The sequence below is a fragment of the Leisingera sp. ANG-M1 genome (genome assembly GCF_000813745.1).
Taxonomy (GTDB): domain Bacteria; phylum Pseudomonadota; class Alphaproteobacteria; order Rhodobacterales; family Rhodobacteraceae; genus Leisingera.
Window position 1 is genome coordinate 1 of sequence record NZ_JWLC01000006.1, and the last position, 56,401, is coordinate 56,401.

At 62.7% G+C, this 56,401-nt stretch carries 55 protein-coding genes (1 of these 55 cut by a window edge); 29 read left to right on the forward strand and 26 right to left on the reverse strand.

The window, feature by feature from the left end; translation table 11 throughout:
* Window positions 1-100: 100 nt before the first annotated feature.
* Entirely contained in the window at window positions 101-316 is a 216-nt protein-coding gene (locus tag RA19_RS03755; RefSeq protein ID WP_039159700.1) for a hypothetical protein, read from the reverse strand.
* A gap of 149 nt (window positions 317-465) precedes the next feature.
* Window positions 466-1,470, reverse strand: a complete 1,005-nt coding sequence (locus RA19_RS03760; protein ID WP_039159701.1) for a LacI family DNA-binding transcriptional regulator — start codon at window positions 1,468-1,470, stop codon at window positions 466-468.
* A gap of 144 nt (window positions 1,471-1,614) precedes the next feature.
* Here RA19_RS03760 and gap point away from each other — a divergent pair, with 144 nt between their 5' ends.
* Both gap and RA19_RS03770 read left to right on the forward strand, forming a co-directional pair.
* Complete coding sequence (gene gap / locus RA19_RS03765; RefSeq protein ID WP_039159702.1) at window positions 1,615-2,643, forward strand: type I glyceraldehyde-3-phosphate dehydrogenase; 1,029 nt, start codon at window positions 1,615-1,617, stop codon at window positions 2,641-2,643.
* A 246-nt stretch (window positions 2,644-2,889) separates the two neighbouring features.
* Window positions 2,890-3,960, forward strand: a complete 1,071-nt coding sequence (locus RA19_RS03770; RefSeq protein WP_039159703.1) for an Mrp/NBP35 family ATP-binding protein — start codon at window positions 2,890-2,892, stop codon at window positions 3,958-3,960.
* Between the two features lie 232 nt (window positions 3,961-4,192).
* Here the strand turns inward: RA19_RS03770 and RA19_RS03775 are convergent, their stop codons facing one another.
* The 5 genes from RA19_RS03775 to phnC form a co-directional block, all read right to left on the reverse strand.
* Entirely contained in the window at window positions 4,193-4,807 is a 615-nt protein-coding gene (locus RA19_RS03775; RefSeq protein ID WP_039159704.1) for a chloramphenicol acetyltransferase, read from the reverse strand.
* Between the two features lie 30 nt (window positions 4,808-4,837).
* Entirely contained in the window at window positions 4,838-6,202 is a 1,365-nt protein-coding gene (gene phnE / locus RA19_RS03780) for a phosphonate ABC transporter, permease protein PhnE (protein WP_039159705.1), read from the reverse strand.
* Window positions 6,199-7,068 (reverse strand): phosphonate ABC transporter, permease protein PhnE, encoded by an 870-nt coding sequence (gene phnE, locus RA19_RS03785; RefSeq protein ID WP_039159706.1) that lies wholly within the window; start codon window positions 7,066-7,068, stop codon window positions 6,199-6,201. The genes phnE (RA19_RS03780) and phnE (RA19_RS03785) overlap by 4 nt, the downstream gene beginning before the upstream one ends.
* 114 nt (window positions 7,069-7,182) lie before the next feature.
* Window positions 7,183-8,085 (reverse strand): phosphonate ABC transporter substrate-binding protein, encoded by a 903-nt coding sequence (gene phnD / locus RA19_RS03790; RefSeq protein WP_039159707.1) that lies wholly within the window; start codon window positions 8,083-8,085, stop codon window positions 7,183-7,185.
* Between the two features lie 63 nt (window positions 8,086-8,148).
* Window positions 8,149-8,967 carry a phosphonate ABC transporter ATP-binding protein gene (phnC, locus tag RA19_RS03795; RefSeq protein ID WP_039159708.1) on the reverse strand — a complete coding sequence of 273 codons (819 nt, stop codon included), beginning with the start codon at window positions 8,965-8,967 and terminating at the stop codon, window positions 8,149-8,151.
* A 206-nt stretch (window positions 8,968-9,173) separates the two neighbouring features.
* Here phnC and rpe point away from each other — a divergent pair, with 206 nt between their 5' ends.
* Complete coding sequence (gene rpe, locus RA19_RS03800) at window positions 9,174-9,863, forward strand: ribulose-phosphate 3-epimerase (RefSeq protein WP_039159709.1); 690 nt, start codon at window positions 9,174-9,176, stop codon at window positions 9,861-9,863.
* 186 nt (window positions 9,864-10,049) lie between these two features.
* On the opposite strand, the gene RA19_RS03805 is transcribed toward rpe, so the two are convergent.
* The 6 genes from RA19_RS03805 to RA19_RS03825 all read right to left on the reverse strand — a co-directional run bounded on the left by RA19_RS03805 (window position 10,050) and on the right by RA19_RS03825 (window position 18,240).
* Window positions 10,050-12,140 carry a 3-hydroxyacyl-CoA dehydrogenase NAD-binding domain-containing protein gene (locus RA19_RS03805; protein WP_039159710.1) on the reverse strand — a complete coding sequence of 697 codons (2,091 nt, stop codon included), beginning with the start codon at window positions 12,138-12,140 and terminating at the stop codon, window positions 10,050-10,052.
* Window positions 12,141-12,370: 230 nt separating this feature from the next.
* Window positions 12,371-13,609 (reverse strand): Tm-1-like ATP-binding domain-containing protein, encoded by a 1,239-nt coding sequence (locus tag RA19_RS03810; protein WP_039159711.1) that lies wholly within the window; start codon window positions 13,607-13,609, stop codon window positions 12,371-12,373.
* A gap of 104 nt (window positions 13,610-13,713) precedes the next feature.
* Complete coding sequence (locus RA19_RS26075) at window positions 13,714-15,180, reverse strand: aldehyde dehydrogenase (protein ID WP_152615683.1); 1,467 nt, start codon at window positions 15,178-15,180, stop codon at window positions 13,714-13,716.
* On the reverse strand, window positions 15,063-16,682 hold the full coding sequence (locus RA19_RS03815) for a tripartite tricarboxylate transporter permease (RefSeq protein ID WP_039159712.1): 1,620 nt from the start codon (window positions 16,680-16,682) through the stop codon (window positions 15,063-15,065). Before RA19_RS03815 ends, RA19_RS26075 begins: the two co-directional genes overlap by 118 nt.
* A 9-nt stretch (window positions 16,683-16,691) precedes the next feature.
* Window positions 16,692-17,222, reverse strand: coding sequence for a tripartite tricarboxylate transporter TctB family protein (locus RA19_RS03820; protein WP_039159713.1), 531 nt, complete (start codon window positions 17,220-17,222; stop codon window positions 16,692-16,694).
* 70 nt (window positions 17,223-17,292) lie between these two features.
* A complete protein-coding gene (locus RA19_RS03825; RefSeq protein ID WP_039130942.1) occupies window positions 17,293-18,240 on the reverse strand; it encodes a tripartite tricarboxylate transporter substrate binding protein in 948 nt (315 codons plus the stop codon).
* A gap of 161 nt (window positions 18,241-18,401) precedes the next feature.
* Here RA19_RS03825 and RA19_RS03830 point away from each other — a divergent pair, with 161 nt between their 5' ends.
* The gene (locus RA19_RS03830) at window positions 18,402-19,181 is read left to right on the forward strand and encodes an IclR family transcriptional regulator (RefSeq protein WP_039159714.1); all 780 of its coding nucleotides are present in this window, start codon (window positions 18,402-18,404) and stop codon (window positions 19,179-19,181) included.
* A 45-nt stretch (window positions 19,182-19,226) separates the two neighbouring features.
* Window positions 19,227-20,582, forward strand: a complete 1,356-nt coding sequence (locus RA19_RS03835; RefSeq protein ID WP_039159715.1) for an aspartate aminotransferase family protein — start codon at window positions 19,227-19,229, stop codon at window positions 20,580-20,582.
* 190 nt (window positions 20,583-20,772) lie between these two features.
* On the opposite strand, the gene RA19_RS03840 is transcribed toward RA19_RS03835, so the two are convergent.
* The 3 genes from RA19_RS03840 to RA19_RS03850 all read right to left on the reverse strand — a co-directional run bounded on the left by RA19_RS03840 (window position 20,773) and on the right by RA19_RS03850 (window position 23,761).
* On the reverse strand, window positions 20,773-21,084 hold the full coding sequence (locus RA19_RS03840) for a 2Fe-2S iron-sulfur cluster-binding protein (RefSeq protein WP_052261632.1): 312 nt from the start codon (window positions 21,082-21,084) through the stop codon (window positions 20,773-20,775).
* A gap of 20 nt (window positions 21,085-21,104) precedes the next feature.
* Window positions 21,105-22,394: a glutamine synthetase family protein gene (locus RA19_RS03845; RefSeq protein ID WP_039159716.1), complete on the reverse strand. Its 1,290-nt coding sequence runs from the start codon at window positions 22,392-22,394 to the stop codon at window positions 21,105-21,107.
* A 107-nt stretch (window positions 22,395-22,501) separates the two neighbouring features.
* Entirely contained in the window at window positions 22,502-23,761 is a 1,260-nt protein-coding gene (locus RA19_RS03850) for a cytochrome P450 (protein ID WP_039159717.1), read from the reverse strand.
* 81 nt (window positions 23,762-23,842) lie between these two features.
* On the opposite strand from RA19_RS03850, the gene RA19_RS03855 reads away from it, so the two are divergent.
* On the forward strand, window positions 23,843-24,553 hold the full coding sequence (locus tag RA19_RS03855) for a type 1 glutamine amidotransferase (RefSeq protein ID WP_039159718.1): 711 nt from the start codon (window positions 23,843-23,845) through the stop codon (window positions 24,551-24,553).
* Between the two features lie 63 nt (window positions 24,554-24,616).
* Here the strand turns inward: RA19_RS03855 and RA19_RS03860 are convergent, their stop codons facing one another.
* The gene (locus RA19_RS03860; RefSeq protein ID WP_039159719.1) at window positions 24,617-25,267 is read right to left on the reverse strand and encodes a GntR family transcriptional regulator; all 651 of its coding nucleotides are present in this window, start codon (window positions 25,265-25,267) and stop codon (window positions 24,617-24,619) included.
* Between the two features lie 165 nt (window positions 25,268-25,432).
* Window positions 25,433-27,061 carry a sulfatase-like hydrolase/transferase gene (locus RA19_RS03865; RefSeq protein ID WP_039159720.1) on the reverse strand — a complete coding sequence of 543 codons (1,629 nt, stop codon included), beginning with the start codon at window positions 27,059-27,061 and terminating at the stop codon, window positions 25,433-25,435.
* Window positions 27,062-27,118: 57 nt separating this feature from the next.
* On the opposite strand from RA19_RS03865, the gene RA19_RS03870 reads away from it, so the two are divergent.
* The gene (locus tag RA19_RS03870; protein WP_342586040.1) at window positions 27,119-27,721 is read left to right on the forward strand and encodes a GNAT family N-acetyltransferase; all 603 of its coding nucleotides are present in this window, start codon (window positions 27,119-27,121) and stop codon (window positions 27,719-27,721) included.
* A 168-nt stretch (window positions 27,722-27,889) separates the two neighbouring features.
* Here the strand turns inward: RA19_RS03870 and RA19_RS03875 are convergent, their stop codons facing one another.
* From RA19_RS03875 to RA19_RS03885, 3 genes are read right to left on the reverse strand one after another with little or no spacing between them, the layout of a single operon-like run.
* Complete coding sequence (locus tag RA19_RS03875; RefSeq protein ID WP_039160233.1) at window positions 27,890-29,869, reverse strand: acetyl/propionyl/methylcrotonyl-CoA carboxylase subunit alpha; 1,980 nt, start codon at window positions 29,867-29,869, stop codon at window positions 27,890-27,892.
* A gap of 11 nt (window positions 29,870-29,880) precedes the next feature.
* Window positions 29,881-31,440, reverse strand: a complete 1,560-nt coding sequence (locus RA19_RS03880; protein ID WP_275041710.1) for an acyl-CoA carboxylase subunit beta — start codon at window positions 31,438-31,440, stop codon at window positions 29,881-29,883.
* Between the two features lie 43 nt (window positions 31,441-31,483).
* On the reverse strand, window positions 31,484-33,280 hold the full coding sequence (locus RA19_RS03885; protein ID WP_039159723.1) for an acyclic terpene utilization AtuA family protein: 1,797 nt from the start codon (window positions 33,278-33,280) through the stop codon (window positions 31,484-31,486).
* A gap of 278 nt (window positions 33,281-33,558) precedes the next feature.
* On the opposite strand from RA19_RS03885, the gene pcaF reads away from it, so the two are divergent.
* From pcaF to RA19_RS04000, 22 genes are all read left to right on the forward strand, one after another.
* On the forward strand, window positions 33,559-34,761 hold the full coding sequence (pcaF, locus tag RA19_RS03890) for a 3-oxoadipyl-CoA thiolase (RefSeq protein WP_039159724.1): 1,203 nt from the start codon (window positions 33,559-33,561) through the stop codon (window positions 34,759-34,761).
* A 23-nt stretch (window positions 34,762-34,784) separates the two neighbouring features.
* Window positions 34,785-35,762 carry a 1,2-phenylacetyl-CoA epoxidase subunit PaaA gene (gene paaA, locus RA19_RS03895; RefSeq protein ID WP_039159725.1) on the forward strand — a complete coding sequence of 326 codons (978 nt, stop codon included), beginning with the start codon at window positions 34,785-34,787 and terminating at the stop codon, window positions 35,760-35,762.
* Between the two features lie 57 nt (window positions 35,763-35,819).
* A complete protein-coding gene (paaB, locus tag RA19_RS03900; RefSeq protein WP_009809578.1) occupies window positions 35,820-36,104 on the forward strand; it encodes a 1,2-phenylacetyl-CoA epoxidase subunit PaaB in 285 nt (94 codons plus the stop codon).
* Window positions 36,104-36,865 (forward strand): 1,2-phenylacetyl-CoA epoxidase subunit PaaC, encoded by a 762-nt coding sequence (paaC, locus tag RA19_RS03905; RefSeq protein WP_039159726.1) that lies wholly within the window; start codon window positions 36,104-36,106, stop codon window positions 36,863-36,865. Before paaB ends, paaC begins: the two co-directional genes overlap by 1 nt.
* Window positions 36,866-36,964: 99 nt before the next feature.
* Window positions 36,965-37,438 (forward strand): 1,2-phenylacetyl-CoA epoxidase subunit PaaD, encoded by a 474-nt coding sequence (gene paaD, locus RA19_RS03910; RefSeq protein ID WP_039159728.1) that lies wholly within the window; start codon window positions 36,965-36,967, stop codon window positions 37,436-37,438.
* Between the two features lie 10 nt (window positions 37,439-37,448).
* Window positions 37,449-38,522 carry a 1,2-phenylacetyl-CoA epoxidase subunit PaaE gene (gene paaE, locus RA19_RS03915; protein WP_039159729.1) on the forward strand — a complete coding sequence of 358 codons (1,074 nt, stop codon included), beginning with the start codon at window positions 37,449-37,451 and terminating at the stop codon, window positions 38,520-38,522.
* A gap of 48 nt (window positions 38,523-38,570) precedes the next feature.
* Window positions 38,571-39,332 carry a Phenylacetic acid catabolic protein gene (locus tag RA19_RS03920; protein ID WP_039159730.1) on the forward strand — a complete coding sequence of 254 codons (762 nt, stop codon included), beginning with the start codon at window positions 38,571-38,573 and terminating at the stop codon, window positions 39,330-39,332.
* A gap of 203 nt (window positions 39,333-39,535) precedes the next feature.
* Entirely contained in the window at window positions 39,536-40,030 is a 495-nt protein-coding gene (locus RA19_RS03930; RefSeq protein ID WP_039159733.1) for a VOC family protein, read from the forward strand.
* 222 nt (window positions 40,031-40,252) lie between these two features.
* The gene (locus tag RA19_RS03935; protein ID WP_039159735.1) at window positions 40,253-41,134 is read left to right on the forward strand and encodes a branched-chain amino acid aminotransferase; all 882 of its coding nucleotides are present in this window, start codon (window positions 40,253-40,255) and stop codon (window positions 41,132-41,134) included.
* Between the two features lie 286 nt (window positions 41,135-41,420).
* Complete coding sequence (locus RA19_RS03940; protein ID WP_039159737.1) at window positions 41,421-41,876, forward strand: universal stress protein; 456 nt, start codon at window positions 41,421-41,423, stop codon at window positions 41,874-41,876.
* 20 nt (window positions 41,877-41,896) lie between these two features.
* Entirely contained in the window at window positions 41,897-42,496 is a 600-nt protein-coding gene (locus tag RA19_RS03945) for a 2-hydroxychromene-2-carboxylate isomerase (protein ID WP_039159739.1), read from the forward strand.
* Between the two features lie 68 nt (window positions 42,497-42,564).
* Entirely contained in the window at window positions 42,565-43,131 is a 567-nt protein-coding gene (locus tag RA19_RS03950) for a NifU family protein (RefSeq protein ID WP_039159740.1), read from the forward strand.
* Entirely contained in the window at window positions 43,121-43,561 is a 441-nt protein-coding gene (locus RA19_RS03955; protein ID WP_039159742.1) for a GFA family protein, read from the forward strand. The genes RA19_RS03950 and RA19_RS03955 overlap by 11 nt, the downstream gene beginning before the upstream one ends.
* A gap of 2 nt (window positions 43,562-43,563) precedes the next feature.
* Complete coding sequence (tsaB, locus tag RA19_RS03960) at window positions 43,564-44,187, forward strand: tRNA (adenosine(37)-N6)-threonylcarbamoyltransferase complex dimerization subunit type 1 TsaB (protein WP_052261633.1); 624 nt, start codon at window positions 43,564-43,566, stop codon at window positions 44,185-44,187.
* Entirely contained in the window at window positions 44,180-44,605 is a 426-nt protein-coding gene (locus RA19_RS03965) for a GNAT family N-acetyltransferase (RefSeq protein ID WP_039159744.1), read from the forward strand. The genes tsaB and RA19_RS03965 overlap by 8 nt, the downstream gene beginning before the upstream one ends.
* Window positions 44,606-44,760: 155 nt before the next feature.
* Window positions 44,761-45,759 carry a BMP family lipoprotein gene (locus RA19_RS03970; RefSeq protein ID WP_039160241.1) on the forward strand — a complete coding sequence of 333 codons (999 nt, stop codon included), beginning with the start codon at window positions 44,761-44,763 and terminating at the stop codon, window positions 45,757-45,759.
* 18 nt (window positions 45,760-45,777) lie between these two features.
* Window positions 45,778-46,131 carry a nuclear transport factor 2 family protein gene (locus RA19_RS03975; protein WP_039159746.1) on the forward strand — a complete coding sequence of 118 codons (354 nt, stop codon included), beginning with the start codon at window positions 45,778-45,780 and terminating at the stop codon, window positions 46,129-46,131.
* Window positions 46,128-47,657: an ABC transporter ATP-binding protein gene (locus tag RA19_RS03980; RefSeq protein ID WP_039159748.1), complete on the forward strand. Its 1,530-nt coding sequence runs from the start codon at window positions 46,128-46,130 to the stop codon at window positions 47,655-47,657. The genes RA19_RS03975 and RA19_RS03980 overlap by 4 nt, the downstream gene beginning before the upstream one ends.
* Before the next feature lie 264 nt (window positions 47,658-47,921).
* On the forward strand, window positions 47,922-48,935 hold the full coding sequence (locus tag RA19_RS03985; RefSeq protein WP_342586041.1) for an ABC transporter permease: 1,014 nt from the start codon (window positions 47,922-47,924) through the stop codon (window positions 48,933-48,935).
* Entirely contained in the window at window positions 48,935-49,942 is a 1,008-nt protein-coding gene (locus tag RA19_RS03990) for an ABC transporter permease (protein ID WP_039159750.1), read from the forward strand. Before RA19_RS03985 ends, RA19_RS03990 begins: the two co-directional genes overlap by 1 nt.
* A 410-nt stretch (window positions 49,943-50,352) precedes the next feature.
* The gene (locus RA19_RS03995; protein WP_039131160.1) at window positions 50,353-51,276 is read left to right on the forward strand and encodes a sulfite exporter TauE/SafE family protein; all 924 of its coding nucleotides are present in this window, start codon (window positions 50,353-50,355) and stop codon (window positions 51,274-51,276) included.
* A gap of 3 nt (window positions 51,277-51,279) precedes the next feature.
* On the forward strand, window positions 51,280-52,065 hold the full coding sequence (locus RA19_RS04000) for a TIGR02186 family protein (RefSeq protein WP_039159752.1): 786 nt from the start codon (window positions 51,280-51,282) through the stop codon (window positions 52,063-52,065).
* Window positions 52,066-52,244: 179 nt separating this feature from the next.
* Here the strand turns inward: RA19_RS04000 and RA19_RS04005 are convergent, their stop codons facing one another.
* From RA19_RS04005 to ccrA, 5 genes are all read right to left on the reverse strand, one after another.
* Entirely contained in the window at window positions 52,245-52,982 is a 738-nt protein-coding gene (locus tag RA19_RS04005; RefSeq protein ID WP_039159754.1) for an SDR family oxidoreductase, read from the reverse strand.
* Window positions 52,979-54,517: an ATP-dependent DNA helicase gene (locus tag RA19_RS04010; protein ID WP_039159756.1), complete on the reverse strand. Its 1,539-nt coding sequence runs from the start codon at window positions 54,515-54,517 to the stop codon at window positions 52,979-52,981. Before RA19_RS04010 ends, RA19_RS04005 begins: the two co-directional genes overlap by 4 nt.
* Window positions 54,518-54,580: 63 nt before the next feature.
* Window positions 54,581-55,222 (reverse strand): acyl-homoserine-lactone synthase, encoded by a 642-nt coding sequence (locus tag RA19_RS04015; protein ID WP_039159758.1) that lies wholly within the window; start codon window positions 55,220-55,222, stop codon window positions 54,581-54,583.
* A 95-nt stretch (window positions 55,223-55,317) separates the two neighbouring features.
* Window positions 55,318-56,037 (reverse strand): helix-turn-helix transcriptional regulator, encoded by a 720-nt coding sequence (locus tag RA19_RS04020; RefSeq protein ID WP_039159759.1) that lies wholly within the window; start codon window positions 56,035-56,037, stop codon window positions 55,318-55,320.
* A gap of 357 nt (window positions 56,038-56,394) precedes the next feature.
* On the reverse strand, window positions 56,395-56,401 hold the final stretch of the coding sequence (gene ccrA, locus RA19_RS04025; protein ID WP_039159761.1) for a crotonyl-CoA carboxylase/reductase. The gene runs 1,280 nt beyond the window's last position; 7 of the gene's 1,287 nt are visible here — the last part of the coding sequence; its start codon lies beyond the right edge, outside the window — the gene reads right to left on this strand; the stop codon is at window positions 56,395-56,397.

The window sequence follows — 56,401 nt, forward strand, 5'->3', positions numbered from 1 at the left end:
CACAGAACTCTTCAAAAAGGCCTTGTGAGCGGGGCTTCTTTGACCGCCATCAGCGCTTCCCGCCTAGCGGGGAGCGCTTTTTCAGTGCCGGGCCAGGCGGTCAGCCGCTGACGTAGACCTTGTCCTTGGGGTAGTAGAAAATCTTCTGATTGTGCAGCCGCCCCAGCAACTCGTGGACGCGGCGCAAAGTTTCACCGTCGCTGCTGCCGGGGTCCGGCTGGGCTTCGGACAGGCTGTCCCTGGTGGTCTGCAGCGCGGTTTCGATCAGCTCCATATCCTCGACGGACAGCTCGAACATATCGTTGTACTGGGGCATCTGGGCTCCTTCTCCGGGTTTGCTGGACTGAACTGGCTGCCCTCAGGCTGCCTCAGGATGCGCCGCAAAGCCACAGGAAAGCGCAGAAAGAAGCCTGTACACTGCCCTGCCTCTGGGATGTGCAGAGGTTTTCGGCGGCCTGAAATGGCTCAGAGTGTCTCGCCCAGGCTGATCGCTGGGCCGAGCTGATCAAGGATCAGACCCTCTGCTCCACCCGTTTGGCGCGATTGCAAGATAATGCCGGCGGCGCGTTCACCGATTTCACGGCGGCAGGCGTCGGTGGTGGCCAGCTGCTGCGGCAGGCCTTGCAGGATCTGCAGGTTGTTAAACCCGGCCAGGGCAATGTCGCCGGGCACCGATAAGCCCGCGGCCAGGCAATGCATCAGCCCCCCAACGCTCATCACGTCGCTGGAGTAGTAGAGGCAGTCGAGATCCGGGCTGCGTGCCAGCATCTGCGCGGTGAGCAGACGGCCGGTCTGGATGGCGCTTTCGCCGGAATAGTGTTCCAGATCCGCAAGCGTCACCCCCTGGACCGCCAGTTCGTCGGTGAACCCGTCGAAGCGTTTGCGGGCGCGGAAATCCTGCGGCATCTTGGTCCCGATGAAGCCGATCCTGCGGTAGCCGCGCTCCAGGATCTGCGCCGCCATGTCACGGCCCGCTTGCAGGTGCGAGATGCCGACGCAGTGGCGCACCGGATCGCCGTCCACATCCATCACTTCAACAACTGGGCAGTCGGCCTGCTGCAGCATCCGCCGGGTGGCTTCGGTATGTTCCAGCCCGGCCACGATCAGACCCGAGGGCCGCCAGCTCAGCATTTCGCGGATGACGCTTTCCTCTTCCTCCAGATCATAGCCGGAGATCCCGACCACAGGCTTCAGGGGGCTTTCCTTGAGAACGGCGGAAATGCCCGAAAGCACCTCGGGGAAGACAAAACTGTTGAGAGAGGGCACGACCACCGCCACCAGGTTGACCGATTGCGACGACAGGGAGCCGGCAATCCGGTTCGGCACGTAACCGTGAGTGCGAGCGATTTCCTCGATCTTCGCCTTGGTTTTGGCGGAAACATCGGGGGCACCGCGGAGGGCGCGCGAGGCGGTCATTTCGCTGACGCCGGCCAAGCGGGCCACGTCTTTCAGCAGCAGTTTCTTCGTCATGCGCCCATGCTCCAGCAGATTGCTGGCGGCCGCAAGGGGGCGGCCCGGGGCGCGGGGGTTGATTTTGATTTACGTTATCGCTATCGGTACCGCAAACGTTATCGATACCGGAATCATTTCCGGTACAGCTGCCGGAGGTGAGGCATGGTTTTGAAGATCGCAATCAACGGATTCGGGCGGATTGGCCGCGGGGTGCTGCGGGCGCTGCTGGAAAGCGGCGCGAAGGATATCGAGGTGGTGGCCATCAACGATCTGTCGCCGCCGGAGACGCTGGTGCATCTGCTGAAATACGACAGCGTGCACGGGCGGCTGCAAACACCGGTGCTGCTGGCGGATAACCTGATCCGGGTGGGGCATCACAGCATCCGGCTGAGCGCTATCCGCAACCCCGAGGAACTGCCCTGGCAGGACGTTGACATCGCCTATGAATGCACCGGCCTGTTCACGGCGCGCGAGCAGGCGGCGCGGCATTTGCAAAACGGCTCCAAGCGGGTGCTTATTTCAGCGCCAGGCAAAGGTGCGGACCGCACCGTGGTTTACGGCGTCAATCACATGGATCTGACAACGGAAGACTTGATCGTTTCCAACGCGTCCTGCACCACCAATTGCCTGGCGCCGCTGGCCAAAGTGCTGGATAAGGCCTTTGGCATCAAGACAGGCTATATGACCACGATCCACGCCTATACCGGCGACCAGCCTACCCATGACACCAGCCACAAGGATCTGTATCGGGCCCGGGCGGCTTCGCTATCGATGATCCCCACCTCCACCGGTGCAGCGCGGGCGATCTCAGAGGTGCTGCCGCATCTGAAGGGACGGCTGGAGGGATCAGCGATCCGGGTACCAACCGCAAATGTGTCCATGGTGGATTTGAGCTTTGTACCGGAGCGGGCAGCTACGGCAGAAGCGGTCAATGCCGCGGTGAAGGCAGCGGCAGAAAACGGGCTGGCCGGGGTGCTGTTCTATGAAGAGGACCCCCTGGTCTCAATCGACTTCAACCACGACCCGCACTCCAGCTGCTTTGCCGCGGCACAGACCTCTGTCACCGCCGACGGGTTGGTGCGCGTGGTCAGCTGGTACGACAACGAGTGGGGCTTTTCCAACCGCATGATGGATACCGGCCGCCGCATCGGAGAGGTGATGAGGTCCGCCGAGATAGCATTGGCCAGCTGACCTGCCAAACCGAAGGGGCTCTCCCGCCCGTCGCAGGTGCAAAAGGATGCACCGCTCCCGTTGGGCCTGGCGCCGCGCGGCGCGGTCGCGTTTCGCGGCTGCCGCCTGCCGTGTCAGCCAAGCCAGTTTATGAAAAACCTGTCTCCAGGATGCAGAATATCAAACTCCGCCGGCCGGACGGCTGGCATACGGCGGCGAATTGCGCCACAACTGCCCGCAAGACATGATCAGCTACAGGAGACCGGCGTGACCGTCACCCGTGATACCGTCCTTGAGGCGCTCAAATCCATCGCCGACCCCGTCAGCGGCTCTGATATCGTCAGCGCAGGCATTGCCCGGGCGGTGGCAGTCGAGGGCAGCACAGTTCGCTTTGTGCTCGAGATCGACCCGGGCAAGTCCGAGGCCTATGGCCCGGTGCGTGACCAGGCGGACGCCGCAGTGGCGGCGCTGCCCGGAGTGGAGAAGGTCTCGGCCATGCTCACCGCCCACTCCGAGAAGGCGCCGCCGGATCTGAAACCGAAGCAGCAGGCCCAGCCGCAGCAGCAGGCACCGCAGAAGGTTCCGGGTGTGGCGCGGATCCTGGCGGTGGCCTCGGGCAAGGGCGGCGTCGGCAAATCCACCGTCTCTGCCAATATCGCCTGCGCGCTGGCGATGCAGGGGCGCAGGGTGGGGCTGCTGGATGCCGACGTCTATGGCCCCTCGCAGCCCAAGATGCTGGGAGTAACCGGGCGTCCGGCCAGCCCCGACGGCAAGACCATCCTGCCCTTGCGCAACCATGGTGTCACTATGATGTCGATGGGGCTGATGACTGGCGAAGACCAGGCGGTGATCTGGCGCGGCCCGATGCTGATGGGCGCGCTGCAGCAGATGCTCCTGCAGGTGCAATGGGGCGAGCTGGACGTGCTGATCGTCGACCTGCCGCCGGGCACCGGCGACGTGCAGATGACACTTGCGCAGAAGACCCATGTAGACGGCGCAATCGTCGTCTCTACTCCGCAGGACGTGGCATTGATCGACGCCCGCAAGGGCATCGACATGTTCCGCAAGATGAACGTGCCGGTGCTGGGCATGATCGAGAATATGTCGACCCACATCTGCTCCAAATGCGGTCATGAGGAGCATGTGTTCGGCCATGGCGGCGTGGCACAGGAAGCCCGGAAGCTGAACGTGCCGCTCCTGGGCGAAGTGCCGCTGCACCTGGACGTCCGCCTGGCCGGCGACAACGGCACGCCGATCGTCGCGGCGCAGCCCGGCAGCACCCAGGCCAAGGTCTTCCTCGATATCGCCACCCAATTGGTCGACGCCGGCGCCGCGTGACAAGTCGAACCCCGGCCAGCGCCGGGTCAAGGGCCGCACAGCGGCGGTGCGCAGCTCCGTTCACCCTTGAGGCGGGGCTGGCAGACCACAAAATGGAAACCGCGCTTCAGGGCAGACCTGCCCCTGAAGTGCGTCTCAGCTGCCCTTCTGCGCCGCGCAGCGGCGCCACGCCCAACTGTGACAAGCATTCTTCGAATGCGCCGGAACAGGCGGGAGCTCTCCGCCCGCAGGATCAGGCGTATTTCTCCAGAAACGCCTCGACCCGCAGGCTGCGGAAATCCGGAAGTGCGGCGCGCAAGGCCGCGTGGTCCCAGTCCCACCAGGCCAGTCCCATCATCTGCTCCGCCACAGCTTCTGGGTAGCGGCGGCGGATCACCTTCGCGGTATTGCCGCCCACTATGGTGTAGGGTGCCACATCCTTGGTCACGATCGCGCCCGAGGCCACCACCGCGCCGTGGCCGATTGTCACCTCCGGCTTGATCATCGCACCGTGGCCAATCCAGGTGTCATGGCCGATATGCGCCAACCTCCCGGCGCGGCGGGCGAACCAGGCTGCATCATCCTCTGCATCGTCCCAATAGCTTGCCGAGCGGTACAGGAAATGATGCAGCGAGGCCTTCTCCATCGGGTGGTCCGAGGCGCCGATGCGGGTGAAACTTGCGATATTGGCAAACTTGCCAATACGCGCATTGGCAATATCGCAGGTCCTGTCGCAATAGCTGTAGTCGCCGAACTCCGAGTTCGCGACACGGCTGCCCGCGCCGATTTCCACATAGGCACCGAATGTGCTGCCGGTAACCTGGCAATCCGGGTGGATGAAAGGCGCCTCCGCCTGCAGTCGGGCCATAGTCAGTCCTCTTCTCAACCGTGCCGCGGCTCAGGGCAGCAGGAAGGGCTTGCCTTCCGCCCGCTTGCGCTTGGGCGCTGGATCGCCGCCGCTGATCAGCTTCCGCCGCAGCCAGCCGGAGAACCAGTCCATCAGCATTACCATCAGGACGATCAGCGTGATGTAATAGGCCACTTCCTCCCAGTCTTTCTGGGTAATGATCGCCTGGGTCAGCAAGAGCCCGATACCGCCGCCGGTGATTGCCCCGATAATGGTGGCCGAACGGGTGTTGGATTCCAGGAAATACAGCAGCTGGCTCAGCAGCACCGGGGTCACCTGCGGGATCACTCCGAAGCGGTAGCGCTGCACCGGTTTGGCTCCGGTTGAGGCAACACCCTCGATTTGTTTCTGATCGACATTCTCCAGCGCTTCCGAGAAGATCTTGCCGAAGGTGCCGGTGTCCGTCACCAGGATCGCCAGCGCCCCGGTCAGCGGACCAGGGCCAAAGGCGCGCGCGAGAACCACGGTCCAGATCAGCGAGTCGACGCCGCGGACAAAGTCGAAGAAACGGCGCATGGCAAAGCGCAAAGTTCTGATGGGCATGAAATTGCGGGTGGCAATGAAAGCCAGGGGCAAGGCGATAAGGCCGGCGCCGATGGTGCCAAGGAAAGCCATCAGCAGCGTTTCGGCAATCGCCCAGGCCACATCCTGATGGCGCCACATCTTGTTGGTCCAGAAGTCCTGGAAAATGGCACCTGCTTCACCGGTGGCGGCACGCTGCATCAGCTCCCCTGCCCCCAGACCATAATAAGGGCTGTCGAAAGTGAAAAAGAACAGCTCCCAGCCGGCGAAGTAGCGGAAAACCTCTGCACGGTTGCGGGTGACGGTCAGGCGGCCGGCCTCGGTTTTGATTGCCAGACGGTTCTTGGAGACGTTGACCCATTCCGGCACATCACCGGGCGGTAGCTCGGCCTGAACGCCAGCGCTGCGGCTGGGAGTTGCCCGCACGAGACCGTAGCCGGGGATCATGTATTCTATGGTGTGAGGGCCGAATGTGACCACATGGCCGCCTTCCAGGTCGATCACCGTGGTCTCGCCCAGATCGACCCAATCCGGCGACATGCCATCCGGGTAAGCGCCCTTGCGCTCGCCTTCGACGGCAACCGACACCTCGCCGCTGCGGTTGTCGCGGGTCACATGGGTCTTGTAGCTGTAGCTGTCGCTAACAAGGGTTTTGGCGTTATCCAGGCTTGCTTTTTCCCACAGGCCCGGAACGTCAAAGGCAAAGAACACATATGCCAGATAGGCCAGAACCGCGGCAGGCAGCGCGAAGTTCATCAGCCGTTTCCTCAAAAACAGCCGCGACATGTTCAGCTTCAGTTCTGCCGGAGACAGGTTGGTATCAAAGGTTGTCATGCCTTCGCTCCATGGGTCAGACGGTCGCGCAACAGGCCGGACAGCTGGTCGACGGCCACGATGGTGATGAAGAGAAGAAGGAAAATTGCGGCAGCTTCATCGTAGCGCCCCTGCCCCCAGGACATGGCGTTCTTCAGCTCGTAGCCAATGCCGCCCGCACCGACGAAGCCGAGGATGGCGGAGGCGCGAATGTTGATCTCAAACCGCAACAGCGCATAGCTCACATAGTTGGGGCCGACCTGCGGGATCACGCCCAGCGTCATCCGCTGTGCCCAGGTGGCGCCAACGGAGCTGAGGCCTTCGACCGGTTTCAGCGAGGCGTTTTCATTCACTTCGGAAAACAGCTTGCCCAGCGCTCCCGCGGTGTGGATCGCAATGGCGATCATTGCAGGCACCGGCCCCCCGCCGAGGACAAAGATCAGAACCAGCGCAATAACGATTTCCGGGATTGCGCGGCAGATGTCGCTAATGCGGCGGAACAGCGGGATCAGTGCAGGCCACGGCGCCATCCCGCGGGTCGCCAGCAGCGACAGCAAAGTTCCGAAAACTGCGCCCGCCAGAGTTGAGGCCGCAGCGATGTTCAGCGTCTCGACCAGTGCTGGGAAAAAATCCACCAGATGCCCAGGAAGCTGAGCGGCCTTTTCGGCTGCTTCCGCCAGAACCTCGGACGGATAATCGAATACTCGGGTGAAGCCATCTGCAAATGAGCCTGCATTGCGGCTGTCTGCGGTACGGAAACCTGCCGCCATCAGCGCCACAAAGACTGCAAGAAGAATGCCGCCGTAAAGCCGCTTGCGCTGAATATGGGCGGTGTAGTGTTCCCGGATCTCGTCCACCGCCGGCCGGGCTGCCGTCAGATCTGCCATTTAGGGGTCCTGGTGCTGCTGTGACGGCAGAAGCTGCCGCCATCAAGGAATTGCGGGGCCCGGGGGAAAGTCCGGAACCCCGCAGAGCTCAGTTCAATGAGTTCTGGCCTGAAATTACTGGGATTTCAGTTTGCGGGCTTCGATGATCACCTCGTAGGCATCGTGAGTGATCGGAGCCAGGCCTTTGGAGTCCCCGCCCAGCACGTTGTACATGCAGTCCGGGTCCATCGAGTTCATCGAGGCCAGCAGGCCGGTCATCTTGACCTTCACGTCTTCCGGCAGCGCGGTGCGCAGAACAAACGGACCTTCCGGGATCGGCGCGGATTTCCAGATCTCGACCATGTCGTTCATGTCAACGAGGCCCGCGTCCACTGCGCGGCGCAGCGCGCCGGAGGTATAGCCGTCTTCCCACTCGCCCAGGCCATCGGCCCAGGTCACACCGCCGTCCACATCGCCGTTGAATACCGCAACGATGGTCTGCTCGTGGCCGCCGGTGAATTTCACTTCACCGAAGTAGTCGCCGGAGTCCATGGTCGCTCCGGTCACCTGCGGGATCTCGATCGAGGGGATCAGGTAGCCCGAGGTGGAGTTCGGGTCGCCAAAGCCAAAGGTCTTGCCTTTCAGGTCTTCCAGGGTTTCTACGCCGCTGTCCTTGCGGGCAAAGCCGATGGAATAGTAGCCGTAGCTGCCGTCGGTGTTCACCTTGACCAGAACCGGCTCAACCGCTTCCGGGTCGGACAGATAGGTCTTGGCATAGCCGGAAGCGCCCAGCCAGGCCATGTCGATGGAACCGCCCAGCAGCCCCTGGATCACGCCGTTGTAGTCGGCCGGTGCAAACAGTTTGGTTTCGACACCCAGCAGCTCTTCGGTCTGCTCGCGCAGGCATTCCTGCTTGCTCAGCCGGTCCTGTGCGTTTTCGCCGCCCAGGATGCCGATGCGGAATTCCTTGATTTCCTCTGCCGCAACAGGGGCGGTCAGCGCGGTGGTTGCCAGTGCGGCAGCGATCAGCTTTTTCATCTTTGGTCTCTCCGGTTAAGTCTCCCGGAGAGCACCCCCCGGGAAGATGAAAGCAAGTCAGGGTTACTCGGCGGGGATGGCGGCACGCACGGGCTGCGCCTTCTCCAGCGTTTCAATCTCGGTCGAGGTGGCTGCTTCGGAGAAGTCCTCTCCGGCGCCATAGATCTCGCGGGCGACGCCAGTCGTCAGCTGTTCGGGCAGCCCGTCAAAGACGATGCGGCCGTCGCGCATGCCGACCACCCGGTCGCAATAGCGGCGCGCAGTGTCCAGCGTGTGCAGGTTGGCGATGACGGTGCGGCCGTCTTCCTCGTGGATGCGGCGCAGCGCCTCCATCACGGTCTGGGCGTTCATCGGATCCAGCGAGGCAATCGGCTCATCCGCCAGGATGATCTTGGGGTCCTGCATCAGCGCCCGGGCAATTGCCACCCGCTGCTGCTGGCCGCCCGACAGCGCCTCGGCCCGTTTGGCGGCATGTTCGGCAATGCCCAGACGGTCCAGGATGTCGATGGCCCTGTGGATGTCCTCCATCGGGTAGAGGTTGAACAGCGTTGACATCACGTTGCGGCGGTTCAGCGTGCCGTGCAGCACGTTTGAGACCACATCCATCCGCGGCACCAGATTGAACTGCTGGAAGATCATCGCGCAGTCGGATTGCCAGGCGCGTCTGTCTTTCCCCTTCAGCTGGGTGACATCGCGGTCCTGGAACAGGATCCGGCCCTCGGAGGCACTCTCCAGCCGGTTGATCATCCGCAGCAGCGTGGACTTGCCGGCGCCCGAACGGCCGATGATCCCGATCATGCAGGGCTTATCAATATCCAGCGTGGCCGCCTCCACTGCGGTCTTGTCGCCGAATCTTTTTGTCAGTTTGTCAATGCGCAGCACGGGTGGCGCTCCCTCTTCGTTCTGGGATTGCCTACCGGTTTTGCTCAAATCCTATGTGTCACTGCCGTGAAAGTTTTGTAACGGCGCCCGGCGCAACCCGCAGGCGTTTGGAGCGGGCCCGGGTGACATTCACCCTGTCCAGAGCGGACGGCAGGGGCTATATGGCATCCCGACTCCTCATTCCCTTTGCTGAAGGAAGCTGCCAGATGTCCTTTGACCGCAAGATCAAGATCGCGCCTTCGATCCTTTCCGCCGATTTCGCCAATTTCGGCCAGGAGATCCAAGCCATCGAAGCCCAGGGCGCCGACTGGGTGCATGTGGATGTGATGGACGGGCATTTCGTGCCGAACCTCACCTTTGGCCCGCAAGCGGTAAAGGCATTCCGCCCGCATGTGAAGACGGTGATGGACGTGCATCTGATGATCGCGCCGGTCGATCCCTATATCGACGCCTATGCCGATGCGGGCGCCGACGTGCTGACCGCTCATATCGAGGCCGGCCCGCACATTCACCGCACCCTGCAGGCAATCCGCGCAGCCGGCATGAAGGCAGGCGTCGCGCTGAACCCGGGCACCCCGGCGGAGGCCGTCGAGCATCTGCTGGATCTTACAGACCTGGTCTGCGTGATGACCGTGAACCCCGGTTTCGGCGGCCAGAAATTCATCGACATGACCGCCAAGATCCGCCGCCTGCGCTCGATGATCGGCGACCGCCCGGTGCATATCGAAATCGATGGCGGCGTTGACCCCGCGACCGCGCCGCTGGTGGCCGAGGCCGGGGCCGACGTGCTGGTGGCCGGCTCAGCCGTGTTCAAGGGTGGTTCGGTAAGCAGCCCAGAGGTCTACGGCGAGAATATCCGCAAGATCCGTGCTGCCACCGAGGGCGCCTGGGTCTGACCCAGGCCTTGGCCGGGGCCCTCCCGCCAATCGCCAGGCGCATCAAAGATGCGCCGCTCTTGTTGGGCCTGGCGCCGCGCTATGCGCGGCGCCTTTGCGTGATACGGCCTGCGTTCTGCGCCCAGCCCGGCAACGCCGGGCAGCGCCCTGATGGCCCTCGATGGGCCGAAAGGGCGCGCCACCGCTTCAGCCTGGCTGGTTCAGATCACCGAAGGTTCTACCCTCTGCCACCAGCTGCTCCAGCAGCGGCGCGGGCTGCCAGAAGAAATCATCCTCCGCCGCATAAGCCCGGATATCTGCAAGGATACCATCCAGCCCCTGCAGATCCGCCCATTTCAGCGGCCCGCCCCAGAAGCGCGGGAACCCATAACCGAACAGCATAACCATATCCGCATCCAGCGGTCGCCGGGCGATGCCCTCGCCCACCACCTTGGCTGTCTCGTTGACCATTGCGCACATGTAGCGGCGCAGCACCTCTTCGTCGGAGAACTCCCGCGGGGAAACACCTTGCTGCGCCTGATCCTGTGCAATCAGTTCCGCCACCTCCGGGTTCGGCACGCCGCCGCGTTTACCTTCTTCATAGACGTAGAACCCCTTGCCGGTCTTCTGGCCGAAATCACCGCCTTCGCACAGCATCTCATAGAAGCGCGGCACCCGTTCCCGCGGATCGCGGGTAGCGGCACGGCGCTTGCGGGCTGCCCAGTTGATGTCGAGCCCGGCCAGATCTCCCATTGCAAACGGTCCCATCGGGAAGCCGAAGGCAGTCACCACCCGGTCCACCTGATATGGAGACGCCCCGTCCAGCACCACGTATTCCGCTGCCTTGCGGTAAGCATTCATGATCCGGTTGCCGATGAATCCGTCGCAAATGCCAGAGCGCACCGCAACTTTCCTAAGGCGCTTGCCAAGGGCAAAACCGGTAGCCAGCACCTCCGGCGCGGTCTTTTCCGCAACAACCACCTCCAGCAGCTTCATCACATGCGCAGGCGAGAAAAAGTGAAGGCCGATCACATCCTGCGGGCGCGATGTGGCTGCAGCGATCTCGTCCACATCCAGATAGGAGGTATTTGTCGCCAGCACCGCGCCGGGTTTGCAGTGGGCATCCAGTTTGCCAAACACCTCGCGTTTCACGCCCATGTCCTCGAAAACAGCCTCAACCACAAGGTCCGCCTCCGACAACGCGGCATAGTCCGTGGCCACTGTCAGAGCCTCGCCGCTCAGCTGCGCAAACTGCGCCTCGCTGATCTTGCCGCGTTTCAACGCGCCCTTCAAATTGCTCTCAATACGGCTATGGGCCGCAGCGGCGGCTTCCTCCGTCATTTCGATCAGCACCACCGGCAAACCAGCCAGCAGAGCCGCGGTGGCGATACCCGCTCCCATGGTGCCGCCGCCGATCACCCCCATCGAGGCGACCTCACGGGGAGCAATCCCTTCCAGTTCCGGCAACTTGCTGACCGCGCGCTCAGAGAAAAAAGCGTGGATGAGCCCCTGCCGCTGATCCGACTCCATCAGTTCCATGAACAATGCGCGCTCACGCTTCAGGCCCTCTTCGAATGCCGCAGCCCCAGCCGCTGCCTGCACCGCACGCACCGCAACAGCCGGAGACATCTGGCCGCGGCCCTTCTTCAAAGCCGCGGTATAGGCGGCGTCGAAGTCCACGGCTTCCGGCGCGGGCATCTCCCCCGTCGCGCGGCGCGGCGCCCCTTGCTCCAGCAGTTCCTGCACGTAGGCGAGACCGATCCCGCGCGGGTCGCCGTCCTCGATCCGGTCGACGATTCCTTTCTCCAGCGCTTCGGCGGCAGAGACATGGCGGCCGCTGGTGATCATCTCCAGTGCAGCCGCTGTTCCCGCAAGCCGCGGCAGCCGCTGGGTGCCGCCAGCGCCTGGCAGGATCCCCAGATTTACTTCCGGCAGCCCCATTTTCGCCGAGGGCACCGCAATCCGGTAATGCGACGACAAGGCCACTTCCAGCCCGCCGCCCAGCGCAGTGCCGTGCATAGCTGATACCACAATCAGCGGTGACGCCTCGATCCGGCTGCAAAGTCCGGGCAGATAGGGCTCCTGCGGCGTTTTGCCGAATTCGCGGATATCGGCGCCTGCGAAATAGGTTTTGCCCTCGCCATAGATCAAAACCGCCTTGGCGCCTTCGCTCTCGGCGCGTTCGATGCCGGCAAGCAGCCCCTTGCGCACCTCGATCCCCAGCGCATTCACGGGCGGGTTCTGCGCCTTCAGAACCGCAATCTCTCCAACCCGCTCATAATTTACGGCATAACTCATCCCGTCATCCTCTCTCATCTGCGGCAGCATAGCCCGCGCCCGGCCCGATTAGTTTAGGCATAAAACATCTTCCGGCGCCAAGCTAAACCTGCGGTCCAAAACAAACCCCGCGTCGTTCGGCGCGGGGTCAGTGCAGTATACCCGCAGGCATCATGTAACAGAATGACGGTGCAATGGAAACTTTTTGAAACACTCCATCCAGGCATCACCTGCCTTGGACAAGCCCGGCTTTACGCCCCGGCTGGCGCCACCACTCCGCTCGCGATCCATTCATCGAGTATTTCTAAAGCCTTATCCGTGAAGTCCTGATCATTGATGTGGCAATCCAGATCGTGGAGCACGGCGTTTTGCGGGCAGGAGCCGCGCATTTCCGAGCAGAAAGCCGCCAGCCCTTCCGCATCATGCAGCGGAGCACCGGGGCGGTCCCACTCATTACAGCCCTGCGCGGGCAGCAGCACAGCAACCGGCGCCGCGGCGGTGGCAAGCTTTCCGCAGATCGCCTGCGCCACCTGCCGCCGCTCATCCGCCTCCAGCATCGCTGAAGTCAGCAGCCGGTTATGGGCATGGGTTTCCCGCCCCTTGAGCTGGGAAGGCGTTTCCTGCCAGCCGACAAAGTCCACCAAGTCATAGCAGCCCGGCGCCACCAGCTGCGGGGTCCCGGAGTTGCCGGCATTGGTCATTCTGTCCGCACCAGCCGACAACCCGCCGAACAAGTGGTTCGAAACCTCCTGCGGTGCAAAATCCATCACCGCAGCGAAGGCGCCCTCAGCCGCCAGGCTTTCAAATGCCCGTCCGCCCATGCCGGTGGCGTGGAACACCGCCACTTCGAACCCCCGCTCCTCCAAGGCGGGTTTCAGTGCCACCATGTAGCGCAGAACCGTCTTCCCAAAAGACGTCATGCCGATCAAAGGCCGGTCCCGCTTCGGCGGCTCCACAGCCCGCGCTGCGCCCAGCACCGCGCCCGCCGCCTGGCTGAGCGAGGCCTTGCAGATCGAGTTCAGCCCGTAAAGCCCGCCGGCCCAGAGGATCATCTGCACATCCGCCGGCATCCGCTCCGGCGGCATCAGCGGAGAAAACGCCACCGTGGAAACAATATACTTCGGCACCCCCACCGGCAACGCCGCACAGAGGTCCAGCGCCAGATCGGTGCCCATGGTGCCGCCCAGCACGATCACTCCGTCGATGCGGCCCGCCCGGTACAGTTCCAGCGCCTTCGCTGCCGCCCCGGCTCCCATGATCTGCATTGCGGTGTTTTCATCACCGGAATCTATCGCCGCCTGGATCGAGCTGCCGCCTGCCTCCGCCACGTCATGCTTGCTGATATCCGTTGGCTGGCTGGGATCACCCAGCACACTCACATCCATGGTCAGCACTTTGCCGTCCTGGCCACGGATCACCTCTGCCAGATAGCCCAGTTCATCGTCCTTGGTGTCATAGGTCCCAGCAACCAGGATTGTCTTGTCAGCCATTTGCCATTCTCCCCGGAGCCAGCCTTTCGCAGCAGCCCCGCTCCTTCATCTTGCCTAAAATACTCCCGCCGGAGGCAGCAGGTTTTGCCCCGGCAAAACCTGCTTCACAGCTGGATCCAGGCGGTCTTCAGATCAGTGTATTTGTCCAGTGCATGCAGCGACTTGTCGTGGCCGTTGCCAGACTGGCCAACGCCGCCCAACGGCACCGTATTGTCCGAGCCGCCATAGGTGTTCACATGCACAACGCCCGAGCGGATGCCCGCCACCATCCGGTGCGCGCGGGACAGGTTTGCGGTCCAGACACCAGCCGCCAGGCCAAAATCAGTGGCATTGGCAAGGCTCAGCGCTTCTTCTTCGGTCTCGAATTTACTCACCGCCAGCACCGGCCCGAACACCTCGCGCTGGAACAGCGCATGATCGCGGGCGACTCCGGTAACAATGGCCGGGGCCATATAGGTACCGCCGGTCTCTTCCAGAATACGGCTGCCGCCGGTCACCACCTGCCCGCCCTCGGCCCGCGCCATATCCATGAAGGACAGGTTCTGGCGCAATTGGACTTCAGAATTCACGGCGCCGACCTGGGTTGCCATGTCGAGCGGATCGCCAACCCGCAGCGCTTCGGTCTCGGCCTTCAGCATTTCCACGAACTCGTCGTGAATTGAGGCCTCGACCAGCAGCCGCGAGCCTGCGACGCAGACCTGGCCCGAATTGCGGAAGATACCTGCGGCAGACACTTTGGCCGCCTTGGCCAGATCCGGTGCATCCGCAAAAACGATATTGGGGGATTTGCCTCCAAGCTCCAGATAGCAGCGCTTGAGGTTCGAGCGGGCTGAGGCCTCCAGCAGCTTGCGGCCCGTGGTCCCGGACCCGGTAAAAGCCAGAACATCCACATCGTTCGACATTGCCAGCGCCGCGCCGGCCTCGGCACCGGAGCCCGTCACCACGTTCAGCACCCCGTCCGGCAAGCCGCATTCCGCGCAGAGCTCAGCCAGCCGGAGCAGCGTCAGCGAGGCGGTTTCGGCCGGTTTCAGCACCACCGAATTGCCCATTGCCAGCGCCGGCGCCAGCTTCCAGGCGCCGATCATCAGCGGGAAGTTCCAGGGCACAATGGCGCCCACCACGCCAACCGGCGTCCGATGCACCAGCCCCAGCACATCCGGCGCAGTTGGCGCAACTTCTCCGGTGACCTTATCCAGCGCCTCAGCATAGTAGCGGAAGGTGCCTGCCGCCGATCCCGGTTCGGCCTTCAGCGCCATGTTGACCTCGGTGCCGTTGTCGCGCACGCCGAGCACCGCCAGCTCCACCGCCTCGGCCTCGATACGGTCGGCAATCCGGTGCAGCACTTTCTTCCGTGCGGCGGGGCTCTGTCCCGCCCAGCGGCGGTCCTCAAATGCCCGCCGCGCCGAAGCAACAGCGTTTTCGACATCTGCTGCAGAGGCGCCTGCCAGCGTCGTCAGAACAGATCCGTCAACCGGCGAAGCAACTTCGAGTGTCTGGCCCGAACCTTCTTTCCATGATCCTTCAAGAAAGAGTTTTTGCGGCGCAACATCAAGCTGCCGAAGCTTGTCGATGAGCGGTTGGTCTGCCATTCGGCCTCCTTCAGTTCCTTCCGGTCTTTCAGCACCCGCAGGATGTGGACCGCCAGAACGATGATGATGAGTAGAAACAGGATGAACGCCACCGGGCGGTCGATGAAATCGAGGGGTTCCTTCACCCGCGCCATGCCCGCGCGCAGTTTGACCTCCATGATACCGCCCAGGACCATACCCAGAATGATCGGCACGGAGGGCAGCGACAGGCGCTTCAGCACATAGCCGAGGATGCCGAAAGCCGCAGCCATTACGCAGTCGGTGGCGGAGTTGCGCAGGGAATAGACCCCGACAAAGCTGAGCGTCAGGATGCAGACGCCAAGGAAGCGGTTCGGGATGCGCACCACCTGGATCAGCGATTTGGTAGCAAAGAGCAGGAAAACAAGAACCAGGACATTCAGCACCAGCAGCGCCAGGTAGAGCGCAACGACAAAATCCATGTCGTTCTGAAACAGCCCCGGCCCCGGAACCACGTTATGCACGTAGAATACCGACAGCATCATCGCCGTCAGCGCCTCGCCCGGGATGCCCAGCGCCAAGAGCGGCACCATGGCGGCGGCGGGCACAGCATTGTTGGCGGTCTCCGCCGCAATCAGCCCCTCCGACGATCCGTTGCCAAAGTCCTGCGGGCGCTTCGATGTTTTCTGTGCGTAGGTGTAAGACATGAACTGGGCGGTGAATTCACCAACACCGGGGATCATGCCCATCAGCACACCGAAGCTGGCCGAAACACCGGCAACCCGCGGATGACGCGCCAGCTCGCGCAGCCCCTGGAACATGCCGCCGCGCAGGCGGGTCAAGCGGACCTTCTCGTCCTCGTCCGTCAGCAGAACAAAGGCCTGCGAGATTGCAAACAGACCCAGCACCACGACGATCAGATTGATGCCGCCGCCCAGGAAGTCCTGCCCGAAGGTATAGCGCTGGGTGTATTTCACCGGTTCCAGCCCGATGGTCTGCAGGAAGATCCCGAAACAGGCCAGCGCGCCGGCAACCAGTGCCTGGCCGCGGTGGGCGACTACCACAAGGATCAGGCCCAGCAGTGCCGCCAGGAAGATCTCGCGCGAACCGAACATGGGCGCGATTTTGGCCAGCACCGGGGCAAACAGGATCAGGCAGATGACCGAAAAGATGCCGCCGAAGAAACTGGCGGAGTAAGCAAGGCTCAAAGCCCGGCGCGGCTCGCCCCGTGCGGTCATCGGATAACCGTCATAGGTTGTCAGCGCATTAACCGCGGTGCCGGGTGTGTTGATCAGGATCGCCGGGATTGACCCGCCGTACATGGACGACCCGTAGATCCCAAGCAGCACTGTCAGGCCAACAATCGGGTCCATCGAAAAGGTGGCAGGCAAAAGTATCGCAATCGCGACCGCCGGGCCGACGCCGGGGATAGCGCCGATCAGCACGCCGCCCACTGAACCGGCCAGCAGCGCCAGCGCCACGTCCCAGCGCATCAGAATGTCTATTGCAGAGAGGATCAGGTCCATAAGAGGCGCTCAGAGATAGAGAATGAAGAAACTGCGCAAGGCGCCGGGCAGATACTCATAGATCAGCGCGCCCGGAATCTTGACCGACAGAAAGCCCTTGAACAGCACCACGACGATGACGGCAAAGGCAACACCGGCCCACAGCATGAAACGGCTGCGGTACCCCATCCGCCAGCACAAGAGCGGCACGAAGGCCATTGTCACAGGCAGGTAGCCGATAACGGGCACCAGCAGGACGCACCCCATGAACCAGCCCGCAAACTCAAACACCTGCCCCCAGCGTTTGACTTCCCACAGGTCATAGCGGCTGACCCGGCGCCAGGGCAGTTTGTACAAATGCAGGCCGCCCATCAGCACCATGCCGCCAATGGCGACGGCAGGCCAGAACCGGGGCTGGGCAAACAGCTTGGTCTTTTTGACCCAGGTGGTCTGTTCACCGATCAGGGCCAGCAGCAGCAGTGCTGCGCCCACCAGGATCAGGGCAAAGACCAGCTGACCGCGCCGGGGTCCGGCAAAGCGGCGTTCGCGTTCCGAAGGCATGTGAGGAGTTCTTTGTCCGCGCGAGTGAAAGAGCACCGGGGCCCGTCAAGGCCCCAGTGCAGGGGGAGGATTACTCAGACAGCAGACCGCCGATGCGGGCCATGGTGTCGATGTCATTGGAGACGCGGGCGGCGCTGTCGTCCGCGCTTTGCCAGTAGACCAGCGCGCCGGTTTCCTTGGCGACGTTCTGGGCGCGTTCGCTCATCACGGTCTTCTCTGCGACGGCGATGATCTTGTCGCGCACGTCCTGCGGCGTATCCTTGGTCACGAAAAGGCCGTTCCACAATGCGATGTTCAGGCTCTCGTCCAGCTCGCCGATGGTTGGCGCATCAGGCGCCAGCGGAATGCGCTCGTCGGTGATCGAGACCAGCACTTTGACCTGATCCAGGCACGGCAGCACCAGCTGCAGCGTGGTGTTGATCACATCGGCATCGCCCGAGGCCAGCGTGTTGCAGTCCAGCGCATCAAAGGCCGCGTCCGAGCCCCATTCAAAACCTGCGTTCTTGGCATAGGCCTTGGTCACCTGGGTCGGCGTCAGCACATCGCCGAAATGGCCCAGCGCAACATCGTTTTCCTTGGCATAGGCCGCCAGCTCTTCCATCGAGCTGTAGGGCGCATCGCCTGAGGTGGCGATCACAAAGGGATAGGTCAGGAAGATCCCCAGCGGATCGAATTTTTCAGGCGTCAGCGGCGGGATGTCGATCTGGTGGCCCATCACCGGCACGCCGATCACAAAAGAGCCGATGGTGTAGCCGTCGCTTGGCGCATTGGCGACCTCAATCGCACCGGGGAACGGCCCGCCACCGCCGCCCGGCTTGTTCACCACGGCCGCCGCGACGCCGTATTCGTTCTGAAAATCCTCGGCAATCATCCGGGTCAGCACGTCTTCCAGGTCACCCGGCGGCCACGGCACAATGAAGTTCACCGGCTTCTCCGGATATTCGGCCTGCGCGGCAACCGCGCTCAGCCCCAAAGCCGCCGCTGCGGCCGCGCCTTTCATCAGCGTTTTGAGTTTCATGGTTTTCCTCCCAGTTTTTCAAGTTGGTTCATTATTCGAACCATTGGTTTGAATTTAGATTGACAGCCCGTCCCGTTATCTGTCAAGAAAATTGCATCACGGGTGCGCCTTTTTCGGAACCGGCCGCCCTCAAGGACGACACAGGGAGCACGGGCAAGCGCATGGGAACTGTATCCAAAGCCTTGTCATTACTGACATATTTCAACCACGGCCGGACCGGAATCGGGCTTAGCGATCTCACACGCCTGTCCGGTATGAACAAGGCAACCGTCTACCGGCTGATGACCGAGCTGCAGGAATCAGGCTTTGTCGAACAGACCGATGGCGACCGGATGTACCGCCTTGGCCCGCAGGTTCTGCGGCTTGCAGCGCTGCGCGAGGCGGCAGTGCCGATTCTCTCAGTTTCGCGGCGGGTACTGCGGGATCTGAGTGATGAGACCGGCGAAACCACCCACCTGTCGCTGTTGCAGGGCAGCCAGCTGAATTCGCTGTCGCATGCCTACTCGCCGCGTCATGCCACCAAAGTGATGATGGAAGATGCAGAGGTATTGACCTACCACGGCACCAGCTCCGGGCTTGCCGTTCTCGCCTATGCCGACACCGGGTTTGTCGACGAAGCATTGGCCCAGCCGCTGCAAGTCCACACCGCGGAAACCATCACTGACCCGCATCAGATCCGCATTCAGATAGCCGAGGTCCGCGAAACCGGCATGGCCCAGTCCATCGGCGGCTTCGAGGCCGATGTGCATTCCCATGCGGTACCGGTCTTTGGTCCCGACCGCCAGGTGATCGGCGCGCTGGCCGTAGCTGCGCCAGTGTCGCGCATGACCTCTGAACAAAAAGAGCTGATCCCGGCCGCCCTGCGCCGCGCGGGCGCCACCCTCACCCATCGTATCGGCGGCTCGGCGCCTGCGGACTATCCGCAGGGCAGCACCGCCTGACTTCCCCTCTCCAGCCCTGCGGGGCCGCATCCAGGAGCTGACCCCATGAAAGACTCCAATTTCCTGAAAGAGCACAACGCCAAGTCCCTTTGGCACCCGATGGCGCATCCCGGCGACAGCCTGGCCAACCCGCCCGCAATCATCACATCTGCACAGGGAGTGAAGATCACCGATGTGGACGGGCACGAGGTGGTCGACGCAGTCGGCGGCCTGTGGAACGTGAACCTTGGCTTCTCCTGCCAGCCTGTGAAGGACGCAATCGCCGCGCAGCTGGATGTGCTGCCCTACTACTCCACCTTCCGCGGCACCACCAATGATCAGGTGATCCAGCTGGCCGAGGAGCTGCGCAAATTCTTCGCCCCCGACGGGCTCACCCGCGCTTTCTTCACCTCCGGCGGCTCGGATTCAGTGGAGACCGCCCTGCGGCTGGCGCGCCAGTACCACAAGATCCGCGGCGAGGCCGGACGCACCAAGTTCCTGAGCCTGAAGAAAGGCTACCACGGCACCCACATGGGCGGCGCCTCAGTGAACGGCAATGCCAATTTCCGCACCCAGTACGAGCCGCTGCTGCCTGGCTGTTTCCAGATCCCGGCGCCCTATACCTACCGCAATCCCTTCAACGAAACTGACCCGGAGCGCCTCGCCCAGCTTTGCCTGCAAGCGCTGGAGGATGAGATCGCCTTCCAGGGCGCAGGCACCATTGCCGCCTTCATCATGGAGCCGATCCTGGGCGCCGGCGGTGTGATCCCGCCGCACGAAAGCTTCATGCCCGGCGTGCGCGAGATCTGTTCGAAAAACGGCATCCTGCTGATTGCCGATGAAGTGATCACTGCCTTTGGCCGCACCGGCTCATGGACCGGCTCGCGCCACTGGGGCGTGCAGCCGGACATGATGGCCACCGCCAAGGCGATCACCAATGGCTACTTCCCCTTTGGTGCGGTGATGATCGCAGATCATATGACCGAGACTTTCGAGAAGGACACCACCGGCAAGGCCGCCATCGGCCACGGCTATACCTATTCCGGCCACCCGGTCGGGGCGGCAGCGGCGCTGGCCTGCCTGGAGGAGACACTGAAGCTGAACGTGCCGGAGAATGCTGCTGCCCGGGGCACGCAGCTCCACCAGGGCCTTCTGGCATTGCAGCAGAAATACGAGCTGATCGGCGACGTGCGCGGCGGCCACGGGCTGATGAGCGCGCTGGAACTGGTCTCCGACCGTGCCACCAAGGCCCCGGTTGATAAAAAGACCATCGGCAAGCTGCAGGAAGTTGCGTACGAGGCCGGCGCCATGGTGCGGGTCTCCGGCCCCAACATCATCCTCTCCCCGCCGCTGGTGCTGAGCGAGGCCGAGGCGGCCACTATCCTCCACGCCCTGGACGCAGGCTTTGCGGCGGTGAGCTAACGCCAGCCGCAGACGCACCCGCGCCCGGGCCGCCAGGTCCGGGCGCCACCAGATGCCATGGCGGGCCCGAAGCTTTGCTTCGGGCCCGCGGCCTCAGTAGCGCCGCTGACGCGGCGCGGTAGCGTGATACGGAAACAGGCGCAGCTGCCGCAGCCGCGCCTGTTGCATCAAGCTCTTCTGATGTTCCGTATCAGGCCTCCGGCACTTCCAGCACCAGCCCGTCCAGATCCGGATGCGCCTCAATCTGGCAGCTGAGGCGGCTGGTTTCCCGCCGCACCTCTGCCAGATCCAGCATCGCATCTTCGAACCCTCCAGCCGTACCGCATTTCGCCGCCCACTCCGGATCCACATAGACGTGGCAGGTGGCGCAGGCGAGGCAGCCGCCGCACTCGCCCACGACCCCTGACACATCATGAGCCAGGGCTGCTTCCATCAGGCTCTGGCCATAGTCGACCGTTTCCGTGACAGCTTCGCCGCCAGGCAATTTCCAGGTTACTTGCATCGGCCTTCCTCTGCGGATGATCAGATGAAATGCACGTAGAAATCGCGCATGCCGTCGCCTTCCAGGTCACGGGTCTTGCGCACCTCCTTGCGCTTCATGAAGACGTGGTTGGCAACCAGCTCCGGTCCGACAGCCTCAGCCAGAGCAGTATCCTTCTCCAGGTCTGCAACCGCACCCTTCAGGTCTACGGCGGTGCCTTCGCGGGCATCGGTGCGGTCGAACCCGTCGCCGGTTTCCATCGGCGGCAGCTGGTGTCCGTTCTCCACCCCCAGCCGCGCCGCCTGCAGGACAGCCGCAACCGTGGTGTAGGGGTTGGAGGAGGCATCGGCCATACGGTGCTCCAGCCGCGCCTTGGCGCCGCCTTCCGAGCTGATCCGCGTGGTCACATTGCGATGGTCGCCGCCCCAGTTCTGCCAATAGCCCGACAGCGAGCCGGGCTGCAGCCGCATGTAGCTGTTCGCTGTAGGAGCAATCAGCCCCGCCAGCCCCTTATGGTGATGCAACAGCCCCGCCAGGCAGCCGCGCGCCAGATCGTTCATGTGCTCCGGCCCGCCCCGCGGCCCCGAGGACAGCGCGTTGCCGCCCGCCTCATCCGCAAAGGAAAAGTTGATATGCATGCCCGAGCCGCCCGCCTCGGCCACCGGTTTCGGCATGAAAGTGAGGACAATGCCATATTCAAGCGCCACCTCGCGCGCCATCAGGCGGAACAGAACGATGTCATCCACCGCCTTCACCGCGTCGTCAAAGGTGAGCGTGTATTCAAACTGCGGGCTGTCGAATTCAGCGGTGATCATGTCGAGCGAAAAGCCCATGTCATCCGCCATCGCCCAGATCCGGTCATTGAACCGCAACGGGTCAGCAAACGGCCCGGTGCCATAAACAACCCCGCCCGGAGCGTCATAGGGCATCAGCCGCCCGCGGTCGTCAGCCTGCAGGGCAAAGGCCTCCAGCTCTATCCCGACCTTGGGTGTCAGCCCGTGTTTCTGCCAGTCGGCGACCGCCCGTTTAAGGGTGCCGCGCGGGCAAAGCGCCAGCGGCTGGCCTTCATCATCGTATAGATCGCCCAGCACCACCTGGGTTGATGCGTGCCAGCTGTCGCGGATGTCGTCATGCAGCCATTTCATCTCCATATCCGGCAGGCCCTGTTTCACCATTGAACCCGGCGCATCCAGCAAGTCCCGGTCATAGTGGGTGCCAAAGACCGACCGGCAGAACCTTGTCGAGTCATCGCCGATCTTGGAATTTGGCAGATATTTCCCCCGCATGATGCTGAGGTGGTCGCAGAACATCGCGCGCAGGCGGGTTTTCATGGCTCTCGGTCCTTCCCTGTTGGACTGTCATCGGCATCGTTTCCCGTGCCTTATTACTTAACATATTTAGCGGTTATTGCGGAGTCTTTCCTGCGAAGACGCCGAGTTCACGCCGCCTGCACCCGCACTGGCAGCTCCTTGATGCCGCCGACAAAGTTCGAGCGCAGGAATTTATGCGGCCCCGCGGCCTCGATATGCCGGATACGCTTGGCCAGCTCCTGGAACAGCACCGTGACTTCCAGCCGTGCAAGCCACATGCCTAGGCACACATGCGGACCAAACTGGCCAAAAGACAGATGCCGGTTCGGGCTGCGGTGAAGATTCACGTGAAATGGATCGTCGAAATAGCCCTCATCCCGGTTGGCGGAAGAAAACCAGTACAGCACCTTGTCGCCTTCGCGGATGGTCTTGCCGTGCATCTCCACATCCCGGGTCGCAGTGCGGCGGAAATAGAGCGCCGGAGTTGCCCAGCGGATGATCTCATCCGCTGCGGTCTCCCAGACCGCACCGCCCTCCTGCATCTGCGCCAGCAATTCGGGCTGATGGCACATCGCCTGGATACCCGCGGCAATCGAATAACGCGTGGTGTCATTCCCTGCTGCCACCAGCAGGCAGAAGAAGTTGCGAAATTCGGTTTCGGTGATCACCGAGCCATCCTTGGCCGGCTCCAGAATCAGGTTTAGCACGCCCGACGTGTCACCCTTGCGCGCTTTCTCCTCCATCAGCTCCTTGGCATAGATGTACAGCTCCGCTCCGGCGGGCGAGTTGAACGGCATCATCCGGAACTCATCCGTCTGCATCATGTCCAGCACATGCGAGGTGAAATCCGGGTCGGTATTGGCAATCAGCGCATCACCCTTCTCCACCAGCCAGGGCAGATCCGCTTCCGGCAGGCCAACCACCCGGCCCAGCATCCGCATAGGCAGCTGGCGGGCAATCTCCTTGGTGGCGTCAAACTCTCCCTTGGCCAGCGCCTGATCCAGGATTTCAGCGCAAAGATCGCGAATGTCCTGCTCATACTGCGCCATCGTGGTTTTTGAGAACGCCTTCAGCAGTTTCATCCGCACCTTGGAATGCTCCGGCGGATCGGTTTCCTGAAAAGTGCGCCGCGCCAGGTATTCTTCGTAGGACTGATCTTCCATCCGGATCCCACGGGCGGACGAGAATACCTCGGTGTTCTTGTTCATCACCGTGATGTCTTCATAGCGGGTCACCGACCAGAAGTTCTTGCCGCCCTCATACTCGGTCCAGTGCAGAGGATCTTCACGCCGCAGCCGCGCAAAGGTGTTATGCGGCGCGCCGCTCGCAAATGCGTCGTGGCTGCTCAGATCCGCGTAGCCGTCATCCGTGGGGGTCCAAACTGTCATTGCGGGCTTCCCTAATTTGCTTGCTTAATGTATATTAATGAGCATCATAAATATGTAAATGAAAATCTTGCGAGCGTTCTCATGCACTTGGCCATCCTGATGACCAACACCGACGAAAGTGAATTCGCCCAAAGGCACCCAAAGGACGGGGAGAAATTCACTGATTTGATTCTGATGGCCCGCCCGGAGTGGCGCACCACGGCCTTTTCCGTAAAGGACGGGGAGTTCCCGCAGGATCTGTCTGCATTCGACGGTGCGATGATCACCGGCAGCCCTGCTTCAGTCCGCTCCGGAGCCCCCTGGATCGCGCAGCTGCTGGACCTGATCCGCAACGCCCATGCCCGGCAATTCCCGCTGTTTGGCGCCTGCTTTGGTCATCAGGCGATCGCCTTGGCTTTGGGCGGCACCCTGGATCACAATCCCGGCGGCTGGGTGCATGGGCTGACCCGCAACCGCTTGCTGGCTCGGCCAGAGTGGGCCGCCGCGCTGCCGGATGAGATGAAACTCTACGGTTCGCACTGTGAATACGTCAGCATCCTGCCGCCAGGCGCCGCACCGCTTGCAGAGAGCAACGGCATGAATTCGGGCTGCACGCTGGGCAGACACATCTTCACAACGCAGCACCACCCGGAGATGTCGCATGGCTTCATTGCCGCGCTGACCGAAGAAATGCAGGAAACGATCGGCTCCGGCGCACACGCCCGTGCAATGGCCAGCCTGGCAGAACACTCTGACCAGCAGGCCTTTGCGGAAAGCCTGGCCCGTTTCTTCGAACAAGCCGCCCGTCCCTAACGCCGCTGCTTCTTTCTGGTCTTAAATACCCTCGCCGAAGGCCCGGAGCCGCAAGGCTCCGGTTTATCCCAGTGCTGCCAGCAGATCCATCACAGTGACCTGATCGAACTGCACATGCGAGATCATGGCCGCCTCTGCGCCCTCCCGGTCGTGAGCAAAAATCAATTGCGCAATTTCCCGGTGCTCTTTGGCTGATTGTGCGATGGCACCAGGGTAACGGTAGCGCGCCCGGTAATAGGCCATCAGCTTACGCGCGTTGGTCTTGATCATCTCGACCAGAAACGGGTTTCCGGACCCTTCCGCGACACAAGCATGGAAACGCAAGTTCAGCTGATAGTAACCAGCCGGATCGCTATCTCCTTTTTCCGCCGCGTGTTTTTCACAGGCAGCCACCGCCGCCTCCAGTTCCGTGGCCTGCGCCGGGGACAACCGCCGGGCCGCCAGTGCCGCAGCCTGCCCTTCCAGCCGGGCATGCACTTCAAGGATGGCCAGGAATTCCTCCAGCGTCGGCTTGAACAGCACCGCTCCTTTGCGCGGCAGCCGCTTGATCAGACCAATCGCTTCCAGTTGGATAAACGCCTCGCGCACCGGCGTGCGGGACACCCCGTGACGCTCCACCAGCTCGCTTTCCTCCAGCGGCGCGCCGGGCACAAGCCGGCCCGCTTCGATATCGCCCAGGATCGCGTTCAGAACCTGTTCCGTCTGCCCCGCCATTGCGCTGCCTCAACTCCTTGCCGCCAGCCTATGCAGCTGCCGCTCCCATAGCAATGCGCAGCTGCTGCGGGCAACAGTTATCCCTGTCAGCCGTCTCCCAAACGATCCGTTATGCATCTGGCCGGAAATATCCCGGGGTCCGGGGCAGCGCCCCGCTCCTGAACTTCAGCCTTGCGGCACCGGACCCCGGTATTTTGCCGTCAGCTCCGGATCGAGCTCTTCTGCCTCGTAGACACCAAGCAGAATACCCTTGCGCCCGGATTTGCCGCGGCGCGCCTTGATCTGCGCATCTGAAAGGGTAGTCCGCTGCGACATCCGCAGGCCCCACTCCAGCAGCCGGTCATACATCAAATCAATGATTTCCTGATGCTCTTCGCCTTTGGCCAGGTCCATCAGCTCATCCGGATCGTTCTCCAGATCAAACAGCATCGGCCGCAGCCCGCCTTCGGCATGCATAAACTTCCAGCGTGTGTCCGTCACCATGAACAGCCGCGCGTCCTTCGGCTCCAGCCCGAGCTTCTCGCACAGCGGCATGGTGGAATAGTCGAACTCGGCAATCGCATAGTCCCGCCAGTCCGGGCTTTCCCCGCGCAGGAAAGGCATCAGCGAGCGTCCCTCCAGGATATGCGGCGCCGACTCGCCGCCTGCGGCCTCAAGAAACGTCGGCAGCAGATCGATCGCTTCCACAAGCTCGTCGCAGATTGTACCGCGGGTGCTGTCAGCTTCGGTGCGCGGGTCATAGATGATCAACGGCACTTTGATCGACGGCTCGTGGAACAGGTTTTTCTCTCCCAGCCAATGATCGCCCAAATAGTCGCCATGATCAGAGGTCACCACAACCATCGTGTCCTGCATCCGGCCTGTTTCTTCCAGCCAGTTGAACAGCCGCCCCATCTGGTCATCGGCCTGCTTGATCAGCCCCATGTAGGCCGGGATCACTTTGTCCCGCACATCATCGCGGCTGAAGGTCTTGCCGATCTGGTTATTCATCATGCCCTGAAACACCGGATGCGCTTCCACGCGCTCGGCCTCTGAACGCACCACCGGCAGCACATGCTCCGGCCCGTACATATCGTGATATGGGGCTGGCACGATGTACGGCCAATGCGGCTTGATATAGCTGAGATGCGCGCACCAGGGGCCTTCGGCCTGTTCGATGAACCCCATCGCCTGGCTTGTGAGCCAAGGGGTTTCGCTGTCCTCTTCAGAGATGTTTGCCGGCTTGTCCGCATTGACCATAAACCAGCCGGACGCGATATCGCCGCCCTCGGCCGCGGCGTTGGCAAAATCGTTCCAGGGGTTTTCGCCGGGATAGCCTTTGGCTTTCAGGTATTCATTGTAGGGGCTGCGTTTGCTGTCATAAAATCCATCCGGCCCTTCCGCCCACAGCCCGTCATCGCGCACCCAGGGATCAAAGCCGCACTCCGACTGCCGCACCCCGATCACGCTGTCGGGCGCCAGGCCCAGCCGCTCCATGCCGTCCGCGTCCGCCACCATGTGGGTCTTGCCGATCAAGTGGCAGCCCATTCCCGCCCTGCGCAGGTGATCGCCCATGGTCCACTCACCGACGCGCAGCGGATAGCTGTTGAACTGCACCCCGTGGCTGGAGGGGTAACGGCCGGTGTAGCTGGACATGCGCGACGATCCGCAGGTGGGCGATTGCACATAGGCCCGGGTAAAGCGCACCCCCTTGGCCGCCAGCGCATCGATATGCGGCGTGTGCAGATGCGGATGGCCTGCGCAGCTTAGATAGTCGAACCGCAGCTGGTCGAACATGATGTAGAGAATGTTCATTGGCGCCTCCCTGTCCAAGCCGATGCATTAATAAACAAGTGAAGCAATTTTGGCGAGATGTTATTGCTGACCTCCCAATCTCTCTGGCAGAAAGATAGCATTCGCCTTTCCAGCCGCCAGTTGCCAGCATGCCCTCATTTACCTCATCAAACGAAATCCGTCCTGCTCAAGGTGCGGATTGCTCCAGCCTCGCAGCCTTGTCGATTGAGGTTTGGCTATCCACTTATCTGCGCGAGGGTGTCAGCCGGTTTTTTTGCAGATTATGTGCTCAGCCGTTTTACTCCTGAGCATTTTGAGGACGCTTTGAACAACCCGGCAGAGCGGCTGCTGGTTTCGCAAAACCAAACCGGTATAGATGGCTACATCCGCATTGCCAATGGCAGGCCCAGCCCCGCAGGCGGAGCTTCGGAAACCGAGATCTCTACGCTCTATGTTCAGCCCCGCCACCACGGCAAAGGCATCGGGCGGAACCTCCTGGTTTCCGGGCTGCGGCTTTGCCGGTCCAACGGATGGGACGCGCCCTGGCTCACGACCAACTCGGAGAACACCGGCGCCATTGCATTCTATTGCCGCAACGGGTTCGAGAAGGCAGGGCTTACCAGTTTCAGGATACAAGACGCCCAGTATCCGAACGATGTCCTTCAATACCGGGGGAGCTGACATTCAGCGCGCGCAGTAAAGAAAACAGAGCGCTCCCGCCCGTCGCAGGCCTTTCTGGCGAAAGACCTCCTCCCGTTGGGCCTGGCGCCGCGCGAAGCGCGGCGCCAGGCCCAACGGGAGCGGGGCATTTTCAATGCACCAGCGACGGACGGGAGTGCTTTCCGGGTTTCAACCCGGCGGCTCGAAATCCCTCTCGGCGGTCTCAAGAAGCAAATCTCCCGCCACGACTTGAACACCTTCCTGCACTGCAATTTTCATGACCGTGCCCGCAGCCGCAGCCCGGATTTCATGCTGCATCTTCATCGCTTCCAGCACCGCAAGCCGGCTGCCCGCAGCGACGTCTTCTCCTTCAGTCACGCAGATTTCCAGCAATTTCCCATGCATCGGCGCAGTGACCCGGACGGGCCCGCCCTCTGCGTGAACCGCCCTCCCGGCCGCTTCGAGCGTCAGGCTGAAAAGCCGTTTGCGGGTGGCTGCGTACAGCCTGCGTCCTTGCATCAGCCAGGCACGCAGCCCGGCCCGCGCGCCATCCACCATCCACTCTGTACCCGTCACCGCCGCAACATGCCGGGCATCTGCAACAGCAACCGTCAACCCCGCATCCGTTTCGCGGACCTGCACAGTGCCGCTGCCGTCATCCCAGGCCAGGCGGAACCTGGCTTGCGCCACTCCTCTGCCGGGCCACCCCAGCAACTCCTGTGAAATCCCGCCTGCCTTCGCCGCAAACCGCTGCTGCTGCGCCCGGTACAGAAGCGCCGCCGCCAGCGCGATCTCGCGACTGTCCAGCGGCCGGGCTTCTGCGTTCAGGCTATGGCTGGCAATGAAATCCGTTGCCGCATTCCCTGCAGAGAATTCCGGATGATCCATTACCTGCAGCAGGAAATCGCGGTTGCAGGCCAGCCCGAACAGCACCGTTTCCTGCAGCGCAGCACGCAACCGCAGACGCGCTTCCTCCCGGGTACGGCCGTGTGCAGTCACCTTGGCTAGCAGCGGGTCGTAAAAGGAGGAAACCTCCTGCCCAGCAGCAATTCCGCTGTCCACCCGGATCCCGGCACCCGCCGGCGGCTGCCAATCTGCAATCCGCCCCGCCTGCGGCAAAAACCCCTGTGCCGGATCCTCGGCGTAAAGCCGCGCCTCGATGGCGTGGCCGGAGATCTGCACATCCTCCTGCGTCAGCCCCAAAGCCTCACCCCGCGCTACCCGGATCTGCATCTCCACCAGGTCCAACCCTGTGATCATCTCTGTAACCGGATGCTCAACTTGCAGACGGGTATTCATCTCAAGGAAGAAATAGTCCCCCATTTCATCAAGCAGAAACTCTACCGTGCCGGCGCCCTGGTAACCGATCGCCTGCGCCGCTGCCACGGCGGCCGCCCCCATCCGTGCCCGCAGATCCGCATCAACCGCCGGGCCCGGGGCTTCTTCCACCACCTTCTGATGGCGGCGCTGGACCGAACAATCCCGCTCGCCCAGATGGATCACCGAACCCTGCGTATCGCCAAAGATCTGAACCTCGACATGCCGCGGACGCGCGAGCGCGCGCTCAAGGATCACCTCATCCGAGCCAAAGGCGGCCAGCGCCTCACTGCGGGCCAGTTCCAGCGCGGTCCGGAATTCCTCCGCCGTCTCCACCAGCCGCATGCCCTTGCCGCCGCCGCCGGCCGCTGCCTTGATCATCACCGGAAAACCGATCCGCAGCGCCTCTCCTTTCAGCACATCCGCGCTCTGATCTGCGCCCTCGTAACCGGGCACGCAGCGCACCCCGGTTGCCGCCATCTTGCGCTTTGCGGCAGCCTTGTTTCCCATCAATGCGATCACGTCCGGCGGCGGCCCGATAAAAACCAGCCCAGCCTTTGCACAGGCACGGGCAAACGCTGCATTTTCCGAGAGAAAACCATAACCCGGGTGCACTGCGCCTGCGCCTGCATCCCGTGCCGCTTTGATAATTCTCTCGATTGACAGGTAACTTCCGGCCGCAGGCCCTTCACCAATGCGCACCGTATGGTCGGCAAAGGCAACATGCGGGCTGCAGGCATCGGCATCGCTGTAAACCGCCACGCATTTCAGCCCCATCGCCCGCGCAGTGCGCATCACCCGCAAGGCAATCTCGCCACGGTTGGCCACCAGGATTGTGTCAAAGCTTCCCACGCCCGCCCCCGTCAAATCCGTGCCACCCCAAAACTGTTCGGGCTGAGCTGCCGCGCCCGGGCCTCCAGGCAGGTCTGCAGGCAAAAGCCGATCACTTTGCGCGTTTCCCGCGGGTCGATCATTCCCATGTCAAGGCCCCGGCCGGAGGTGTAAAATGCGTCCGACTGCCCGTCGAAATGCGCGGCGATCCTGTTCCCCTGCGCCGCCAGTTGCGCCCCGTCCACTTCCCTGCCCTTGCGTTCGGCCGCGCGCCGGGCAACCTGCTCCATGGTCTGAGCTGCCTGCTGCCCGCCCATCACTCCTGTCATTGCATTGGGCCAGGTGAACAAGAAATCGGCCCCGAAGGCATAGCCGCACATTCCGTAATTCCCGGCCCCGAAACTGGCCCCGGTGTAGATCGAGATCTTCGGCACACGGATATTGGTCACCGCCTGGATCATTTTGGCGCCATGCTTGATCATACCCGCCCGCTCAGAGGCAGCGCCGACCATGTAGCCGGTGGTATTGTTCAGGAACACAACCGGCGTGCCAGCCTGATCCATCGCCTGCAGAAAATGCGTGGCCTTGGCAGCGCCATCCGGATCCAGCGGGCCGTTGTTGCCAAGAATTCCCACGGGCTGCCCCATGATCCGCGCATGCAGGCAAACCGTGGCAGCCCCGAAGCGCGGCTTGAACTCCCGCAGCTCCGAGCCGTCCGCGATCCGGGCCGCCACCTCCCGCATGTCATAGGGCTTGCGGTAGTCCACCGGCACCACTCCGGCAATCTCATTCGCGTCCAGCAGCGGAACCGCATACTCCGCCAAGGCCGGCGCACAAGGCCCCCAGCCGAACCCGGCCACCACTTCGCGGGCGATTTCGATAGCATGCGCATCATCTTCGGCCAGATATTCCACCAGGCCAGTGGCGGCCGCATGCATCTCGGCCCCGCCAAGATCGGCATCTTCCGACACCTCTCCGGTCGCGGCTTGCACCAAGGCTGCACCCGCCAGCATTGCCATGCCGTTGCCCTTCACCCCGATCACATAGTCTGAAAGCCCCGGCTGATACGCACCACCCGCAGTGGAGGCGCCATGCAAAACCGTGACTACCGGAATACCCGCTGCCGAAAGCCGCGCCAGCCCGGCAAACATGCCGCCGCCATGTGCCCATAGTTCTACCGTATAGCGCATCAAATCCGCGCCGGCGCTTTCCACCAGATGGATGAACGGCAGTTTCTGCTTTTCAGCGATGGCAATGGCGCCCAATGCCTTGTCTACGGATTTCTGCGTCATCGCACCGGCGTTGATGCCTGCATCATCGGCAAAGACCATCACCCGCGCGCCCTCCACGCAACCAATCCCGAGGATGATTGATGCGCCCGGCACGGAGGTCTCTGGGTCCGGATCATCCACCAGGTAGGAGGCCATGTTATAGAGCTCCAGAAACGGCAGCCCCGGGTCCAGCAAGGCCGAGACCCGCTCGCGTGGCGACAGCTGCCCGCGCTTGTCGAAGACCGGGCGGCGTTCTTCGGATTTGGCCGCGGCACGGGCTTCCAGAGTGCGCATCCGCTCCACCAGCGCCAGCATTTCCATGCGATTTTGCGCAAAAGTTTCGCTGCCGGGGCTGATCCTGGTGTCAAAGGCGCGCATCTTTTCCCTCTATCAATTCTGCATCCACCCGCACCGGCGCCGCCAGCAGCAGCTGTGCATAGCCCTTGGCTTGCGGATCATTGCGCAAGGAAGAGGTGCCGCCGCCGCCCAGCGCTCCGTGCAGCAGGATGTTCAACGAATGGCTGCCTGGCAGGTAGAACCGCTCGAAATGTCCTTGCCAGAAATGGCCGAACACACTGCGCAAATGCGCCTCGTCCAGCGCCGCCCAGATCCAGGGCATGGCCTCCGGCCGCCGGGCAATCACGCCGATATTGGCATTGTCGCCTTTGTCGCCGCTGCGGGCCCAGGCGAGGCGGACCAGCGGCACTTCAACCGTCCCCTTTACCGACGGCAAGGCCGGGGGTGCAGGCAGCTCCAGATTGCGCACAGGCACTCTGCCTGCGGGCTCAATGGCGACCTCCCCCGCTTCATCGCGAACAGTGACTGCCAGCTGGGTCTTGGGCATCAGACAGGAAAACAGCGCCAGAACTGGCGAAGGCTTGGGCCGGGCACCTGCAAAACCGCTAAGGCCCGGCGGCGCCGACAGCCCCAGACCAACGGCTTCTTTCAAGAACAGCCCAACAGCGCCGGCATCCGGGTGGCGCACAGCGATTTTGGCCGCCACTTCCCTGGCAGCATTGCTTTGCCGCATTCTGCCAAACTGGCTTTCGGCCCCGATCAGTTCGACGCTTGCATCTGAGAAATCCGGTGCACCCATTGCTGCCAGCCCGGCCCGCGCCCGGCCCAGCGCCGCCTCAGAAAATGCCTTCGCCTTGGCCTCGGCCTCCAGCCCGTAGAAGGTGAAGTAATGCCCGGCGCGATAGCCATCGGCCCAAGTCACGCAGACCTTATAGCTCTCTGGCACGCCCAGCCCGCGGGCGCCTGAGACATGCACCCGGTCCGGAGCGGTCTCTGTCAGTTCTACACCGGAGAAATCGCAGACCACATCCGGCAGCAGATAAGCTTGCGGGTCGCCGATCTCGTAAAGCAACTGCTCTGCCACGGTCCCGCGCGTGACCAAGCCGCTGCTGGCCGCAGGCTTGGTCACGTCAAAAGCTCCGTCCGGCCGAATTTCAGCAATCGGATAGCCAATCCCAGCCATTCCTTCCGCCACCTCGTGCCAGTCGGTGAAATTGCCGCCGGTGGCCTGCGGTCCGCACTCCAGGATATGGCCCGCCAGGCTGCCGCCTGCCAGCTGATCCAGATCCGAAGCACTCCAGTCAAAGCGATGGATGCAGGCGCCCAAAGTCACCGCGCTGTCCACGCAGCGGCCCGTGATGACGATATCCGCGCCCCGGTCCAGCGCCGCGGCAATGGGAAAGGCGCCGAGATAGGCGTTGATGCTGGCAATCTTCTCCAGCGGCGGAAATGGCGCGCCCGAGAACATGTCAACCGGCGCGGCGGTCGCCAGTTCCTCTGCCCGGTCCAAAAAGTCATCGCCCTCCACCACCGCCACCTTTAGCAATAGCCCTTGCGCGGCGATTTCCCTCCGCAGAGCATCTGCACAGGCTTGCGGGTTCACGCCCCCCGCATTGGAAACCACCCGCACACCCTGCCCGGCGATCTCCGCCAGATTCGGCACCATCGCAGCCGTCACAAAATCCGTGGCATATCCCGCCTGCGGGTCCTTGGCCCGGGCGCGGGCCAGGATCGCCATGGTGATCTCGGCCAGGTAGTCGTAAACAAGGAAATCCAAGCCCCCCGCCGCCAGCAGCTGCGGCGTGGCCAGGGACGCGTCCCCCCAGAAGCCAGCGGCTCCGCCTATGCGCAGGACTTCGGCCATTGAACCTCCTTCCGGCTGCTGCTCCTCTATTGAATATAAGCCAACTCCGTGGATTGGCGCTTTCCGATGCCAATCGTGCCGCCCGCTCCGCAGCTCCGGCAACGCTGACCCGGCGTTTGCCACAGCAGAACGCAGCGTCGGCCCACGGAATACGTTACAAGTTTCTCGAGCAAGTTAAGTTTCAGTTACATTTAACTTGCCGCGAATCATCTTCCGGCGTATCACCGACCCAACGGTCGGCTTAAACTCCGCCGGCACCACAGGAGACGCGAACACCCATGGATGCTTTCATCTGCGATGCCACCCGCACCCCGATCGGCCGCTATGGCGGCGCGCTGAGCCAGGTGCGCACCGATGACCTGGCCTCTTTGCCGATTGCAGCGCTGGTTGAGCGTAACCCCGATGTGGACTGGGGCGCGCTGGATGACGTGATCCTGGGTGACGCCAACCAGGCCGGCGAAAGCAACCGCAACGTGGCCCGCATGGCGGCGCTGCTGGCAGGCCTGCCGACCTCTGTGCCCGGCACCACCATCAACCGTCTCTGCGCTTCCGGCATGGACGCGGTCGGAATGGCCTCGCGCGGGATCAAAGCGGGCGATTATGACATGGCCATCGCCGGCGGCGTCGAAAGCATGTCGCGGGCCCCGTTTGTGATGCCCAAGGCCGCCTCCGCCTTCACCCGCGCCAATGCGGTCTATGACACCACCATCGGCTGGCGCTTCGTGAATCCGAAGATGGAAAAGATGTACGGCACCGACTCGATGCCGCAGACCGCTGACAATGTCGCCGAGGACTATGGCGTCTCGCGCGCAGACCAGGACGCCTTTGCCGCCCGCAGCCAGGCCCGCTGGGCCGCCGCTCATGAGATGGGCCTGTTCAGTGACGAGATCACCCCGGTCACTATCCCCCAGCGCAAGGGCGACCCGCTGGTGGTGGACACCGACGAACACCCCCGCCCCGGCACCTCGGCTGAGAAGCTTTCGGGCCTGAAGGGCGTCAACGGTCCTGACAAGAGCGTAACCGCTGGCAATGCCTCCGGCGTCAACGACGGCGCTGCGGCGATCCTGATGGCCAATGAGGCTGCGACTGCGAAGAACGGATTGAAGCCCATGGCCCGCATCGTTGGCATGGCCGCCGCGGGGGTTGAGCCGCGCATCATGGGCATCGGCCCGGTGCCCGCCACCCGCAAGGTTCTGGCCCGCGCGGACCTCAGCATCGAACAGATGGACGTGATCGAGCTGAACGAGGCCTTCGCTTCCCAGGGCCTGGCCACCCTGCGCGAACTTGGCGTTCCGGACGATGCGCCCCATGTTAATCCCAACGGCGGTGCCATCGCACTGGGCCACCCGCTCGGCATGTCCGGAGCGCGGCTGGTGCTGACCGCTGCCTACCAATTGCAACGCACCGGCGGGCGCTATGCGCTCTGCACCATGTGCGTCGGCGTCGGACAGGGCACCGCCCTGATCCTCGAACGCATGTAACGAAGTTTACGGAGGGCCCAGACATGTATGCTCAGATGATCAAATCCGAAGCGACCCAGGACGATCCGGAAAAGCTGGCGGCCTTCCAGGCCCGCATCGACGCGGGCGAGAAGATCGAGCCCAAGGACTGGATGCCCGAAGGCTACCGCAAGACGCTGATCCGCCAGATCGGCCAGCATGCGCATTCGGAAATCGTCGGCCAGCTGCCCGAGGGCAACTGGATCACCCGCGCGCCGACGCTGGAGCGCAAGGCGATCCTGCTCGCCAAGGTGCAGGATGAGGCGGGCCACGGCCTCTATCTCTACTGCGCGGCGGAGACCCTGGGCGTTTCTCGTGACGAGATCACCGAAATGCTGCTCGACGGGCGTATGAAATACTCCTCGATCTTCAACTACCCGACGCTGAACTGGGCCGACATCGGCGCGGTGGGCTGGCTGGTCGATGGTGCGGCAATCATGAACCAAGTTCCACTGCAGCGGACCTCCTTCGGCCCCTACTCCCGCGCGATGATCCGCATCTGCAAGGAGGAAAGCTTCCACCAGCGCCAGGGCTATGACGCCATCCGCAAGATGGCTGAAGGCACGCCGGAGCAGAAGAAGATGGCCCAGGATGCGCTGAACCGCCTCTGGTACCCGTCTCTGATGATGTTCGGGCCGTCCGACAAGGACTCGGTCCATTCCGCCCAGTCGATGGCCTGGAAGATCAAGATGAACACCAACGACGAGCTGCGCCAGAAGTTCGTCGACCAGACCGTGCCGCAGGCCGAGTACCTTGGCCTCACCGTCCCCGACCCGGACCTGAAATGGAACGAGGAGCGCGGCCATTACGACTACACCGACCCGGACTGGTCCGAGTTTTTTGACGTGATTAAAGGCAACGGCCCCTGCAACGTCGACCGCCTCGCCGCCCGCAACAAGGCCTGGGACGACGGCAAATGGGTGCGTGACGGGCTGCTGGCCCATGCCAGGAAAAAGGCCGCGCGCAAGCACGCCGCCGAGTAAACCCAAGCTTTCCGGCGCCCCGCAGCGCGGCGCCCCCTTCAGCAAGGAGGAATGAACATGAAAAACGAATGGCCCCTCTGGGAAATCTTCATCCGCGGCCAGCATGGGATGAGCCACCGCCATGTGGGCTCCCTGCATGCGCCCGACGCCGAGATGGCAATCAAGAACGCCCGCGACGTCTACACCCGCCGCAACGAAGGCGTGTCGATCTGGGTGGTTGAGGCGAACCACATCGCCGCCTCCTCGCCCAGCGACAAGGGCCCGCTCTATGAGCCCAGCGAAAGCAAGGTCTACCGCCACCCGACCTTCTTCGACATCCCCGACGAAGTGGGGGCGATGTAATGACCCGCGAAGACGCATTCACCCAGTTCCTGCTGCAGATGGGCGACAACACCCTGATCCTGGGCCATAGGGTCAGCGAATGGTGCGGCCACGCGCCGGTGCTGGAAGAGGATATTGCGCTCGCCAACACCGCGCTGGACCTGATCGGCCAGACCCAGATGTGGCTGGGCCTTGCAGCCGAAGTGCAGGGCGACGGCAAAAGCGCCGACGACCTCGCCTTCCTGCGCGATGCCTGGGATTTCCGCAACGTGCTGCTGGTGGAGGTGCCCAACGAGGACTTCGGCCGCACCCTGATGCGCCAATTCCTGTTCGACGCCTGGCACTCGATCCAGCTGGGGCGGCTGATGAAGTCCTCCGACGAACGCGTCGCCGCGATTGCCGAAAAAGCATCTAAGGAAGTGGCCTATCACCTGGAACGCTCTGCTGACACAGTGGTGGGCCTGGGCGACGGCACCGAGGAAAGCCACCGCCGGATGCAAGAGGCGCTGGACTATCTGTGGCCCTATGCGGGCGAGATGTTCCAGTCCGACGAGGCCGACGCCGAAATGGTCAAGGCGGGCATCGCGCCCGACCCGGCCTCGCTGCGCGAGGAATACGACACGCTGGTCTCCCGGGTGCTGACGGAGGCCACGCTGACCATCCCGGAAAGCCGCTTTGCCCATAAGGGCGGGCGCACCGGCGCCATGCACACCGAGCACCTGGGCCATCTGCTGACCCAAATGCAATGGCTGCAGCGCGCCTACCCGGGCGCCAAGTGGTAACGCCACGGCCGATGAACTGAGTGCATCCCTGCGTCATGCGGGGGTGAGACCCGCTTCCCAGAGGGGAGACCGGGCGGACCAGCCAATGAGAGCAACCGCATGAGCCAAGTGACAACTCAGCCAAATGTGGACCAGATCTGGGACTGGCTCGACGCCGTGCCGGATCCGGAAATCCCGGTGATCTCGCTGGTGGATCTCGGCATCATCCGCGATGTGGCCTGGGAGGGCGGAACCCTGGTGGTCATCGTCACCCCGACTTACTCCGGCTGCCCGGCCACCTCTGTGATTGCCATGGACATCGAAACCGCTCTGCGGGACCGCGGGATCAGCGATCTGAAGCTGAAGACCCAGATCTCCCCCGCCTGGACCACCGACTGGCTGTCCCAAAAGGGCCGCGCCAAGCTGGAAGACTACGGGATCGCCCCGCCCCAGCCCGCAGGCGGCCCGGACAAATGCCCGCATTGCGGCAGCAAAGATGTCACCCGTGTGAGCCAGTTCGGCTCCACCCCCTGCAAGGCCCACTGGCGCTGCCAGGACTGCCTCGAACCCTTTGATTATTTCAAGTGCATCTGAGGAGACCCTGATGGCGCGCTTTCACGACCTTGAAGTCACCGACGTCCGCAAAACCATCCGCGATGCGGTGGTTGTCACCCTGAAACCGGTGAACGGCGCGGCTGAGGAATTCGATTTCACCCAGGGCCAGTACCTGACCTTCCGCCGCGATTTTGACGGCGAGGAATTGCGGCGAAGCTACTCGATCTGCGCCGGTACCGGCGAAGGCATCCTGCAGGTCGGTATCAAGCGCGTCGACGGCGGTGCTTTTTCCACTTGGGCCAATACCGAACTGAAAGCAGGAGACACCCTGCAAGCGATGCCGCCGATGGGCACGTTTTTCTCTCAGCTCGATACGGCGGCCGAGAAGCACTACCTGGGCTTTGCCGGCGGTTCGGGCATTACGCCTGTGCTCTCGATCCTCAAGACCACTCTGGCGGCGGAGCCGGACTCCTCCTTCACGCTGGTCTATGCCAACAAGGGCGTCAACACGATCATGTTCCGCGAGGAGCTGGAGGATCTGAAGAACCTCTATATGGGCCGTTTCAATGTGATCCATGTGCTGGAGAGCGACGCCCAGGAGATCGACCTGTTCACCGGCTTGGTCACCGAAGAAAAATGCGCCCAGCTGTTTGAACACTGGATTGATGCCGGCAGCGTCGACACCGCTTTCATCTGCGGCCCGGAGCCGATGATGCTGGGCATCGCCGCCGCGCTGCGCACCGCGGGCCTCGACGACAGCCAGATCAAATTCGAGCTGTTTGCCTCTGCCCAGCCCGGCCGTGCCAAGCGCAAAGCCGTGGCTTCCGATGCCGCCAGCAGCGCCAACCAGACCAAGGCGGCCATCACCCTGGATGGCGCCACTCAGACAATCGAGATGGGCAAGGACCTGACCATTCTCGACGCCGCGCTGGAAAACGCCATGGACGCGCCCTTTGCCTGCAAGGCCGGGGTCTGCTCCACATGCCGCTGCAAGGTTCTGGAAGGCGAAGTCGAAATGGTCGCCAACCACGCGCTCGAGGATTACGAGGTCGAGAAGGGCTATGTGCTGTCCTGCCAGGCCTATCCGGTCACCGACAACGTGGTGGTGGATTACGATCAGTAAGGACGTTTTTACGGCCGAGTTTCCAACGGATTTCAGGGAGGGCATGGCATGTCCGAAGAGATGAGCATCGAAAGCTACCTGGCCCAGGGCGGGGTTCTGTCCAACCCGATGAACGTGCCGCCGCGCTACCGCGCGGAACTGTTGAAAATGATGGCCACCTTTGTCGACAGCGAACTGGCCGGTGCCGCGGGTTTTGCCGATATCATTAACGAGGGGCCGGGTATCAAGTCGCGGATCGCCGCCGCCAAGATCGTGCTGGAGAAATCCGACAGCGCCGAAAAGGTGCTGCGCATCATGGGCGAGTTTGGCGCCGACACTGAACGGTATGCCGACCACCACCCCTGGACCGCCCGGCTGGAGCGCAATGCCGATATCGGCCAGAGCCGCAGCAAGCACGACATGCGGCTGGCAGTGTTCAACTACCCGCTGGAAGGCTGGGCGGATGCGGTGGTGATGAACCTCCTGATGGGCCGCGCAGTCGCCGTGCAGCTGGAGGAGCTCTCCCATGTCTCCTACCAGCCGCTGGCAGAAGCCTTCCGCGCCATCCTGCCGGTTGAGACCCGCCATGCGGAGCTGGCCGAAGAAGGTCTGATGCAGCTGGTGGAGGCGCAAGGTGCCGCAAGCCTGCAGGAGCTGGCAGGCTATTGGTGGCCGCGGGTGGCGGCGAGTTTCGGCCAGGAGGCCTCGGCAAAATTCGAAGGGCTGCAGGCGATGGGCCTGCGCCGCACGCCGAACACGGAGCTGAAGGCCCGCTGGCAGCATGAGGCTGCCGCGGTTCTGGCCAAGGCCGGAATGAAACCGGGCAGCTAGGGTCCGGCAGCGGGGCGCTCCCGCCCGGGCCCGCGCGCATCAAAGATGCGCTTGCCCGGTTGGGCCCGGCGCGCCTGGCGGCGCGCGGCCTTTGGCGCATCCGGACCGCCTGTGCAGCGGTACAGGGGATTGGTGCCGCGCTGCGGAATGGCGCCGGGACCGGGCAGCCGCCATATTGCCGGGACAGGCAATTGGAGGCTGCAATGAGCATTGGCACCGCAAAACTCCCAGCTGGCACCGGCATTGGCCATGTGCATCTGAAAGTGTCCGATCTGGAGCGCGCAATCGGGTTTTACAGCGGCGTGCTGGGGTTTGAGGTGACCCAGCGGCTGGGCAGCTCCGCTGCCTTTCTTTCGGCAGGCGGCTATCACCATCACATTGGCCTTAACACCTGGCAGTCCCGCGGCGGCCCTGCCCCGGCCCGCAACATGACCGGTCTGTTCCATACCGCAATCCTGCTGCCGGACCGCAAGAGCCTGGCGGCGGTGCTGCGGCGGGTGCTGGAGGCGGGTATCGAGCTGGAGGGGGCTGCCGATCACGGTGTCTCGGAGGCCATTTATCTGCGCGACCCGGATGGCAACGGGGTGGAGCTCTACCGCGACCGGCCGGAAGCGGACTGGCCGCGGGACAGCAAAGGCGGTCTGGACATGGGAACGGAAGCGCTGGATCTGAAGGCCTTGCTGGCGGAGGCTGAGTAGGTCAGCCCTGTTGTCCGAATATTTCCTGCGCGAAGCAATTGGGCAGAAATGCTGACCTTTAACACGCAGCGTCACCCCCTCAGCCTTACGGCCCCTACCCCTTGGGGAGAATGCTCTTTCTCCTGTGGCCTTCCACATCCGCTTGTCCCCGTGCAGGGAAAAGGTCTGGACGGCTGACCTTTCCCTACCTACCTTTGCCTCACGTAAACCGAGGGCAGAACAATGGCTGTTGGCATCACCATCAGGACCTATTTCAATAGCAGCTGGCACAACGGCGACTTGCCGGTATTGCGGGCGGCAGACCATGCGATGTGGCTCGGGTCCTCAGTGTTTGACGGCGCCCGCTTCTTTGAGGGGGTGACGCCGGATCTGGACCTGCATTGCGCCCGCACCAATGCCTCGGCCGAGGCTCTGATGATGGCGCCGACGCATTCGGTGGACCAGATGGTGGAACTAATCCGCGAGGGGCTGGAGGGTTTTCCCCCAGGCGCTGCGGTCTATATCCGGCCGATGTACTGGGCAGCTGACGGCGATGAAACGCTGATCGCCCCCAAGGCGGAGAGCACCCGGTTTGCGGTCAGCCTTGAGGAGATCCCGATGGCTCCGGCGGCTGCGGCAGCTACGCTGACCCGCACCCGTTTCCGCCGCCCGGTGCTGGAGACCGCGGTGGTGAATGCCAAGGCGGGCTGCCTCTATCCCAATAACGCCCGGATGCTGCGGGAGGCGCGCAGCAAAGGCTTCAGCAATGCGCTGGTGCTGGATGCAATGGGCAATGTGGCGGAAACGGCCACCACCAATGTCTTCATGGTACGCGGCGGCGAAGTGTTCACCCCCATCGCCAACGGCACCTTTCTGGCCGGAATCACCCGGGCCCGGCACATAAGCAATATGCGCCTAGATGGTATCAAAGTGCATGAATGCGTGCTGACCTACCAGGATTTTGAAGACGCGGACGAGGTCTTCCTGTCCGGCAATATGAGCAAGGTAACCCCCGTGACTGCCTTTGACACCACGCAGTACCAAGCCGGTCCCATCGCCAAGCGGGTGCGTGAGATGTACTGGGACTGGGCCGCAAGCGCACCTTGCCCTGGAGCACGGCCGTAACAAAAGCCTCCCGCCCGCTCCGCGCCATTTGAAAAATGGCGCCGTCCCGGTTGGGCGTGGCACCGTGCAAATGCACGGTGCAGCGCCGCGCCTGCGCGCGGCGCCTGGCCCAAGGCCGCCAAGGGTATTCCGGTGCAGCCGGGATATCCTGCGGGCGCGGGAGTGCCCTGTCTTGACCAGGCGTCTCCCCTAGGGCCAGTTTCGCCGATGCTGCGGCTGCATTGGCTCTATTGCCTGAACGCTCTGCATAGGCCATGATCCGCGGTGGAACAACGAGAGAGCGAAAATGCGCAAATTCCTTGTGGTACTGGACGATAGCCGAGAATGCTTGAACGCTATGCGCTTTGCCGCAATGCGGGCGGCACACACCGGCGGCGGCGTCACCATCCTGTCAGTGATCCCGCCTGACGAGTTCAACCACTGGATCGGCGTCGGCGAAGTGATGCGCGAAGAAGCGCGCGAGCGGATTCATGCGCATTTTGAGGTTTTTGCCAAATGGATGCGCGACCGCCAGGGCGTTGACCCCGAACTGGAGATCCGCGAAGGCGAAGCAGTGCCGGAAATACTGCAGTTCATCGAAAACGACCCGGAGATCGGCGTTCTAGTCCTGGGGGCCGGCACCGGGCGCAAGGGCCCGGGCCCGCTGGTTACCCAGCTGACCAAAACCTCCGGCGCCCTGCCAGTGCCGATGACCATCGTGCCGGGCGACCTCTCCAAGGAGAAACTCGAAGCGATCACCTGACCCGCGGAAAGGCGCAGCTCATGAGCCGTGAAATCACCTTCTGGTTCGAGTTCGCCTCCACCTATTCCTATCTCAGCGTCATGCGCATCGGCGCATTGGCCTCGGCGAATGGGATAAATGTGGTTTGGAAACCGTTTCTGCTTGGCCCGATCTTTGCAGCCCAAGGCTGGCACAGCTCTCCGTTTAACCTTTACCCTGCCAAAGGGCATTATATGTGGCGGGACATGGAGCGGCAGTGCGCCGCCCGGGGCCTGCCTTTCCGGCGCCCGGATGTGTTTCCCCAGAACGGGCTTGCAGCAGCGCGGCTGGCCCTGGCTGCAGATGGCCACGGCGGCACCGAAGACTTTGCAAAAGCCGTCTACACCGCTCTATTCCAGGACGGCGCAGACATTTCCGATGAGGAGGTGCTGCTGCAGTGCCTGCAGCAGGCCGGGCTGGACGGCAGCCTGATGGCGCAAGCCGGGTCGCCTGAGGTCAAAGCCGCGCTCAGGGCGCAAACGGAACAGGCCATCGCAGCCGGAATTTTCGGAGCGCCCAGCTTTACCTGCAGAGGGGAACTGTTCTGGGGCGATGACCGGCTGGAACAAGCTCTGGACCACGCTGCCGGGCCCGCAATTTAGAATAGTTCCAAATCTTGACTTAACGCAGCGCAGAGCGCATATCGGGGGCAGCTAAACGGAGGCCCGACATGTTCATTCAGACCGAATCCACGCCCAACCCGGCGACGCTGAAATTCCTGCCGGGCCAGACCGTTCTGGAGGTCGGCACTGCCGATTTCCCCAGCGCTGAGGCCGCAGGCAAATCACCGCTGGCGGCACGTATTTTTGCGGTTGAAGGCGTGACCGGCGTGTTCTTCGGCAATGACTTCGTGACCGTGACCAAGGCCGAAGGCGTCGAATGGGACCACATCAAGCCTGCGATCCTGGGCGCGGTGATGGAGCATTACCAGTCGGGTCAGCCGGTGATGGCGGACGGCTCTGCCGATCCTGCTTCGGGCCATGCCGAGCATTCGGGCGAAGACGCCGAGATCGTCAACCAGATCAAGGAGCTGCTGGACAGCCGGGTGCGCCCGGCGGTGGCGCAGGACGGCGGCGACATCACCTTCCATGGCTTTGACCGCGGCGTGGTCTACCTGCATATGCAGGGCGCCTGCGCAGGCTGCCCGTCGTCAACATTGACCCTGAAGATGGGGATCGAGAACCTGCTGCGCCACTACATCCCGGAAGTGACCGAGGTGCGCCCGGTTGCCGTCTAAGGCAGAGGCCCCCGTTACAGGCCGCTGTTACTGCGGCGCGGTGCGGCTGAGCTTCCGCGCGCGCCCGCAGACAGTGGCCTATTGCCATTGCAGCGACTGCCGCCGCTGGACCGGCGGACCAGTTGGCGCCTTTGCGGCTTTTGCCGAAGAGGATCTGACCGCGGAACCAGGGCTGGGCCCATCGTTCTCCAGCCGTCCCGGGGTCACCCGCTGGAACTGCCGGGACTGCGGCTCGCCGCTGGCGGCGCAGTTCGATTACCTGCCGGGGCAGACCTATGTGCCCATTGGCATTCTGGACCAGGCGGACGAACTGCCGCCGGAAATCCACTGCCACGAAGGCGCGCGGCTGCCCTGGCTGCATTTCACTGACACTCTGGAACGCGCAGACGGTTCAGGCCGTGCGGCGCTGAATACCAGCAGCAAGAGCTGACCATGCAAGACACCTCCCGCATTTCTGCAAACGGCGGCGCTCCGCTGGTTCTTGGGTTTGACACCTCGGCGGGCCATTGCGCGGCCGCGCTGCTGCGCGGAAACCGGGTGCTGGCGTCCAGGCTTGAGGAAATGACCCGCGGCCAAGCCGAACGGCTGATGCCGCTGCTGGAAGAGGTCCTGGCGGAGGGCGGCGCGGCCTGGGCGGATCTTGATGCCATCGGGGTTGGTATAGGCCCCGGAAACTTCACAGGCATCCGCATTGCGGTTTCCGCCGCGCGCGGGCTGGCGCTGGGACTGGACGTGCCTGCCGTAGGCGTCGACGGGTTCGAGGCACGGGCCGCGGAGACTGTGCTGCCGGCGGTGCCTGCACCGCGCGAACAGGTTTACGCCGCTTTGCCTGGGGAGGCACCGCGTCTGATGCCGCGCCAGGAGGCGGAAGACGCCGCCCGCGGTGCCGGGCTGGCGTTTACGCCCGAGGCCAGCCCCGCAGGGATCGCCGAAGCCATTGCGCTCATTGCCGCCGCCCGGTTTGAAACCGTGAGCGAGCCACCGGCTCCGTTATACTTGCGCGCAGCAGATGCGGCGCCCTCCAGCGATGTGCCGCCCGCGCTGATCGATGACTAATCCGCTTACCCCGGAACAGATGGCCGCTGCCCATGCCGCGGCTTTCACGCAGTCCCGCCCGTGGAGCGCGGATGAGTTCGCCTCCCTGCTGGAAAGCCCTCTGGCATTTGCTGCCGGAGACGCCCGCTGCTTTGCCTTGGTCCGGGTGATTGCGGATGAGGCGGAGCTGCTGACCATGGCCACCGATCCGGACCACCAGCAGCAGGGCCTGGCTCGCACCTGCATGGCTGCATGGGAATCGATTGCGCGGGAGCGCGGTGCCGCGGAAGCATTTCTGGAAGTGGCTGCAGACAACGCCCCGGCACAAGCACTCTACCGCACCTGCGGATTCGCGGAATGCGGGCGCCGGGCGGGATACTACCGCCGGGAAGGGGCAGAACCCGCCGATGCCGTGCTGATGAGAAAGGCATTACCCTAGGCCAGTTGCGCGCATTTCGCACCAATTGGTCAAAAAAGCGGTTGACCCTCTCCCCGCCCTGCAGGCTAAATTGCCGCACCCTCTATGGCCTGAACGGGGCCGGGCAGCGGAAAATCCCGCTGCATTCAACAAAAATGACAGTGGGAGTTAACCTGATGACCCTGATGAAATCGCTGATGGGCGCAGCCGCGTCGCTGGCCCTGACAGCAGGTGCTGCACTGGCCGAGCCCGCGCTGATCTTCGACCTGGGCGGCAAGTTCGACAAGAGCTTCAACGAGGCCGCGCACAACGGCGCCCAGCGCTGGGTCGAAGAGACCGGCGGCAGCTACCGCGAGATTGAACTGCAATCCGAAGCCCAGCGCGAACAGGCGCTGCGCCGCTTTGCCGAGGCCGGCTCCAACCCGATTGTCACCATGGGCTTTGCCATGGCCGACCCGCTCGGCCAGGTCGCAGCGGACTATCCGGACACCAAATTCGTCGCTGTTGACGTCACCTGGCTGGATGCCCCGAACGTGCGCCAGATCGGCTTTGCCGAGCATGAAGGCTCTTATCTGGTCGGCATGATGGCAGCGATGGCCTCCAAGTCGGACACCGTCGGCTTTATCGGCGGCATGGACATCCCGCTGATCCGTCATTTTGCCTGCGGCTACGCCCAGGGCGCTAAGGCAGTGAACCCGGACATCACCGTGGTCGCCAACATGACCGGCACCACCCCTGCCGCCTGGAACGATCCGGTGAAAGGCTCCGAGCTGACCAAATCGCAGATCAGCCAGGGCGCGGATGTGATCTATGCGGCCGCTGGCGGCACTGGCGTCGGCGTGCTGCAGACCGCAGCTGACGAAGGCATCCTGTCGATCGGCGTGGACAGCAACCAGAACCACCTGCACCCGGGCAAGGTGCTGACCTCGATGCTGAAACGTGTCGACGTGGCCGTCTACGAAGCCATGAAAGCGGGTGAGAACCTGGAAACCGGCGTGTTCTCCATGGGTCTGGCCGAGGAAGGCGTCGGCTATGCGCTGGATGACAACAACGCCCCGCTGGTTTCGGACGAGATGAAAGCGGCAGTCGATGCAGCCCGCGAAAAAATCATCGCAGGCGAAGTGAGCGTGGCCAGCTATTATGAAAACGACAGCTGCCCGGCGCTGAGCTTCTAAGAGAGAAAGCCCCAGGCCATGACGGATTCCCTGAATATTCTGTTTGCGGCCTGGGGCGACCCAACGCCCGAAACACGTGCCGCCAAGACGGACGCGGCTATCGGGCCTCATTTCTACTACTCCGATCCCAACACCCCCGCCCCCATCGAAACCCGTGACGCCTATCTGGACTACATCGCGCAATTTGCCGCGATGATGCCGGGTGCCTCGGCACAGGTGGTTGCGTCTTCGGAACACCATGGCCACGTGCGCGCCACGGTGGATTTCCTGAAGGACGGCGCGCTGATGGTGCGCGGCCAGTATTTTGCCGACCTCGAAGACGGCAAGGTGGTGCGGCTGATCGGATTTCCAGGCATGGGAGAGCCCGATTGACCGCCCCCGCCATCGAACTCAAAGGCATTTCCAAGGCCTTTGGCCCGGTCCAGGCAAACAAGGACATTTCCATCAGCGTCGCCCCAGGCACCATTCACGGGATCATCGGTGAAAACGGTGCCGGGAAGTCGACGCTGATGTCGATCCTCTATGGTTTCTACAAGGCTGACAAAGGCGAAGTCTGGATCAAGGGCAAGCACACCGCGATCCCCGACAGCCAGGCCGCGATTGCCGCCGGCATCGGCATGGTGTTTCAGCATTTCAAGCTGGTGGAGAACTTCACCGTGCTGGAAAACATCGTCCTGGGCGCCGAGGATAGCGGCATGCTGATGCCCTCGCTGCGCCGCGCCCGCAAGGAGCTGAAGGCGCTGGAGGAGGAATACGAGCTGTTCGTGGACCCCGACGCCCGCATCGACGAGATCGGCGTTGGCATGCAGCAGCGGGTGGAGATCCTCAAGGCGCTTTACCGCAAGGCCGAGATCCTGATCCTCGACGAGCCGACCGGCGTGCTGACTCCTGCCGAGGCAGACCAGCTGTTCCGCATACTCGACCGGCTGCGCGCTGAGGGCAAAACCATCATCCTGATCACCCACAAGCTGCGGGAAATCATGGAGTACACCGACACGGTCTCGGTGATGCGGCGCGGACAGATGACCGCCACCGTAAAGACTGCCGAGACCAGCCCCGAGCATCTGGCCGAGCTGATGGTCGGCCGCAAGGTGCTGCTGCGCGTCGACAAGGTGCCGGCCCAGCCCGGCGCTCCAATCCTGGAGGTCGAGAATCTGCGGGTTGTCGACGAGGCCGGGGTTGAGCGGGTCAAAGGCATCGACTTGACCGTGCGCGCAGGCGAGATTGTCGGCATCGCCGGTGTGGCCGGCAACGGCCAGTCGGAACTGCTGGAAGTGCTCGGCGGCATGCGTGCGGGCACCGGCAGCATCAAGCTGCATGGCGCCCCCCTGCCCCTGCGCGGCCACGGCGCCGATGCCCGCGCCCGCCGCGATGCCCATATCGGCCATGTGCCGGAAGACCGCCAGCGCGAAGGCCTGATCATGGATTTCCATGCCTGGGAGAACGTGGCCTTTGGCTACCACCGCGATCCGGCCTATCAAAGCGGGCTTTTGATGAACAACACTGCCCTGCGCGCCGATACCGAAGCCAAGATGGAGAAGTTCGACGTGCGCCCGCCCGATCCCTGGCTGGCTGCCAAGAGTTTCTCCGGCGGCAACCAGCAGAAAATCGTGGTTGCCCGCGAGATCGAGCGCAACCCGGACCTGCTGCTGGTCGGCCAGCCGACCCGCGGCGTCGACATCGGCGCCATCGAATTCATTCACAAGCAGATCGTCGCCTTGCGCGACCAGGGCAAGGCGATCCTGCTGGTCTCGGTCGAACTGGAGGAAATCCTGTCGCTCTCCGACCGGGTCGCAGTGATGTTCGACGGCATGATCATGGGCGAGCGCCCGGCGGATCAAACCGATGAGAAAGAACTCGGCCTCTTGATGGCCGGTGTCGCGGGGGAGGCCGCGTAAATGGACAAACCAAAGTTTGTTTTGTACTTCGCAATCACCATAGTTTCAGGATTGGTAGCGAGAATAGGCGTACAGCAACTAATTGCCTCCCTGCCTGACAATCATTGGGCTGAACCATGGGCCCAACTCTTCCTAATCGCGTTTCTTGGCGCAGTGTTGTTGTGCATTACAAGCTTGGTGGTGTTTGCCTTCTTCCCAGCATTGCGCGATATAGTTCTTGTACCGCTAATCAGCTTATATCTTGCTACCGCAATCTCGGCCCTGGTGATCCTGGCAATCGGCGAAGACCCGGTTGCCGCGGTCAAGCTGATGATCGATGGCGCCCTGGGCTCCACCTATGGCTGGGGCTACACGCTCTACTACGCCACCAACTTCATGTTCACCGGCCTCGCGGTGGCGGTGGCCGCCCATGCGGGCCTCTTCAACATCGGCGGCGAGGGCCAAGCGATGCTGGGAGGTTTGGGCGTTGCCGTAATCTGCCTGTTCATCCCCTGGCCGCACTGGTCGCTGGCGCTGATCTTTGCAATCCTGGCCGCAGGCTTGTTCGGTGCCGCATGGGCAGCCATCCCTGCCTATCTGCAAGCCAAGCGCGGCAGCCATATTGTGATCACCACTATTATGTTCAACTTCATCGCTGCCGCGGTGCTGAACTACGTTCTGGTGAACCAATTGCGGCCCAAGGGTTCGCAGGACCCGGCGTCGGCCCGCTTTGCCGAGACAGTGCATCTGCCTTCCTTGCACGAAATGCTGGCCCCTCTGGGGATCGAGTTCTCCAAATCAGGCCCTGCTAATGTCAGCCTTCTGGTCGCGCTTGCTGCCTGTGTTTTGGTCTGGCTGCTGATCTGGCGAACGCCGCTGGGATATGAAATCCGCAGCCTGGGCAAATCCGAACCGGCCGCGCGCTATGCCGGCATTTCCTCGGTACGGATCATCATGGTGGCCATGCTGATTTCCGGCGCCCTGGCCGGATGCATGGCGATCAACAACGTAATGGGCGAGGCCGAGCGGCTGGTTCTGAACGCCACCGAAGGCGCGGGCTTCATTGGCATCGCCGTGGCGCTGATGGGCCGCAACCACCCCTTTGGCGTCTTCCTGGCCGCAATCCTTTTCGGCTTTCTCTATCAGGGCGGGGCGGAACTGGCTCTTTGGACCTCGATCCCGCGCGAGCTGATCGTGGTGATCCAGGCGCTGGTGATTCTGTTCACGGGCGCGCTGGACAACATGGTGCGTATGCCGCTTGAGAAGATCTTCCTGGCGCTGCGGAAGGGGCAGAACTGATGGACTTCCTGACCCTCATCCAAATTCTGGACTCCACCGTCCGCCTCGCAACGCCGCTGCTTCTGGCCTGCCTGGCCGGCTTGTTTTCCGAACGCGCGGGCATCTTTGACATCGGCCTGGAAGGCAAGATGCTGATCGCCGCCTTCTTCTCCGCCGCTGTTGCCGCCGTTACCGGCAATGTCTGGCTCGGCCTTTTGGCCGGCATCGCCTCTTCATTGGTGCTGGCTGCGCTGCACGGTGTCGCCTCGATCACTTTCCGCGGCAATCAGCTGATTTCCGGCGTCGCGATCAACTTCCTTGCCGCAGGCCTGACCGTGCTGATTGCCCAGGATTGGTTCCAGCAAGGCGGCCGCACACCGTCGCTGATCAGCGGCGGCCGCTTCGAAGGCTGGGAGTGGCCCTTTGCTATCGGCCCGCAGGACGCCGCCGCCGCCGGCACGCCAGTCTCTCAACTGATGGCTGCGGCGAATCCGTTCACTCAGGTTTATTCCGAACTGCTGTCCGGTCATTCGGTGCTGGTCTACTTTGCCTTCCTGGCCGTGCCTGCCACTTGGTGGATTCTGTTCCGCACCCGCTTTGGCCTGCGCCTGCGCGCCGTCGGTGAAAATCCAGCCGCAGTTGACACCGCCGGCGTCTCGGTTGTTGGCTTGCGCTATGCAGCTGTGATGATCTGCGGCCTCTTGTGCGGCATTGCCGGCGCCTATCTGGCCACAGCGCTGCAAGCCGGCTTCGTCAAGGACATGACCGCAGGCCGCGGCTTCATTGCCCTCGCTGCGCTGATCTTTGCCAAGTGGCGTCCCTGGCATGCGATGGGCGCCTGCCTGCTGTTCGGTCTGCTGCAAGCCATCGCCCTGCGCTTCCAGAATATTGAACTCGGCGGTGTTACCATCCCGGTCCAGGCCATGGACGCGCTGCCCTATGTGCTGACGGTGGTGATCCTCGCAGGCTTTGTTGGCAAGGCGATCCCGCCCCGCGCCGGCGGCGAGCCCTACGTCAAGGAACGCTGACACGCGCTCAACTCTCAAAAACGCCCGGTCAAGTGCCGGGCGTTCTCATTTGCACCGCTTCCATCTATTCCGGGTCAAGGGCCGCGGCAGCGGCGGCGCGAACGCGCCGTTCACCCTTGACGCGGAAAAGGCGGCCGCACACTCGAACGGGCCTCTTGAGGGACAGCCCTGCCCCTCAAGGGCTTCTCAGCGGACCCCCTTCCCGCCGCACGCAGTGCGGCGCCCGGCCCAAGGCTGCCAAGGTTAAGGGCAAGGCCCTTAACCTGCGGGCGCGGGAGCGCCCCTCGATTGCTACGATGCCCCCTCTGCAAACCCAGCAATAAGTCCAGTTTGCCGCATCCATCAGTCCTTATTGCTGCACAGCGGCATAGATTGTTGATTTTTGAACGAACTGCGGTTTAACAATGACCATGCAGATCTACCTTCCCATAGCTGAGGTCTCGGTTAATGCTTTCCTTCTCCTGGGCCTCGGGGGAATGGTGGGCATTCTCTCGGGCATGTTCGGAGTCGGCGGCGGCTTCCTGATGACGCCGCTTTTGTTTTTCATCGGCATCCCGCCCGCGGTGGCGGTGGCCACGGAAGCGAACCAGATTGTCGCCTCCTCCTTCTCCGGTGTCCTGGCGCATTTCCGAAGGCGAACGGTCGATATCAAGATGGGGCTTGTTCTGCAGGCCGGCGGCCTCATAGGCGCGGCGCTCGGGGTAGTGGTGTTCAACTACCTCAAGGCGCTCGGCCAGGTCGACCTGCTGGTTAAGCTCTGCTATGTTGTCTTCCTCGGCGTGGTCGGCGGGCTGATGTTCATCGAAAGCCTGAATGCGATCCGCAAATCCAAGAAAGCAGGCGGTGCCGCCCCTGCCCCGCGCCGCCAGCGCGGCTGGGTGCATGCGCTGCCGTTCAAGATGCGGTTCCGCACGTCCGGCCTTTACATCTCGGTGATCCCGCCGGTCCTGGTCGGGGTTTGCGTCGGTATCCTGGCTGCGATCATGGGCGTTGGCGGCGGCTTCATCATGGTGCCCGCGATGATCTACATTCTCGGCATGCCCACCAAAGTGGTTGTCGGCACCTCTCTGTTCCAGATCATCACGGTCACCGGTTTCACCACCATGCTGCATGCCACCACCAACTACACGGTGGACATCGTGCTGGCGGTTCTGCTGCTGATCGGCGGCGTCATTGGCGCCCAGATCGGCACCCGCATCGGCGTCTACCTGAAGGCCGAACAGCTGCGCATCCTGCTGGCGCTGATGGTCATCGCGGTCTGCGTCAAGCTGGGTCTCGACCTGCTACTGCAGCCTTCCGAGCTATTCTCGCTCGGCGACAGCGGAGGCCACTAACCCATGCGCAAGCTGCTCTTGTCTGCCCTGACTGCCGCCAGCCTGGTCCTGCTGCCGCACTCCGCCGCTATGGCCGCCAAGGAGGAAGTGGTCCTCGGCCTCAGCCAGGACCGGGTGGCGATCACCGCGACCTTTGACGGCTCGGAAATTCTGGTGTTCGGGGCTGTGAAGCGGGAAAGCCCGATTCCGACCGATCATCCGCTGGAGGTTGTTGTTACCGTCTCCGGCCCGGCGCCGGCCGTCATGGTCCGCCGCAAGGAGAAGAAACTGGGCATCTGGGTCAATGTCGACAGCGTTCTGGTCGACTCGGCTCCAGCATTCTACGCGGTGGCTACCAGCGCCCCGTTTGACACCGTGCTGACCGATACCGAGGACCTGCGCTACCGGATCTCGATCGAGCGTGCGATCCGCTCCGTCGGCGCTGCCATGCATATCCGCGGCGCCCAGGATTTTGCCGATGCAGTGGTGCGTATCCGCGAAAAGAATGACCTCTATTCGCTGCGGGAAAACACCGTGGCGGTGGATGAACAGACCCTGTTCCGCACCGCCATCAAAATGCCCGCTGATCTCACCGAAGGGGATTACAAAACCCGCATCTTCCTGACCCGCGGCGGTGAGGTCGTCTCCAGCTACGAGACCACCATTGACGTGCGCAAGGTCGGGCTGGAGCGGTTTCTGTATTCGCTGTCCCGCGAGCAGCCCTTCCTCTATGGGCTGATGTCCCTGGCGATCGCAATTGCCGCCGGATGGGGCGCCTCGGCAGCCTTCAGCCTGCTGCGCAACCGCTAAGGAGGGGCGCTGCCCCTCTTGGCCTTACGGCCAATTCACCCCGGGGTATTTGCGTCCAGAAAGAAGCCCGGGCCGGTCTGCTTCTTTCTGGTTCATAAATACCTCCGCTGCGCGCCAGCGCAGCGCCACGCCCAACGGGAGCGGCGCATCTTTGATGCGCCTGCGACGGGCGGGAGCATTCAGCCGCGGCCGATATAGGGCATTTTGGTTGCCATCACGGTCATGAACTGCACGTTGGCCTCGAGCGGCAGATTGGCCATGTGCAGCACCGACCTTGCTGCGTCCCCGACCGCAAATGTATGCATCGGTTCACCACCCGGATTGGCTTCGGCGTGGCGCTGGCTCAGATCCTCGACCATTGGGGTCCTGGTGTTGCCAATGTCGATCTGGCCGCAAGCGATGTCAAAAGCGCGGCCGTCCAGCGACAGGCTTTTGGTAAGGCCGGTGACCGCTGCCTTGGTGGCTGCATAAGGCGCAGACTGCGGCCGCGGCACATGGGCGGCAATCGAGCCGTTGTTGATGATCCGCCCGCCTTGCGGCAATTGATGGCGCATTTGCCTGAAAGCAGCGCGAGCCGTCAGGAACATGCCAGTGAGGTTCACATTGACTGAAGCAAACCAATCCTCCAGCGGGATCTCGTCGATCAGCCCCGGCGGGGTGAAGATGCCCGCGTTGTTGAACAGCACATCCAGCCGCCCTGCCGCCGCCGCAAAGCTGTTCACTGAGTGGTCCACCGCCGCCGGATCGGTCACATCCAAGGGCAGCACATGGGCATTGGCAAAGCCGTCGGCGATGGTTTCCAGCACCTCCGCCCGGCGGGCTGCCAGCCCTACCTGCCAGCCTTCGGCCAGGAACAGTTCCGCAACCGCGCGGCCGATGCCGGAACTGGCGCCGGTAATCAGGATAGATTGGCTCATGCGGGACTGTCCTCTTGTGCTTCCAGGGTCAGCGCGGCAGCAGACAGCGCTTTCAAGTCATCCACCGGCAGCGGGCCCGAGGGTTTCGCCAGCCGGTTGCGAACCACCCAGATCAGCCGTTCCTGGGCCCGGGTGATCGCCACATAGGCCAGCCGTTTCCACAACGGCTGCCCCGCCTCGACCCGCCCCATGCGGGCAGCAGCATAGATGTCAGGGGCAAAGACCTGCGCGGTGTCCCATTGCGAGCCCTGCGCCTTGTGAATGGTCACCGCCGCACCATGCAGGAAGGCTGCGCCCATGCGGGCGGCATAGGGGATGAAGGGCTCTTCCTCGTCGGGCTTTTCAATCTTCACAATCGAGGCGGCTGAGACCTGCGGATCCTCGGCCCCCATCACGTGCAACCGCGAAAACCCGGGCTTGCGGCCGGGGCCGAGAAAGATCACCTGGGCGCCCTTGATCAGCCCCCGGGCCTCAAGGTCCAGGCGTTTTTTGCGGTGCTTCAGCGGAAGCTCGATACCGTCGCAGATCAGCGGCTCGCCCGCGATCAACTCGTCCTCCGGGGCGCCATAGACGCTGCGGAAAGCGTTGATCAGCCGGATGCGGGTGTTGTTGCGCCAGACCAGCACCGGCGAGCGCGCCATCAGGTCGACCTCAACACGCTGCCCCCAGACTACCCGGTCGTCGCGCCGGGCGGTGTCCTCGACCATACGCTCAAAGTCCTCGAACCCCAGCTGCGGATCGGCCAGCGCATGGGCCAAGTCGAGGATCGGGTTGCCCGCCTCCTGCCGGTGGATCCGGTTCAGGATCAGGCGGCGCGGCTCGGGCAGCGCGTCAAACACCATTGAGCCGGACTGGTTCACCGGTGCCAGCTGCGCCGGGTCGCCGAACAGGATGAGATTGGGGAAAATCTCTTTCAGGTCCTCGAACTGGCGGTCGTCCAGCATCGAGGCCTCATCGACAAAGCCGATGTCCAGCGGCTCCTCGCGCCGTTTCCAGCCGGTGATAAAGTCGGAACCCCTCAGGCCTGCAGCCGCCAGAGCGCCAGGAATAGACTTATTCTTTTCATAAAACGCGGCAGCGCGGGCCAGGGCTTCTTCGGTCAGCCCCTCGATCTCGGGCTGGTCGCCCTGCCCCGCCAGCCATTCGGCAATCTTCTCGAACTCGGGATCATAGACCGGCGTGTAGAGAATGCGGTGAATGGTGGTGGCCGGCACCCCGCGCAACCGCAGCACGCTGGCTGCCTTGTTGGTGGGCGCCAGGATTGCCAGCGTGCGGCGGTCGTCGCCCTTCTTGCGGCTTTCATAATCGCCGGAGACGACCTCGACACCCGCCTGCTCCAGCGCCTTGTAAAGTTCAGCCAGCAGCAATGTCTTGCCCGAGCCTGCCTTGCCGATCACGGCCATCACCCCGGCATCGCCGCGGGGCGGGTGTAAGAGCCCGTCATCAAGGTCTACCCCCGCCTTGTGCAGGAGCTCGGTCACGCTGTCAAAAGCAGTGGCCTGGTCATCGGAAAACTGTACGGGCAGAGCTGTCATGGCGCGACCCTACAGGCGGCGGGCCGGGTCCGCCAGTGGATCCGGCCCCTTGCGTATGCCTTATCAGGCAGTCAGTGCCATCGGGGCAGTTTCACCCGCGCTTCCGAATGAGCGGTTGAACCACAACTGCGACACTTCCGGAGAGATCCCGGCCTTTCTGGACACGTTCAAATAGGTCTCTTCGGCATACTCCCAGTATCCCATACAGATCGGGTTGCGCCCGCTGCCTTGGCTGCTGACGATCTCCGGACCGAAGCCGAGGATGCGGAACGCCCGGGCCGTGTGCCGGTAGAACACCGCCGTGTAATGGGGTATGTCGAAATTCCGCATGATCTCCAGGCTGCCCAGCATCAGCCCAGCCGCGATCTTCCCATGCGCCTGCCGGGACAGACAGAACCGGGTGCATTCCCAGATCAGCGGGCTGCAGACCGGGACGCCGTTGCACAGATCCAAAAACACCTCATTCACCATCACCCGCCCAGTTGTCGGCAGAAACCGCATCGAACCGCCATGGCTGCCGTCGGGCATCTCCCAGATCATGTAAAGCGGGTCCAGCTCGTCGTACTGATCCCGCTCTTCGCCGCGGGTGTTCACATGCACATCCCAGCCGAGCCGGGTCTTGAACTGATCCGCCCGGTCCCGGAACATCGATTGCGTCAAGTCAGCATAATTGTGAAGATCATGGCCATAAACATAGCGCAGCATGGTTTAGTCCCCTTTTGGTAGAAAAGAGGGTAAATCATACTACCTTTGAGCATATTAACCGAGATACATAACAACCCTAGACTGCATGGACGCCGTCAAACCACAATCAAACCAAGACTTAAGGCCCGCGCAATTGCATGTGTTGTATTGATCGCGCCCAGCTTGAACCGGGCGCTTTCAATGTAGACGCGTAAAGTGTGCTCGGAAATGGACAGCGTTTCCGCGACCTGCGCGCGGCTATAGCCGATCGCGAGCAGCGTCAGGGCATCAATTTCACGCGGCGACAAAGGCTGCGTATGCTCGGCATTGCGGGACGGCCCCAGCTCCAGCACCCTTCGGTTGAAGTAATGCGCCATCAGAATGAAATCGCGGCTGTGCTTCTCGGTGATCTTTTCCCAGGTTGCGTCGTCGCAGTTGTGGCTGACGGTAAACAGCGCGAACTGCCCGTTCGGACCGCGGATGGGAATGGCATAACCCTGATTGCCAACCCCATGCTCCAGCGCATCTTTCAGGAACTCCCGGGCCGGTTTCGGTGACCAGTCCAGCCGCTTCCAGTCCACCGGATGGAAACGCTGATAACAGCCCAGAACCACCGGATCGACCCGCGAGTACGCCTTATCTATATAACGTTTTGTCCATTCCTCGGAGTAGGACCCGAAGTAGTAGTGGTTGCCGGCCGTTTCGACCCAAAGGTACATCGCATGATCAACGCCGAACCCCGCACAGACCTGTCTGATGATCTGATGCAGACCATCCAGGGTTCCGACGGCGTCGAGCGCCTCCAGAATGCGGTCCAGTTCTGCCTTGTGTGCCATTATCGCATACCGTTGTATCCAAGTCCCGGGGTAGCGGGGCGCAACGCAACCTGCAAGGTTTCATTAAGCCGCCTTACCACCGTTTGCCGGTTCTTTTGCAGTGCCGGCCTCCCTTGGGTCAATGACAACCTCTGGCATTCCTGAAGATTATTTTCGGTCACTAAGCTTAAGCGGGAGTGTTAATTTAAGTGCGCGCCTATAGCCATAAAAGCCGGATTTATCACCGGCTTGCCCTCCCTTGAAAAGCAAAGGGCAAGAGGGAAAAACAGCGAAAAAGATAAAATTATAAACAAAAATTCCCGCGAACCGCTCCTGCGATTCGCGGGTTGTTTCCTCTCAGGCAAATTCGCCTGAAAATTAGCTG

Excerpts from the sequence above, each read along its gene's own strand:
- RA19_RS03755 (WP_039159700.1), bottom strand. The coding sequence starts at position 316 with ATGCCCCAGTACAACGATATGTTCGAGCTGTCCGTCGAGGATATGGAG.
- RA19_RS03760 (WP_039159701.1), bottom strand. The coding sequence starts at position 1,470 with ATGACGAAGAAACTGCTGCTGAAAGACGTGGCCCGCTTGGCCGGCGTC.
- gap (WP_039159702.1), top strand. The coding sequence starts at position 1,615 with ATGGTTTTGAAGATCGCAATCAACGGATTCGGGCGGATTGGCCGCGGG.
- RA19_RS03775 (WP_039159704.1), bottom strand. The coding sequence starts at position 4,807 with ATGGCCCGACTGCAGGCGGAGGCGCCTTTCATCCACCCGGATTGCCAG.
- phnE (WP_039159705.1), bottom strand. The coding sequence starts at position 6,202 with ATGACAACCTTTGATACCAACCTGTCTCCGGCAGAACTGAAGCTGAAC.
- phnE (WP_039159706.1), bottom strand. The coding sequence starts at position 7,068 with ATGGCAGATCTGACGGCAGCCCGGCCGGCGGTGGACGAGATCCGGGAA.
- phnD (WP_039159707.1), bottom strand. The coding sequence starts at position 8,085 with ATGAAAAAGCTGATCGCTGCCGCACTGGCAACCACCGCGCTGACCGCC.
- rpe (WP_039159709.1), top strand. The coding sequence starts at position 9,174 with ATGTCCTTTGACCGCAAGATCAAGATCGCGCCTTCGATCCTTTCCGCC.
- RA19_RS03805 (WP_039159710.1), bottom strand. The coding sequence starts at position 12,140 with ATGAGTTATGCCGTAAATTATGAGCGGGTTGGAGAGATTGCGGTTCTG.
- RA19_RS03810 (WP_039159711.1), bottom strand. The coding sequence starts at position 13,609 with ATGGCTGACAAGACAATCCTGGTTGCTGGGACCTATGACACCAAGGAC.
- RA19_RS03815 (WP_039159712.1), bottom strand. The coding sequence starts at position 16,682 with ATGGACCTGATCCTCTCTGCAATAGACATTCTGATGCGCTGGGACGTG.
- RA19_RS03820 (WP_039159713.1), bottom strand. The coding sequence starts at position 17,222 with ATGCCTTCGGAACGCGAACGCCGCTTTGCCGGACCCCGGCGCGGTCAG.
- RA19_RS03825 (WP_039130942.1), bottom strand. The coding sequence starts at position 18,240 with ATGAAACTCAAAACGCTGATGAAAGGCGCGGCCGCAGCGGCGGCTTTG.
- RA19_RS03830 (WP_039159714.1), top strand. The coding sequence starts at position 18,402 with ATGGGAACTGTATCCAAAGCCTTGTCATTACTGACATATTTCAACCAC.
- RA19_RS03835 (WP_039159715.1), top strand. The coding sequence starts at position 19,227 with ATGAAAGACTCCAATTTCCTGAAAGAGCACAACGCCAAGTCCCTTTGG.
- RA19_RS03840 (WP_052261632.1), bottom strand. The coding sequence starts at position 21,084 with ATGCAAGTAACCTGGAAATTGCCTGGCGGCGAAGCTGTCACGGAAACG.
- RA19_RS03845 (WP_039159716.1), bottom strand. The coding sequence starts at position 22,394 with ATGAAAACCCGCCTGCGCGCGATGTTCTGCGACCACCTCAGCATCATG.
- RA19_RS03850 (WP_039159717.1), bottom strand. The coding sequence starts at position 23,761 with ATGACAGTTTGGACCCCCACGGATGACGGCTACGCGGATCTGAGCAGC.
- RA19_RS03855 (WP_039159718.1), top strand. The coding sequence starts at position 23,843 with ATGCACTTGGCCATCCTGATGACCAACACCGACGAAAGTGAATTCGCC.
- RA19_RS03860 (WP_039159719.1), bottom strand. The coding sequence starts at position 25,267 with ATGGCGGGGCAGACGGAACAGGTTCTGAACGCGATCCTGGGCGATATC.
- RA19_RS03865 (WP_039159720.1), bottom strand. The coding sequence starts at position 27,061 with ATGAACATTCTCTACATCATGTTCGACCAGCTGCGGTTCGACTATCTA.
- RA19_RS03870 (WP_342586040.1), top strand. The coding sequence starts at position 27,119 with ATGTTATTGCTGACCTCCCAATCTCTCTGGCAGAAAGATAGCATTCGC.
- RA19_RS03880 (WP_275041710.1), bottom strand. The coding sequence starts at position 31,440 with ATGGAAATGCTGGCGCTGGTGGAGCGGATGCGCACTCTGGAAGCCCGT.
- RA19_RS03885 (WP_039159723.1), bottom strand. The coding sequence starts at position 33,280 with ATGGCCGAAGTCCTGCGCATAGGCGGAGCCGCTGGCTTCTGGGGGGAC.
- pcaF (WP_039159724.1), top strand. The coding sequence starts at position 33,559 with ATGGATGCTTTCATCTGCGATGCCACCCGCACCCCGATCGGCCGCTAT.
- paaA (WP_039159725.1), top strand. The coding sequence starts at position 34,785 with ATGTATGCTCAGATGATCAAATCCGAAGCGACCCAGGACGATCCGGAA.
- paaB (WP_009809578.1), top strand. The coding sequence starts at position 35,820 with ATGAAAAACGAATGGCCCCTCTGGGAAATCTTCATCCGCGGCCAGCAT.
- paaC (WP_039159726.1), top strand. The coding sequence starts at position 36,104 with ATGACCCGCGAAGACGCATTCACCCAGTTCCTGCTGCAGATGGGCGAC.
- paaD (WP_039159728.1), top strand. The coding sequence starts at position 36,965 with ATGAGCCAAGTGACAACTCAGCCAAATGTGGACCAGATCTGGGACTGG.
- paaE (WP_039159729.1), top strand. The coding sequence starts at position 37,449 with ATGGCGCGCTTTCACGACCTTGAAGTCACCGACGTCCGCAAAACCATC.
- RA19_RS03920 (WP_039159730.1), top strand. The coding sequence starts at position 38,571 with ATGTCCGAAGAGATGAGCATCGAAAGCTACCTGGCCCAGGGCGGGGTT.
- RA19_RS03930 (WP_039159733.1), top strand. The coding sequence starts at position 39,536 with ATGAGCATTGGCACCGCAAAACTCCCAGCTGGCACCGGCATTGGCCAT.
- RA19_RS03935 (WP_039159735.1), top strand. The coding sequence starts at position 40,253 with ATGGCTGTTGGCATCACCATCAGGACCTATTTCAATAGCAGCTGGCAC.
- RA19_RS03940 (WP_039159737.1), top strand. The coding sequence starts at position 41,421 with ATGCGCAAATTCCTTGTGGTACTGGACGATAGCCGAGAATGCTTGAAC.
- RA19_RS03945 (WP_039159739.1), top strand. The coding sequence starts at position 41,897 with ATGAGCCGTGAAATCACCTTCTGGTTCGAGTTCGCCTCCACCTATTCC.
- RA19_RS03950 (WP_039159740.1), top strand. The coding sequence starts at position 42,565 with ATGTTCATTCAGACCGAATCCACGCCCAACCCGGCGACGCTGAAATTC.
- tsaB (WP_052261633.1), top strand. The coding sequence starts at position 43,564 with ATGCAAGACACCTCCCGCATTTCTGCAAACGGCGGCGCTCCGCTGGTT.
- RA19_RS03965 (WP_039159744.1), top strand. The coding sequence starts at position 44,180 with ATGACTAATCCGCTTACCCCGGAACAGATGGCCGCTGCCCATGCCGCG.
- RA19_RS03970 (WP_039160241.1), top strand. The coding sequence starts at position 44,761 with ATGACCCTGATGAAATCGCTGATGGGCGCAGCCGCGTCGCTGGCCCTG.
- RA19_RS03975 (WP_039159746.1), top strand. The coding sequence starts at position 45,778 with ATGACGGATTCCCTGAATATTCTGTTTGCGGCCTGGGGCGACCCAACG.
- RA19_RS03990 (WP_039159750.1), top strand. The coding sequence starts at position 48,935 with ATGGACTTCCTGACCCTCATCCAAATTCTGGACTCCACCGTCCGCCTC.
- RA19_RS03995 (WP_039131160.1), top strand. The coding sequence starts at position 50,353 with ATGCAGATCTACCTTCCCATAGCTGAGGTCTCGGTTAATGCTTTCCTT.
- RA19_RS04000 (WP_039159752.1), top strand. The coding sequence starts at position 51,280 with ATGCGCAAGCTGCTCTTGTCTGCCCTGACTGCCGCCAGCCTGGTCCTG.
- RA19_RS04005 (WP_039159754.1), bottom strand. The coding sequence starts at position 52,982 with ATGAGCCAATCTATCCTGATTACCGGCGCCAGTTCCGGCATCGGCCGC.
- RA19_RS04010 (WP_039159756.1), bottom strand. The coding sequence starts at position 54,517 with ATGACAGCTCTGCCCGTACAGTTTTCCGATGACCAGGCCACTGCTTTT.
- RA19_RS04015 (WP_039159758.1), bottom strand. The coding sequence starts at position 55,222 with ATGCTGCGCTATGTTTATGGCCATGATCTTCACAATTATGCTGACTTG.
- RA19_RS04020 (WP_039159759.1), bottom strand. The coding sequence starts at position 56,037 with ATGGCACACAAGGCAGAACTGGACCGCATTCTGGAGGCGCTCGACGCC.